This is a genomic window from Anoxybacillus sp. P3H1B (assembly GCF_001560855.1).
GTDB classification, from domain to species: Bacteria; Bacillota; Bacilli; order Bacillales; family Anoxybacillaceae; genus Anoxybacteroides; species Anoxybacteroides rupiense.
Genome location: NZ_LPUG01000010.1, coordinates 57,672 through 115,342, shown reverse-complemented (window position 1 = coordinate 115,342; position 57,671 = coordinate 57,672). Strand labels below are relative to the sequence as shown.

The 57,671-nt window shown below is 41.7% G+C and carries 60 protein-coding genes, 2 pseudogenes and 4 riboswitches (2 of these 66 cut by a window edge); of the genes and pseudogenes, 26 read left to right on the top strand and 36 right to left on the bottom strand.

Annotated features, from left to right (window positions below; translation table 11 throughout):
* The 5 genes from AT864_RS04100 to fabL form a co-directional block, all read right to left on the bottom strand.
* A protein-coding gene (locus AT864_RS04100) for an ABC transporter ATP-binding protein (protein ID WP_066146785.1) crosses the window boundary here: on the bottom strand, positions 1-616 show its 5' portion. It extends 410 nt beyond the left edge of the window; 616 of the gene's 1,026 nt are visible here — the first part of the coding sequence; its start codon is at positions 614-616; the stop codon falls past the left edge of the window.
* 582 nt (positions 617-1,198) lie between these two features.
* The gene (locus AT864_RS04095; protein WP_044741738.1) at positions 1,199-1,735 is read right to left on the bottom strand and encodes a DUF402 domain-containing protein; all 537 of its coding nucleotides are present in this window, start codon (positions 1,733-1,735) and stop codon (positions 1,199-1,201) included.
* Positions 1,736-1,953: 218 nt separating this feature from the next.
* Positions 1,954-2,217, bottom strand: a complete 264-nt coding sequence (locus AT864_RS04090; RefSeq protein ID WP_066146783.1) for a YgaB family protein — start codon at positions 2,215-2,217, stop codon at positions 1,954-1,956.
* 309 nt (positions 2,218-2,526) lie between these two features.
* On the bottom strand, positions 2,527-2,709 hold the full coding sequence (locus AT864_RS04085; protein WP_044741775.1) for a gamma-type small acid-soluble spore protein: 183 nt from the start codon (positions 2,707-2,709) through the stop codon (positions 2,527-2,529).
* 253 nt (positions 2,710-2,962) lie between these two features.
* Positions 2,963-3,712: an enoyl-[acyl-carrier-protein] reductase FabL gene (gene fabL / locus AT864_RS04080; protein ID WP_044741740.1), complete on the bottom strand. Its 750-nt coding sequence runs from the start codon at positions 3,710-3,712 to the stop codon at positions 2,963-2,965.
* A gap of 73 nt (positions 3,713-3,785) precedes the next feature.
* Between fabL and AT864_RS04075 the strand changes: the two genes are divergently transcribed.
* Positions 3,786-4,007, top strand: coding sequence for a hypothetical protein (locus tag AT864_RS04075; RefSeq protein WP_044741741.1), 222 nt, complete (start codon positions 3,786-3,788; stop codon positions 4,005-4,007).
* A 133-nt stretch (positions 4,008-4,140) separates the two neighbouring features.
* On the opposite strand, the gene mutY is transcribed toward AT864_RS04075, so the two are convergent.
* Positions 4,141-5,232, bottom strand: coding sequence for an A/G-specific adenine glycosylase (gene mutY, locus AT864_RS04070; protein WP_066146837.1), 1,092 nt, complete (start codon positions 5,230-5,232; stop codon positions 4,141-4,143).
* Positions 5,233-5,382: 150 nt separating this feature from the next.
* Between mutY and AT864_RS04065 the strand changes: the two genes are divergently transcribed.
* Positions 5,383-6,363: a metal-dependent hydrolase gene (locus tag AT864_RS04065; protein ID WP_066146779.1), complete on the top strand. Its 981-nt coding sequence runs from the start codon at positions 5,383-5,385 to the stop codon at positions 6,361-6,363.
* A gap of 234 nt (positions 6,364-6,597) precedes the next feature.
* On the opposite strand, the gene AT864_RS04060 is transcribed toward AT864_RS04065, so the two are convergent.
* Complete coding sequence (locus AT864_RS04060) at positions 6,598-6,867, bottom strand: YfhJ family protein (RefSeq protein WP_066146834.1); 270 nt, start codon at positions 6,865-6,867, stop codon at positions 6,598-6,600.
* A gap of 121 nt (positions 6,868-6,988) precedes the next feature.
* Here AT864_RS04060 and AT864_RS04055 point away from each other — a divergent pair, with 121 nt between their 5' ends.
* Together AT864_RS04055 and AT864_RS17450 are read left to right on the top strand one after the other, a co-directional pair.
* Positions 6,989-7,144 (top strand): small, acid-soluble spore protein K, encoded by a 156-nt coding sequence (locus AT864_RS04055; protein ID WP_066146776.1) that lies wholly within the window; start codon positions 6,989-6,991, stop codon positions 7,142-7,144.
* 144 nt (positions 7,145-7,288) lie between these two features.
* Complete coding sequence (locus AT864_RS17450; protein WP_080860116.1) at positions 7,289-7,450, top strand: YpzG family protein; 162 nt, start codon at positions 7,289-7,291, stop codon at positions 7,448-7,450.
* Positions 7,451-7,489: 39 nt separating this feature from the next.
* On the opposite strand, the gene AT864_RS04050 is transcribed toward AT864_RS17450, so the two are convergent.
* Entirely contained in the window at positions 7,490-7,807 is a 318-nt protein-coding gene (locus AT864_RS04050; RefSeq protein WP_066146773.1) for a YfhH family protein, read from the bottom strand.
* A gap of 166 nt (positions 7,808-7,973) precedes the next feature.
* Here AT864_RS04050 and AT864_RS04045 point away from each other — a divergent pair, with 166 nt between their 5' ends.
* The gene (locus AT864_RS04045) at positions 7,974-8,657 is read left to right on the top strand and encodes an SDR family oxidoreductase (protein WP_066146831.1); all 684 of its coding nucleotides are present in this window, start codon (positions 7,974-7,976) and stop codon (positions 8,655-8,657) included.
* A gap of 389 nt (positions 8,658-9,046) precedes the next feature.
* Here AT864_RS04045 and recX read toward each other — a convergent pair whose 3' ends face one another.
* Positions 9,047-9,862: a recombination regulator RecX gene (gene recX / locus AT864_RS04040; RefSeq protein ID WP_275900537.1), complete on the bottom strand. Its 816-nt coding sequence runs from the start codon at positions 9,860-9,862 to the stop codon at positions 9,047-9,049.
* 86 nt (positions 9,863-9,948) lie between these two features.
* Here recX and AT864_RS04035 point away from each other — a divergent pair, with 86 nt between their 5' ends.
* The 5 genes from AT864_RS04035 (at position 9,949) to AT864_RS04020 (ending at position 13,823) form a co-directional block, all read left to right on the top strand.
* Positions 9,949-10,869: a TIGR01777 family oxidoreductase gene (locus AT864_RS04035; protein ID WP_066146769.1), complete on the top strand. Its 921-nt coding sequence runs from the start codon at positions 9,949-9,951 to the stop codon at positions 10,867-10,869.
* Between the two features lie 330 nt (positions 10,870-11,199).
* Positions 11,200-12,327 (top strand): amidohydrolase, encoded by a 1,128-nt coding sequence (locus AT864_RS04030; protein ID WP_066146767.1) that lies wholly within the window; start codon positions 11,200-11,202, stop codon positions 12,325-12,327.
* 244 nt (positions 12,328-12,571) lie between these two features.
* Positions 12,572-13,132 carry a GNAT family N-acetyltransferase gene (locus AT864_RS04025; protein ID WP_044741747.1) on the top strand — a complete coding sequence of 187 codons (561 nt, stop codon included), beginning with the start codon at positions 12,572-12,574 and terminating at the stop codon, positions 13,130-13,132.
* A gap of 109 nt (positions 13,133-13,241) precedes the next feature.
* Positions 13,242-13,370, top strand: a complete 129-nt coding sequence (locus AT864_RS17445) for a YfhE family protein (protein WP_080860125.1) — start codon at positions 13,242-13,244, stop codon at positions 13,368-13,370.
* 264 nt (positions 13,371-13,634) lie between these two features.
* Positions 13,635-13,823, top strand: a complete 189-nt coding sequence (locus AT864_RS04020; protein ID WP_066146764.1) for a YfhD family protein — start codon at positions 13,635-13,637, stop codon at positions 13,821-13,823.
* Positions 13,824-14,017: 194 nt separating this feature from the next.
* Here the strand turns inward: AT864_RS04020 and AT864_RS04015 are convergent, their stop codons facing one another.
* From AT864_RS04015 to metE, 5 genes are all read right to left on the bottom strand, one after another.
* Positions 14,018-14,242, bottom strand: a complete 225-nt coding sequence (locus AT864_RS04015; RefSeq protein WP_139788056.1) for a hypothetical protein — start codon at positions 14,240-14,242, stop codon at positions 14,018-14,020.
* 404 nt (positions 14,243-14,646) lie between these two features.
* Positions 14,647-16,308 (bottom strand): LuxR C-terminal-related transcriptional regulator, encoded by a 1,662-nt coding sequence (locus AT864_RS18585; RefSeq protein ID WP_066146761.1) that lies wholly within the window; start codon positions 16,306-16,308, stop codon positions 14,647-14,649.
* 546 nt (positions 16,309-16,854) lie between these two features.
* Positions 16,855-17,577: an EAL domain-containing protein gene (locus tag AT864_RS04005; protein WP_159719342.1), complete on the bottom strand. Its 723-nt coding sequence runs from the start codon at positions 17,575-17,577 to the stop codon at positions 16,855-16,857.
* Positions 17,578-18,261: 684 nt separating this feature from the next.
* Positions 18,262-18,353: riboswitch (cyclic di-GMP riboswitch) on the bottom strand.
* A 493-nt stretch (positions 18,354-18,846) separates the two neighbouring features.
* On the bottom strand, positions 18,847-19,326 hold the full coding sequence (locus AT864_RS04000; protein WP_044741750.1) for an acyl-CoA thioesterase: 480 nt from the start codon (positions 19,324-19,326) through the stop codon (positions 18,847-18,849).
* Positions 19,301-21,643 (bottom strand): 5-methyltetrahydropteroyltriglutamate--homocysteine S-methyltransferase, encoded by a 2,343-nt coding sequence (metE, locus tag AT864_RS03995; RefSeq protein ID WP_066146755.1) that lies wholly within the window; start codon positions 21,641-21,643, stop codon positions 19,301-19,303. Before metE ends, AT864_RS04000 begins: the two co-directional genes overlap by 26 nt.
* A gap of 301 nt (positions 21,644-21,944) precedes the next feature.
* Positions 21,945-22,125: riboswitch (cobalamin riboswitch) on the bottom strand.
* 462 nt (positions 22,126-22,587) lie between these two features.
* A riboswitch (cobalamin riboswitch) is annotated at positions 22,588-22,793 on the top strand.
* Between the two features lie 186 nt (positions 22,794-22,979).
* Here metE and AT864_RS17845 point away from each other — a divergent pair.
* The 5 genes from AT864_RS17845 to AT864_RS03975 all read left to right on the top strand — a co-directional run bounded on the left by AT864_RS17845 (position 22,980) and on the right by AT864_RS03975 (position 27,782).
* Positions 22,980-23,222 (top strand): hypothetical protein, encoded by a 243-nt coding sequence (locus AT864_RS17845; RefSeq protein ID WP_156450492.1) that lies wholly within the window; start codon positions 22,980-22,982, stop codon positions 23,220-23,222.
* Between the two features lie 23 nt (positions 23,223-23,245).
* Positions 23,246-24,352: a citrate synthase gene (mmgD, locus tag AT864_RS03990; RefSeq protein ID WP_082741634.1), complete on the top strand. Its 1,107-nt coding sequence runs from the start codon at positions 23,246-23,248 to the stop codon at positions 24,350-24,352.
* A 96-nt stretch (positions 24,353-24,448) separates the two neighbouring features.
* Positions 24,449-25,897 carry a bifunctional 2-methylcitrate dehydratase/aconitate hydratase gene (locus AT864_RS03985; RefSeq protein ID WP_066146747.1) on the top strand — a complete coding sequence of 483 codons (1,449 nt, stop codon included), beginning with the start codon at positions 24,449-24,451 and terminating at the stop codon, positions 25,895-25,897.
* A 93-nt stretch (positions 25,898-25,990) separates the two neighbouring features.
* Positions 25,991-26,935: a methylisocitrate lyase gene (gene prpB, locus AT864_RS03980; RefSeq protein WP_044741782.1), complete on the top strand. Its 945-nt coding sequence runs from the start codon at positions 25,991-25,993 to the stop codon at positions 26,933-26,935.
* Between the two features lie 628 nt (positions 26,936-27,563).
* Positions 27,564-27,782, top strand: a complete 219-nt coding sequence (locus AT864_RS03975) for a hypothetical protein (protein ID WP_044741756.1) — start codon at positions 27,564-27,566, stop codon at positions 27,780-27,782.
* 151 nt (positions 27,783-27,933) lie between these two features.
* Here the strand turns inward: AT864_RS03975 and AT864_RS17440 are convergent, their stop codons facing one another.
* The 5 genes from AT864_RS17440 to AT864_RS03950 form a co-directional block, all read right to left on the bottom strand.
* Positions 27,934-28,044 carry a methionine/alanine import family NSS transporter small subunit gene (locus AT864_RS17440; RefSeq protein WP_082063435.1) on the bottom strand — a complete coding sequence of 37 codons (111 nt, stop codon included), beginning with the start codon at positions 28,042-28,044 and terminating at the stop codon, positions 27,934-27,936.
* Positions 28,045-28,061: 17 nt separating this feature from the next.
* On the bottom strand, positions 28,062-29,555 hold the full coding sequence (locus tag AT864_RS03970; RefSeq protein WP_066146743.1) for a sodium-dependent transporter: 1,494 nt from the start codon (positions 29,553-29,555) through the stop codon (positions 28,062-28,064).
* Between the two features lie 402 nt (positions 29,556-29,957).
* Positions 29,958-32,720 (bottom strand): dynamin family protein, encoded by a 2,763-nt coding sequence (locus tag AT864_RS03965; protein ID WP_066146740.1) that lies wholly within the window; start codon positions 32,718-32,720, stop codon positions 29,958-29,960.
* 1,237 nt (positions 32,721-33,957) lie between these two features.
* Positions 33,958-34,428, bottom strand: coding sequence for a CBO0543 family protein (locus AT864_RS03955; RefSeq protein ID WP_052660905.1), 471 nt, complete (start codon positions 34,426-34,428; stop codon positions 33,958-33,960).
* 45 nt (positions 34,429-34,473) lie between these two features.
* Positions 34,474-34,947 carry a hypothetical protein gene (locus AT864_RS03950; protein WP_275900540.1) on the bottom strand — a complete coding sequence of 158 codons (474 nt, stop codon included), beginning with the start codon at positions 34,945-34,947 and terminating at the stop codon, positions 34,474-34,476.
* 319 nt (positions 34,948-35,266) lie between these two features.
* Here AT864_RS03950 and AT864_RS03945 point away from each other — a divergent pair, with 319 nt between their 5' ends.
* Complete coding sequence (locus AT864_RS03945; RefSeq protein ID WP_066146731.1) at positions 35,267-35,734, top strand: hypothetical protein; 468 nt, start codon at positions 35,267-35,269, stop codon at positions 35,732-35,734.
* Between the two features lie 505 nt (positions 35,735-36,239).
* Here AT864_RS03945 and AT864_RS03940 read toward each other — a convergent pair.
* From AT864_RS03940 to AT864_RS03920, 5 genes and pseudogenes are all read right to left on the bottom strand, one after another.
* Entirely contained in the window at positions 36,240-36,572 is a 333-nt protein-coding gene (locus tag AT864_RS03940; protein ID WP_044741762.1) for a DUF3147 family protein, read from the bottom strand.
* Positions 36,560-36,985 carry a MarR family winged helix-turn-helix transcriptional regulator gene (locus AT864_RS03935; protein WP_066146727.1) on the bottom strand — a complete coding sequence of 142 codons (426 nt, stop codon included), beginning with the start codon at positions 36,983-36,985 and terminating at the stop codon, positions 36,560-36,562. The genes AT864_RS03940 and AT864_RS03935 overlap by 13 nt, the downstream gene beginning before the upstream one ends.
* A gap of 185 nt (positions 36,986-37,170) precedes the next feature.
* On the bottom strand, positions 37,171-38,625 hold the full coding sequence (locus AT864_RS03930) for a YdiU family protein (RefSeq protein ID WP_066146724.1): 1,455 nt from the start codon (positions 38,623-38,625) through the stop codon (positions 37,171-37,173).
* Between the two features lie 272 nt (positions 38,626-38,897).
* A pseudogene (locus AT864_RS03925) lies at positions 38,898-39,365 on the bottom strand (RNA-guided endonuclease InsQ/TnpB family protein); the annotation flags it as partial.
* A gap of 187 nt (positions 39,366-39,552) precedes the next feature.
* Complete coding sequence (locus tag AT864_RS03920; RefSeq protein ID WP_080860161.1) at positions 39,553-39,735, bottom strand: hypothetical protein; 183 nt, start codon at positions 39,733-39,735, stop codon at positions 39,553-39,555.
* Positions 39,736-39,952: 217 nt separating this feature from the next.
* Between AT864_RS03920 and AT864_RS03915 the strand changes: the two are divergent.
* A pseudogene (locus AT864_RS03915) lies at positions 39,953-40,537 on the top strand (site-specific integrase); the annotation flags it as partial.
* A 58-nt stretch (positions 40,538-40,595) separates the two neighbouring features.
* Here the strand turns inward: AT864_RS03915 and rlmD are convergent.
* From rlmD to AT864_RS03890, 5 genes are all read right to left on the bottom strand, one after another.
* Positions 40,596-41,972 carry a 23S rRNA (uracil(1939)-C(5))-methyltransferase RlmD gene (rlmD, locus tag AT864_RS03910; protein WP_066146720.1) on the bottom strand — a complete coding sequence of 459 codons (1,377 nt, stop codon included), beginning with the start codon at positions 41,970-41,972 and terminating at the stop codon, positions 40,596-40,598.
* Between the two features lie 11 nt (positions 41,973-41,983).
* A complete protein-coding gene (locus AT864_RS03905; RefSeq protein ID WP_066146716.1) occupies positions 41,984-42,850 on the bottom strand; it encodes a DNA-3-methyladenine glycosylase in 867 nt (288 codons plus the stop codon).
* 56 nt (positions 42,851-42,906) lie between these two features.
* Positions 42,907-43,677: a delta-lactam-biosynthetic de-N-acetylase gene (gene pdaA, locus AT864_RS03900; RefSeq protein WP_369815486.1), complete on the bottom strand. Its 771-nt coding sequence runs from the start codon at positions 43,675-43,677 to the stop codon at positions 42,907-42,909.
* Between the two features lie 312 nt (positions 43,678-43,989).
* Positions 43,990-45,537, bottom strand: a complete 1,548-nt coding sequence (locus AT864_RS03895; protein ID WP_066146708.1) for a fumarate hydratase — start codon at positions 45,535-45,537, stop codon at positions 43,990-43,992.
* Between the two features lie 129 nt (positions 45,538-45,666).
* The gene (locus AT864_RS03890) at positions 45,667-45,849 is read right to left on the bottom strand and encodes an SE1561 family protein (protein ID WP_066146705.1); all 183 of its coding nucleotides are present in this window, start codon (positions 45,847-45,849) and stop codon (positions 45,667-45,669) included.
* Between the two features lie 102 nt (positions 45,850-45,951).
* On the opposite strand from AT864_RS03890, the gene yfkAB reads away from it, so the two are divergent.
* The gene (gene yfkAB, locus AT864_RS03885; RefSeq protein WP_066146702.1) at positions 45,952-47,076 is read left to right on the top strand and encodes a radical SAM/CxCxxxxC motif protein YfkAB; all 1,125 of its coding nucleotides are present in this window, start codon (positions 45,952-45,954) and stop codon (positions 47,074-47,076) included.
* Between the two features lie 68 nt (positions 47,077-47,144).
* The gene (locus tag AT864_RS18630; RefSeq protein WP_369815485.1) at positions 47,145-47,375 is read left to right on the top strand and encodes a hypothetical protein; all 231 of its coding nucleotides are present in this window, start codon (positions 47,145-47,147) and stop codon (positions 47,373-47,375) included.
* A gap of 16 nt (positions 47,376-47,391) precedes the next feature.
* Here the strand turns inward: AT864_RS18630 and AT864_RS03875 are convergent, their stop codons facing one another.
* From AT864_RS03875 to AT864_RS03860, 4 genes are all read right to left on the bottom strand, one after another.
* The gene (locus AT864_RS03875) at positions 47,392-47,901 is read right to left on the bottom strand and encodes a DoxX family protein (protein WP_066146697.1); all 510 of its coding nucleotides are present in this window, start codon (positions 47,899-47,901) and stop codon (positions 47,392-47,394) included.
* Between the two features lie 720 nt (positions 47,902-48,621).
* Entirely contained in the window at positions 48,622-49,410 is a 789-nt protein-coding gene (locus AT864_RS03870) for a YfkD famly protein (protein WP_066146694.1), read from the bottom strand.
* A gap of 228 nt (positions 49,411-49,638) precedes the next feature.
* The gene (gene cax, locus AT864_RS03865; protein WP_066146691.1) at positions 49,639-50,691 is read right to left on the bottom strand and encodes a calcium/proton exchanger; all 1,053 of its coding nucleotides are present in this window, start codon (positions 50,689-50,691) and stop codon (positions 49,639-49,641) included.
* A gap of 21 nt (positions 50,692-50,712) precedes the next feature.
* The gene (locus AT864_RS03860) at positions 50,713-51,096 is read right to left on the bottom strand and encodes an OsmC family protein (protein ID WP_066146687.1); all 384 of its coding nucleotides are present in this window, start codon (positions 51,094-51,096) and stop codon (positions 50,713-50,715) included.
* An 89-nt stretch (positions 51,097-51,185) separates the two neighbouring features.
* On the opposite strand from AT864_RS03860, the gene AT864_RS03855 reads away from it, so the two are divergent.
* Together AT864_RS03855 and AT864_RS03850 are read left to right on the top strand one after the other, a co-directional pair.
* The gene (locus AT864_RS03855; RefSeq protein ID WP_066146684.1) at positions 51,186-52,340 is read left to right on the top strand and encodes an MFS transporter; all 1,155 of its coding nucleotides are present in this window, start codon (positions 51,186-51,188) and stop codon (positions 52,338-52,340) included.
* Between the two features lie 157 nt (positions 52,341-52,497).
* Positions 52,498-52,644: a BH0509 family protein gene (locus tag AT864_RS03850; RefSeq protein WP_044743851.1), complete on the top strand. Its 147-nt coding sequence runs from the start codon at positions 52,498-52,500 to the stop codon at positions 52,642-52,644.
* Between the two features lie 219 nt (positions 52,645-52,863).
* On the opposite strand, the gene AT864_RS03845 is transcribed toward AT864_RS03850, so the two are convergent.
* Genes AT864_RS03845 through AT864_RS03835 form a run of 3 tightly spaced genes read right to left on the bottom strand, consistent with a single transcriptional unit; the run spans position 52,864 to position 54,499 of the window.
* Positions 52,864-53,697, bottom strand: a complete 834-nt coding sequence (locus AT864_RS03845) for a YihY/virulence factor BrkB family protein (protein WP_044743852.1) — start codon at positions 53,695-53,697, stop codon at positions 52,864-52,866.
* Positions 53,698-53,712: 15 nt separating this feature from the next.
* Positions 53,713-54,006 carry a YtxH domain-containing protein gene (locus AT864_RS03840; RefSeq protein WP_044743853.1) on the bottom strand — a complete coding sequence of 98 codons (294 nt, stop codon included), beginning with the start codon at positions 54,004-54,006 and terminating at the stop codon, positions 53,713-53,715.
* A 22-nt stretch (positions 54,007-54,028) separates the two neighbouring features.
* Complete coding sequence (locus tag AT864_RS03835; RefSeq protein ID WP_066146681.1) at positions 54,029-54,499, bottom strand: low molecular weight protein-tyrosine-phosphatase; 471 nt, start codon at positions 54,497-54,499, stop codon at positions 54,029-54,031.
* A 119-nt stretch (positions 54,500-54,618) separates the two neighbouring features.
* Here AT864_RS03835 and AT864_RS03830 point away from each other — a divergent pair, with 119 nt between their 5' ends.
* The 5 genes from AT864_RS03830 to sat all read left to right on the top strand — a co-directional run.
* Entirely contained in the window at positions 54,619-54,843 is a 225-nt protein-coding gene (locus tag AT864_RS03830) for a DUF1128 domain-containing protein (RefSeq protein ID WP_044743855.1), read from the top strand.
* Between the two features lie 444 nt (positions 54,844-55,287).
* Positions 55,288-55,401: riboswitch (SAM riboswitch) on the top strand.
* 72 nt (positions 55,402-55,473) lie between these two features.
* A complete protein-coding gene (locus tag AT864_RS17435) occupies positions 55,474-55,617 on the top strand; it encodes a YezD family protein (protein ID WP_082063674.1) in 144 nt (47 codons plus the stop codon).
* 103 nt (positions 55,618-55,720) lie between these two features.
* Entirely contained in the window at positions 55,721-56,425 is a 705-nt protein-coding gene (locus AT864_RS03825) for a phosphoadenylyl-sulfate reductase (protein WP_066146678.1), read from the top strand.
* 12 nt (positions 56,426-56,437) lie between these two features.
* Entirely contained in the window at positions 56,438-57,511 is a 1,074-nt protein-coding gene (locus AT864_RS03820; RefSeq protein WP_066146675.1) for an inorganic phosphate transporter, read from the top strand.
* Between the two features lie 109 nt (positions 57,512-57,620).
* Positions 57,621-57,671: the beginning of a sulfate adenylyltransferase gene (gene sat / locus AT864_RS03815; protein ID WP_066146672.1), read on the top strand. 1,098 nt of this gene lie beyond the right edge of the window; 51 of the gene's 1,149 nt are visible here — the first part of the coding sequence; the start codon lies at positions 57,621-57,623; the stop codon falls past the right edge of the window.

The window sequence follows — 57,671 nt, the reverse complement described above, 5'->3', positions numbered from 1 at the left end:
TTTGGTTTAAATCCTTCATGAGCTTTAAAATTTGCGCTTGAATGGTCACATCTAACGCAGTCGTCGGTTCATCGGCGATCAAAACAGCCGGACGACAAGCCATTGCCATCGCGATCATGACCCTTTGCCTCATTCCTCCCGATAATTGGTGAGGATATTCGTCGATGATGTCTTCCGCTCGCGGAAGACCGACTAGCTTTAACATTTCAGTCGACCGCAGACGCGCTTCTTTTTTTGTGAGGTCTGTATGTGTACGAATGGCTTCGATTAGTTGATTGCCGATCGTAAACAACGGATTAAGAGAAGTCATTGGCTCTTGAAAGATCATCGCAATTTCATTTCCCCGAATCGCTTTCATTCTTTTTTCCGACGCATTGACAAGATTTTCGCCTTTCAACCAAATTTCGCCACCAACGACTCGTCCGATTCCTTTTGGTAACAGCCCCATAATCGATAACGAGGTCACGCTTTTTCCACACCCTGATTCTCCAACAATCCCCAAAACTTCCCCCTCGTTTATATAAAAATCGATATCATCGACCGCCGGAATTTCTCCATCATCTGTAAAAAAGGATGTTTTCAATCCTTTTACTTCTAGCACTCGTTGTTCACTCATGACGTCACCTCCTATCTAAATAAAAAAGAATAGTAGTACAATTCTGCCATTTTCACTTAAATTATGCCATGCATAGAAGAATAATACAATAATAATATTCTAAAAAATTCAAATTATATAAATAAAACAAAAATAGCTGGATGAAAGAGGAAAACCATTCCTTTCCAACATGAAGAAAAGCATCTGCGAAATCTCCCATATGATATTAAAAATCCTCGCCGCGCAGCATGTCCGATCAATAACTGGTTTTGCACGCTCTCTTTGTATTTAATTTCCTTCGATAATGATGAATATTTTTTTACTTTATCTCTTTATCAAACAAAAGACAGCGACTTCGTCTCTTACATACAACTACAAACCTATGGACAAAGGCAAATCACCAACTTGCCCCGATTGCACTTTGGATTGACGCATCAAATTGTATCTATAACCTATGTCCATTGATTTTTCGACATCCCCAATCATTTTCTGAACGTTTGAACAGTTTTATTTTTTATTTATGCCGCTTTTCCAATCCGAATCTACACGAAAAAATAGGGTTCAGACACAAGTGTCTGAACCCTATTTTTTTGAACACTAGTATTAACTGCGATATGAAAGAAACTTCTCATACCACATGTCAATAAAATCAGGCGCAAACGGTCCTTTTCGCTGCTGGATCCAGCTAACGAGCTTTTGAACATTATTTTTTAAAATGCGATCGATCACAGCTGGATAATTCATCTCCTGTCGATGGCGCTCATACTCATCTTCATCTAAAAGATTATAGGTCATGCTTGGAAAAACTTTTATATCAAGATCATAATCAATATATTTAAGCGCCTCTTGATCCCAAACAAACGGCGAGCTTAAATTGCAATAATAATAAACGCCATCCTCGCGAATCATTCCGATAATATTAAACCAATGCTTCGCGTGAAAAAAACAAATGGCAGGCTCTCTAGTAATCCAAGTCCTTCCATCAGATTCTGTCACAACTGTTCGATCATTTGCTGCAATAATATAATTGGACGTTCCTTTTAATACCAATGTTTCTTTCCAAATTCGATGAATCGAACCATTATGCTTATAGCTTTGAATTTGGATAATTTCTCCTTCACGTGGATATTTTGTCGTCATTTTTCTTACCTACTTTCATATGGACACTTTCTATATATAATGATCCAACCCAAACCAATAAACCGTACTGAATTTCTCGCTTTTTTTGCCCTAGTCGGCAAGACTATTTACTTTCCGAACAAGTATGCCCTTCTCAAACAAGGGACGCTTGGTAGATACATTTGAATATATTATAAATAATTTCGCTCCGAATTGAAAACAAAAGAGCCACCAACTCATTATGATGGCTCGCCCGCATGACAATAATGGCGCTGGTAGGATTGAATGACTTCCTCCGTTTGTTTTTCAAATGTTTGCTGAATTTCTTTTAATTGCTGCTTCATTTGCTGAATTTCTTCTTGAACCGATTGCAGCTTCGCTTCATTTTGCAGTTCAATTAATTCTTCTTCTATGGATTGACATCTCTCAATTTCTGATTGCAAAAATAATAGCTGCTCCATCGTTTTTAGCTGCTCGCCGACTAAACGATCAAAAAGCTCCATACTCTTTCTCCCCTTTCATCATTCTATCTTAATACATTCGGGAAAAGAGCAGGAATTTCCTTTGACTATATCTGTAGAGTAGTGATAACTTTTGTCGAGCATGTAGATAAAAAAGCGCAAAACGTCCCGCCGAGGAGAGATTGCGCAGATAACTCAGCAAAACGGCTCAACATGTCGCTGCCACAGTGCGCAAACTGATGGCGCTTGAAGGTAGACAGCACCTTACGAACAGGATATAAAAAGGCACCCCTTTACCGAAAAAAGGAGTGCCTATAATGATATAGTCAAGCATGTTCACGCATTGGACGCTTAGCGTGATGATTTTTGTGATTTGCGCGCTTCAGCTTGAGCGTTTTGTTGTTTTACTTCTTGGACATCTGTTTCAGCAGCAAATTCTGTGCCAAATTGTCCTGCCGCACCAGCTTGAGCGTTTTGTTGTCTTACCTCTTGAATGTTTGTACCAGCAGCCGTTTTGTTTGGTTGTTTTGCCATCGTTATCACCTCCACGACTTTAATGTGTCCAGGAGGTGATTTTTTTATCCGCAAAAAATTACGCCGGTAGACGTAAATAAAATCAAGTTGAATTTCTTCGTCTGACAAGCGATAGATAGCAGCCAATGGAACGAAAAAACAGCCCATATCCATTCATGAACCTTCCCCCCCCCGCTCCGTTAAGAGATGGAAGACTTCTCAGCGCAGTATGTTAAAAATTCGGATAGCCTAAGAAAAAAATGGATCAACCATGCTACATTAATAAAGATCTGCCACCATCCACAATAATGGTCTGTCCTCGTATCATTTCCGCTTGATCAGATAATAAAAATAAAACAGCATTGACGATGTCCTTCGGCTCGACCATTCGTCCGGCTGGCGTTTTGGCAACAGCATCAGCCAACAATTCAGCGCGATTCGGAAAATGTTTCAATGCGTCTGTATCAATTGCCCCGCCAGAGACGGCATTGACAGAAATATTTTTCGCCGCTAGTTCTACAGCTAGATAGCGAGTCAACGACTCAACCGCTGCTTTTGAAACCCCTACCGCTGTATAGTTTTCTAAATATCGGATGGAACCGAGCGAGCTAATGCTTACAATTTTTCCGCCTCCGACCTTTTCCATACGCTTTGCTGCTTCTTGCGCGCAAAAGAGCAAGGCCTTGCTGTTAATATGCATTGTCCAATCCCAATGGGATTCTTCCAATTCCATCGCTGCCCGCAATACTCCAGATGCAGCATTATTAATGAGAACATCTACTCGACCAAAAGCTTCGTCAATTTGTGCAAACATTTCCTGTATCTTTTCAACTTTTCCTACATTCGCTTTGACTACAAGCGCATGTTGACCTAATGCTTCAATTTCTTTCGCCGTCTGTAAAGCTGCTTCCTTGCTTCGCGCATAGTTGACAACGATATCGTAGCCTTCCTGCGCTAATCGAAGGGCAATCGCTTTGCCAATTCCCCGGCTGCTTCCAGTCACTACTGCCACTTTTTTGCTCATTTCTTCCTCTCCTTTATTATGTATAAATTTACGGGCTATTTTTTACACTATTGAGAAAAAGGAGGAATAGCCCATGTATGTTGGTCGTGATATGACAGAACTTTCCATGATACCAAAATCGAAATGGAAAGATAGCGAACTCGCCTTCTTTCACCATTCATTCCAGCAAATAGCCCCGTATTTAAACGCGGAGGGACAAGCCATTCATCGCGAAATCATTGAAGAAATTGAAGCGCGCGGTGTAAAACGAACAGAAGCTACCTATACAAAAGGAACAAGGCCATCCTATGACTAAGGACGATTTTTTAGTCTGCCTTCCATCATTCACTCTCATGTTTTCACATCAGACGACTAGCAGACAAGAAGCGCAGTCATACAAAGTGCAGATCCGCCCAAGGCAGCAGTTGTTAACAGTCTGAGGCGGATTTTTATCCGCCTTCCTGTTTGAATTGCTTATATTCTTTCCAAATGCGTTGGTGTGACACAGGAAAAGCAAGCTGCTGAATCTCTTGCTCGCTCACTAGCTTTAGACGATCTGTTTCCGCTATATCGCCCATGATTGTACCACAATATACAACAATATTCCAAACCAAGTGGGAAAACACATGCTCTAAAGCGGCAAAAGGAGAACTTAGCTCCACGCAAGCCCCATATTCTTTTTTTAGAAAAGCGGTCAATTCTTTTTGCGGCTGTTCTTTTCCTACCTCACAGTTTGGAAATTCCCATAAATTCGCTAAAAGCCCTTCTTGATCCCGCTTATGAATGAGAATACACCCCCGTTTATCCATAACAACAGCAGCAGCGATAGAAACCTCCTTCACTTTCGCTTTTTTTGTTTTCACAGGCAGCTCTTCTTGTCTTCCTTCTGCAAATGCTCGGCAATGGGCCTGAACAGGACAAAGCAAACAAGCAGGTTTCCCCGGAACACAAATGAGGGCTCCGAGCTCCATCAAAGCTTGGTTAAAATAAGAAGGATTCTCATGAGAAATAATCATTCTTACGATGTTTTCGAATATTTTCCTCGTTTTTACCTTTGCGATGTCTTCCTCTACTAAAAAAATTCTCGATAATACACGCATCACGTTGCCATCTACAGCTGGCTCTGGAAGCCCGTACGCGATGCTCAGCACCGCTCCAGTCGTATACGGTCCTACACCTTTTAGCTTTGAAAATTCCTCTGCGCTGTCAGGCACTTTCCCTCCGTACCGCTCCTTTACTTCTTTTACCGCGGCATGCAAATTGCGGACGCGCGAATAATATCCGAGCCCTTCCCAAGCTTTGAGCACTTTCTCTTCATCAGCAGTTGCCAAAGATTCTAAAGTGGGAAATTGCTCCATAAACTGATGAAAATAAGGGATGACCGTATCGACTCTCGTTTGCTGCAACATCACTTCAGATACCCAAATTTTATACGGATCACTGTCCTTTCTCCACGGCAAATCGCGCTGCTCGCGCTCAAACCACTGAATTAAATCACGCTGAAACGCTTCGATCTGAAATTCTTCAATAAATGGTTGCATTTGTTGGTTCACGTTTGCTCCTCCAAGATGTTAAACTAATGATAGTATAGTGTGGATGTACAAAAAATTTCAATCGTTTGGTACATACCCAATCATCTAAAGAAAAGATGGATATACTATGAAACAGAACACTATAAGGAGGCTTCTTCGTTGGACACGGGAACACATATTGTCATGGGAGTGGCATTAGGAAGCATCGCCACTTTAGATCCTGTTATTGCACATGATCCAGCTTTAGCACAAGCTGTTTTAATCGGTACGCTAATAGGCTCTCAAGCTCCTGATTTAGATACGGTTTTAAAGCTAAAAAATAACGCTAAATATATTCGCAATCACCGCGGCATCACTCACTCCATTCCAGCTTTATTGATTTGGCCTCTACTCATTACAGGAGTTATTGCTCATTTTTATCCTATATCCAATATGTTTCATTTATGGATCTGGATTTCAATCGCTGTGTTTTTTCATGTGTTTGTCGATATTTTTAATGCCTATGGGACACAGGCTTTGCGGCCATTTACAAAAAAATGGGTTGCTCTTGGCGTGATTAATACGTTTGATCCGGCCATTTTTGGAATGCATCTTGCTGGCATCGGACTCTTGTTTCTTGGCGCTCATCCAGGCTATACGTTTTTAGCGATTTACGTGCTGTTAGTCGGCTATTATATCATTCGCTTTCGCCAGCAAGCCATGATTAAAAAAGCGGTGATGGAAACCATTCCGCATGTGGAGCAAATCATTACCGTGCCGACCTTGCGTTTTCGTGAATGGCATTTAGCGATTACGGCCAAAGACCACTTTTTCGTCGGCCGTGCCAAAAACGGCGCAATCCATATTTTAGATACATTTGAAAGATGCCCGATTCCTTCTCATCCCGCGATTGAAGCAGCCAAAAAAGATGAAAATTTAGCAGCCTTTCTCTCTTTTTCACCTGTTTATCGCTGGGAAGTCAATGAATATAGCGATCATTATGAAGTTCGCTTTACCGACCTGCGCTATCGAAACAAAGGATACTATCCATTTGTGGCTGTTGTACAGCTTGATCGCCATTTTCATGTTGTCAGCTCTTATACAGGATGGATTTTCAGTGAAGGAAAATTGCGCAAAAAGCTCGAATTAATTCCGGGCTAATAAGTGATTGAAATCCCCACAATCCCTTCACGTTGTAGACAAAGTCAAATGGGCTTTGTCTACAATCATTTTAACGTCCTCATTATCTTGTGCTGGCTGCACATCAGACCGGCTTGAAAACGCTTGGCAGGCAAGGAATGCAGCCTGACGACGCAAATCGAATCAAAACGTTTTAAGCGGACAAACAAGGTCAGCGACACAGGATGAAAGCGGTTGAAACCACCAACCACCTATTTAGTGCTTTAAATAGTCGTCTCGGTTTAGTAAATGCTTGTACTTAGGATTTGTGGCCTCGAATTCATGGAGCTTGGCACCATATTGCCTAATCCATTGTCGAACCACTCTTTCTGTTAATTCTTTTCCCTTATAGGAATAACCTGCACGCGCATAAGTAGCTTCAAAATCCTCCCATAATAGCTCTACCCACGTTCGTGCTTGTGCATATGCCAGCGCATCATTTTGGTCGAGCAACTCCTTTGTCAGCCGCTCAAAATATGCGTTCATTGTCATCGTTTTCCTCTCCTTTCCTGCCAAGATTTGAACACATAACATGTCGACAATTCGCTATACTAAAAATGTGTTGGCAAACAACACAAACAGGAATGACGAAAGGGGAAACAGAGTCATGCGCAATAAAGAACGCAACTTCCCTAACCAAAATCATAACAAATTAGAAGGCGAACCTCGTGCCAAGGCAGAATACGCTTCTAAGCGCGCAAATGGCACGATTAATACCCATCCGCAGGAACGCATGAGCGCTTCAAATCATCGGGATGAATAACGTCTTACACTTATTTAATGACGTCCATCGTTTTTCATCCGTTTTCATGTCTTGCTTATGTCAAGTTTTTTTACCCTGAATGTATCTATAGACGTCCATGACGAATTTTCCCGGCTTAGGCGTCTATACAGGAGGTGCCGGATCGTGAATCGTCATTCTCGAAAAAAATTTTACAATAATCTTTATTCCAATCCGTTTCAGCAGCCATGGGCGAACCCAAAGCATGCCCACTCCCAAGTTAATGGCGAAACGCAACAAACCGTCGATTTAATGATTTTAGAACGACAAACAAGAAAACAATCGTAAGCTTGCGTAACAGCCAGAGAGCTTTCACATCTCTGGCTGTTACGCCTTCATTAACAAAGAAATCGGCAAAGCCTCCTCTTCACCATCGCCATTCAATCGGTATCCCCATGCAAACACTCCGTTTAAATAACGAATTTTAAAAAAAGAGCCAGGATCTCCATCAATTTTATATATATCTCCGGGCTGAAAATCCTCTGGATTCAATAAATACGCCTTTGCCATAGCGATTTTCCGCTCATAAACCGCTAATTCATTCACCATTCCCATTTGTTCTGCTTTGCGCGCCTTTTCCGTCAGTGCGGCTATTTCTTGCTTCAGCTCATATTCTGTCATCTCGCTATACCGTTTTTGCATCATCTTTCATTCCTCCTCGCTTTTCATTATAGTATAATTTGGACATCTTGATCTCCTAATAAAAACCTGTTATGATTTTCAAGTTGTATACATGGATGAACGGATAGGCTATAAAGCCATTATTCAAGCTACGATGAATAAAGAACAGCAGTCAACGGAGGATAAGCATATGGAAGCAATCGTCATTACAGGGGCAGGAACAGGCCTAGGAAAGCAACTAGCTTTGAAATACGCTAAGAAAGGGCATCCCATCATTTTAATGGGGAGACGAGAGCACCCTCTTTTCGCCGTTAAACAAGAAATTGAAGCAAATGAAGGCCAAGCATTTATTTACACATTAGATATCCGAAGCTATGAAGACGTTTGCCAAGTATCAGCACAAATCATCCAGCAGCATAAAATAAGGTGTCTAATTAATAACGCTGGGATCGGGCATTTTGGTTCTCTCGCTTCCCTCACATGCGAACAAATTCATGAAATGATCGAAACGAATGTTTGCGGAACCATTTATATGACAAAAGCTTTTCTTCCCTATTTTCAAACATTGCCTAAAGCAAAAATCATCAATATTATCTCGACAGCCGGACTGCGAGGAAAAGTAAATGAATCTGTTTATGCAGCCACTAAATTTGCAGTTCGCGGATTTACTGAAAGTCTTGTTAAAGAGCTTGAGAACACTCCTATTTCTATAACAGCCGTATACATGGGAGGAATGGACACGCCTTTTTGGGAAGGAACCGATCATATTCAAGACCGTTCCCGCCTTCTTCCTCCTGAACAAATCGCTGAGTATATTATTCAAAATGAAAATGGACAGGCTGAAATGATCATTGAATCGAATAAGTTGTTATAGCCATCCATATCAGTGATCGTCACATCCCCATTTCATATGCCAGTGGAACATTGGCTTCTGATCACGTCAGCAAAATATATCGCTCCAGCTGGTTTTATTCATGAAGGGGGAAGCTGCATAAGAGCGTTGCGATAAATCAATGAATTTTCCAACGCCATCCCATGGCTTTCATCGTTTTCTAGTCGACTTAAATGCCCGCTCATATCGTTTTTTACAGATGCCATAAGAAGCTGGGACTGATGGCCGCTTCAAAAGCAGAATCTCATCTTTTTCGACGGTCGGTGTTTAATCGCCCGACCGTCGACCGCTCGCGTGGAAACAAATGTTGAGAGATCTGTTGCATCTCATGCACACCGAGCCCCACAGATAAACATAGGCTTATTTCTACTTCATTGATTTTCCTCTTCTTTTAGCTTATTTAGCATTTCATTAATTTTTTCAAGCGAAAAACCTTTTCGATATAGCGCTTGCTTCATTTTTTGGTCATATATCAAACCATTATAAGCCTGATAACGACGATGGGCCTTCCGCGCATGGTGCTCAAGCGCCTCCCATTCTTTTGCTTCGTCTGGAGCTTGTGCATGCTCATCCGTTATTTTTTGAGCCATCCATCGTGGAAATCCTTTGCGCTGCAATAGCTGTTCAATATATTGCTTCCATTCATAAGCAGAACGATGCTTGGTCTGTTTCATCGCTTTTTCATATAGCTTTTTGGCGGCTTCTAGCTGGCGATCCTCTGTCAATAACAACAAGGCCTGTTCAATGAGATCTTCTGCAATCCCCAAGCCTTCAAGCTCTCTGCGAATAACGGCCGGCCCCTTTAAAGTGGTTTTTATTTGTGTTTGGACATAAGCGTGCGCAAACTCTTCGTCATTTACATATTGATGTTTCCTTAATTCATGTAGCACGTCGCGGATAACGGCTTCCGTTTTCCCTTTTTTCTTTAAATGATTGACCACTTCTTGTTCAGAACGCATGCGATACGAAAGAAAATGAAGCGCTATTTGATATGCTTTTTTCACTTCATCTGCATATACTATTTCTTGAAATGTAAATTCATCCACTTCCATTCCTTTTTTCAGCCGAAACTCAATCAGCACATTTTGATCCACACTAAACGAGAAGCGTTCTCCATTTTCCTTAAGTGCATGAATCATCAAACGTTCCCGGTTTTCTTGCTGCACCTCAATTTTAATAATAAGCATGATCAACCCTCCATCATTTATGATATCAAAAAAGGAATCAAGCATCGATAAAGCGAACTATGTAAAAAAGAAAAGAGGTGGATGAATTGAACATTGCAATTGCTGGAGGAACCGGTTTTGTTGGGAAAGCGCTCACACATTACTTACAGCAAAAGAATCATGAATTATACATTTTGACAAGAAGAACCCCTCCCACATCTTCGTTGCCAAATGTCCATTATATACAATGGATGACATCTAAAAGCCGCCCAGAAGCCGCGCTTCCCTCACTTGATGCGATCATTAACTTGGCCGGAGAGTCCATTAACAGCGGAAGATGGACAAAAAAACGAAAAGAGCGAATCGTCCAAAGCCGATTATCTTCCACGAAAGAAATCATTCGTTTTATGCGCCTTTTGCCTTCTCTCCCCCGTGTGTTCATTAACGCTAGCGCGATCGGCATTTACGGAACTTCCTTCGCCGATACATTCACCGAAAACACGGAAACGATTGGAAACGATTTTCTTGCGCAAACCGTCAAGAAATGGGAAAAGGAAGCAAGTCAGGCCCAAATACTCGGAACTCGTACCATTTTTGCTCGTTTTGGCATCATTATCGGCAAAAACGGAGGAGCGCTTGGAAAAATAGCGCTCCCATATCGCTGCTGGATGGGCGGAACAATCGGATCGGGGAAGCAATGGGTCTCATGGATTCATATAGAGGATGTTGTTCGAGCCATCGAATATATGCTAACCCATGAACAGCTTGTCGGACCTGTCAATCTAACAGCACCGTCTCCTGTTACGATGGATGAATTAGGGAAAACAATAGCTTTCGTTCTAAAGCGCCCTCATTGGTTGCCTATTTCCGAACCAATGCTGCGGTTGCTTTTAGGAGAAAAGAGCAGCCTCGTATTAGAAGGTCAACGAGTCATTCCTAAAAAGTTACAAGAATCAGGATTTTCGTTTTCTTTTCCTTCTCTTGACACGGCACTGCTCCATCTATTCAAAAACAACGGCGAATCATAAGCAAAGACTGTCGTAGCTATTTCCTATCATCAGAATATAGCTTTGGAACATTTGGCTCTTTCATATGAGATTCTTGCCGTTTTTCAATAGTGGAATGACGAGATCCATGGATGGATCTTCAATCTTTTTACACATCCGTTTGATAAACGCAAGTCCCAAATTGCCTCTGGCCGTCAACAAGGTAACTGCTCCGCCTTTTAGTTATACGGCCATGATTCTTTATCGATGGCGATAACACTCAAGTGATCGCTCCGTCTGAAGTTTTGGAATTCTTCATCACAAACCCGTGCTTAAAGAACAGATCAAACACGGACAACAAGGGAGTTGGCGATGAAAAAACGATTATTAACCAATGCAACGATTCATCCTATCACAAGTGCGACGATGCATCAGGCAGATTTACTTATAGAAAATGGAAGAATCAAAGCAATCGGCTATCAATTATGTCCTGATGAACAAACAGAAGTGATTGATTGTGGAGGAAAGCATTTATTTCCTGGTTTCATTGATGTTCATACACATCTTGGCTTGTATGACGAAGGAACAGGCTGGGCAGGAAACGATGCCAATGAAACGATCGAAATGATGACACCTCATATTCAAGCGATCGATAGCGTCTATCCTTTTGATCCCGGCTTCCGTGATGCTATTTCTCATGGGATTACAGCCGTTCACATTATGCCGGGCAGCGCCAATGTGATCGGCGGAACGACTTCCGTTATTAAAACATATGGAACAAACGTTTCTCGCATGTTAATAAAAGAAACGGCCGGTTTAAAAATTGCGCTCGGGGAAAATCCAAAGCGCATCCACAGCAATGGCAGCGAAGCATCCATTACCCGCATGGGCATTATGGGAATGCTTCGTGAAACCTTTTATAAAGCAAAATATTGCACTCATCCTGAAGATTTGCGCACGGCCCCAATTGTTCGTGCACTCAAACGAGAAATCCCTGTACGCATTCATGCTCATAGAGCTGATGACATTATTTCCGCTATCCGCTTCGCAGAAGAGTTTCATCTCGATTTACGTATTGAGCATTGCACAGAAGGACACTTTATCGCCAAAGAATTAGGTGAGAAAAAATTAAAAGTATCGGTCGGGCCAACCTTGACACGCCGCTCAAAGATCGAACTGACAAATAAAAGCTGGATGACATATAAAATTCTTCATGATGCCGGTGTCGAAGTGTCAATAACAACCGATCATCCCTATACGCCTATTCAATATTTAAATATTTGTGCTTCCGTCGCTGTCCGTGAGGGACTGGAAGAGCAAAAAGCAATCGAAGGAATCACGATTCTTCCAGCACGCAATTTAGGAGTGGATGAGCGCATCGGCAGCCTAGAGGTTGGTAAAGACGCGGATCTTGTTCTATGGAATGCCCATCCGTTCCACTACTTGGCAAAACCTATTTTCACCATGGTAAATGGGGAAATGATATACACAAAAAATTAACAAAAAAGCTATTTCCTTTTTACACATAATCATGTATGATGAAGGAAGCCATTACATGAAAAATGGACCTACAATTAGATAATGACGCTTCAAATCAAGGGAAGGCAAATGGTGCGCCACCAGCCGAGATGCTGGTTCTAGTGGGTTCGATTCCCACCCCGAAATTTTTTGATTGAAATACATTAAAAAATTTCGAGGGTGGTTTCCCACGTGTAAGCTGCCCTCAAAACAGGAGGGAAATGCAATGTTAAAAAAACGTGAATTGCAGGATTGTCAAGCTCTTTACGAACTAATGGTGCACCCTGAGGTCTTCCCTTTTGTGCGCCAAAAAGCCCATTCCTATGAGGAATTTCTCTTTATTACTAAACAAACCATCGAAGCCGAAGAGCGCGGTGAGCTCATTTCGCGGACCATTTTAGATGAATGGGGCAATCCGATCGGCACGATTAGCTTGTTCGATGTTCAAGATGGAGCAGGATTTTTAGGAACATGGCTAGGCAAGCCTTATCACGGCCAAGGTTACAATCAACAAGCAAAGCAGGCATTCTTTAACGAATTATTTTATGAACTTTCTATTCAAACCATTTTTATGAGAATTCGCAAAGTGAATGTCCGCTCGATAAAAGCAGCCGAAAAACTCCCTTATGTCACATTAGCAAATGAAACAAGGAAAAGCTTATTTGACGAAATCAACCAAGGTAAGGATATCTATCATTTATACGAAATTTCAAAAGATAACTACACGCTTTATACGATGCGCTGTCCTCTGCTTTTAGAAGAAGAACAGCAAAGAAAAGAAGCGTAGACAAAGAGGAACTCTCACAGTTGGCTGAGCAGTTCCTTTTTTTGCATAAAATGAAGGCGGATAGGGAAAAGTAACAATGAAAAAACTGCCGTAAAGCGAGGGCAAAACGATGAATGAGAAACGAAAACGCGAAAAAACAAAAAACACCCTGTCTAGCGCTCAAGAAGTGATCTATTCACGCGAGTTCAAATTGGCTGATCGAGCCGGGGGCTATACAGCAAAAAAAGCCCGTCATTAATCCAATCCTGCTATTGACAGCTGTGTTGATGATCCTAATAACAACCATTTGACATCGTTTGATGCTTAGGAACGCCAGCGGGCAAATGAATGGGCCTTCTGGCGTTTTTGTCTGAGAAAAGAAGGCAGAAACGAGACCATCCTGTATTTTTTAGTAAAATAATGGATCATCAACATTTATGTACTACTTATACTTTTTCCGCGCTGTGTCATCCTAAACATGAATCAAGATTGATTCATCCTAGCTATGGAGGGGACAATTGTTATGGGCAGATCTCGAGGACAACGCACACGCGACAAAAACAAAGCATCTCTTCCACAAGTTCCAAAACAGCTCAAATCGGATGGTTTAGATGTTGAATATTCACGTGAACTTGCCGATCATGAAGATTTAGAAGCTGAAGCACGCGCAGCTGCTTCCGGAATTCGTCAAAGTCAAAGACGAAACAACTAGAAACTGCCTTTAAAAAACAGAAGCAATCAGGTTGTAGACAAAGTCCACATGGACTTTGTCTACAACCATTTTAACATCCCTCATTTGTTTGGGATCAGTGTGGTTCGATCGCCCGACTCTCGAAAGCGGATCACCAATCGATATCGATCATGTAACGCTCCACTAGTACCATGGGTTTCATTTCTTCTTCATGATTAATCGTCAGTCCCATTTTCGCTTTCATGTAAATCTTGTAGTTCTAAAACGGATTCAATTCTCATCCATTCCGGGCGCAGACGATATTCTTTCATTTTTTTTGTAATGACTTGTTTTATCGCCTCTTCTGGCGAATGAGCATATACAAGGCTTCTTCCTTGCAAAACGCTTCCGTCCTCTACGAACGAATTCCAACATACACGGTACGTTTTCATTTTGTTCACCTTCTGACCTTCTGGTACTTGCCAGCCTCATCTTATTTTCAAAAATTCACCATCTGCCATTTCCCCATATCCCCGCTTTACAAAAAAGCCTCCTGTCAGCTATATGCAAGTTATCCCGTGAATCTTGCTATGAAAAAAGGAGCTTGTACATGCTTTGATTTTCTTCATCACTACCTATTACATGATTCCTTTTTCCTTTAGAATAGACAGAAGCTGCCAAGCTGCTCCTCTATTTTTCATCCATGAAGAAAAATCGACATTTTTTTGCAATCTATGATCGGACAAATGTCACCTTGGTCTGTTCATTCTAATCACAAAACCGATGCACTTCTTTGCATCGCTACATCATTTCATCAATACATTTACTAAATCCTTTTATAGATACTATATGGTGGCTCTCCATCTTAAAGAATGTTTTTTTCAAAATTTAGCTGATAAACCTTTGCAATGAGTTGGGAGCGATCTTTTACTTCTAATTTTCTAAAAATATTCGTGATGTGATTTTTAACCGTATGTATACTAATATATAGTTGTTCCGCAATATCACGATTGCTTAGCCCTTCTACAACATATTTGAGTACATCCAGCTCTCTTGGCGTTAGCACTTGGGAAAACATCGCTTGATCAAAACTTAACGACTTGTCTTCAGAAGATGGGAACAGCTTTTGTAAATGAATGGCCATCATGTTTGTCAGTAAAGCAAGGCAGACTTCCCTCTCTTCTATCTGTTCGGGCTGCGTGACATATATAGCAAACACTCCTTGAACATGCTTGTTAATATAAAATGGACACTCAATGACCATCATCCGTCCCATTTCGATCGAGCGCGGTACCATACAAGCGTGCATTGGCTGATTGTGCAAATAATGCTTCCTTACATATTCAAGGTAATAAGATAAATCGCTTTTTTTGTGTGAAGTTTGAGAATCAGCAATGATTTTTTGCTCATTATACTGCTGAAGGACAATGACACTTTGCTCGCCATCCATTAAGTCAAGCGCGGCATTCACAGCTAGCTGCAGTATTTCATCGCCATGTTCTTTTTCGCTCATCGATGCGCTTAGTTCATTTAGCTTTTTTAAGCCAAGAAAGTGTTGTTTCGTGCATACCAGCTGTTCGTAGGATAAGCATGCTTCCATTAATTTCACAAGCAAATAACCTTTTTCTTTAATTTCTTTAGAAAATCGTATTTTTTCTTTACTTCCGACAAAAATGGCTCCCAATACGATTCCATTTTGCTTAATTGGATAAACAAACAGCGTTTTTAATTCGTTGCGGTCGGCCCAATCGCCAAGTTTAAGCTTCGCTGATATGTTTTCTAAATATAACGGCTCCCCTTCTTGAATCAGGCGGTGGATGATCGGATGATGTATCGTATAAACAGGTTGCAGCCAGCTTTGTTTTTCCTCTTGACTTACGAATTTCTGGATCACAAAACGCTGACGGTTCATACGCTTTGCATAAGCTGTGATATGAATAGATGGGTGGAGCTGTTGAAGCATGCGTAAATATGTTTGGATCGGTATCGATGGAAAAGAATTCGATTTCACAGCACGTTGCAGCAATCTAACCGGCTTGCGATATTCCTGTTTCAGCAGCTCATTTTCGAGTAACTTAGCGCAAACAGAGGCCATTTTTCCCATCATATAGAGCTTGGAACGAATGCTGGACAGTGAATGCGCAGGCGTGTTCGCCGAAAATTTTTTCTGTTTTGTCCCCTCTTCCGCCTCATTAATTTGTGCCTTTCTATTTTGTATAACAAATGGCCCAGCCCAAATTAATGCTTGCGACTGTCCTCCTACAACAACAGGCGCAACCAATCCCTTTATTCCTTGAAATGTTAGATCAATCATGGCCGGAGCGGTCAGCTGCAAATAAGATTTCCATCGTTGCCGCATCACTTGTTTTATTTCTTCCCTCTCAGAAGTAAGCAGGCATTGAGAAAATGGATCGATATTTGAAATAGAGGTTAATGATGTTTGCTGAGAATCGATAATCACCATCGGCAGTCCAACGAGAGAAGCATAGGCTTCTTGAACGCTTTGCAACAATTCATTTACATTCAACCTTACTTTCCTCCCTGTTTTTTTGTTCATACTCCATCGACTTCATAGGACCATAAAAACCCATTCATAAGCTATCTTACCTACACACCTCTCTCTTTGCATGAGAACATTTAACCAATACGCCTACATTTTCATTAAAAAATGGCACACGCGTCAAAACGCTCGTACCTTAAGAAGTAAAAGGATGGATTTTCAATTTTGATTTTCCAAGACTCGTATAGCTTCTTTTACCTATAAAACGATCCACAACAAACAATGGGAACATGGATTACGCCATGTTTTTTCTAATTGGACAAACGAGATGATGAATAGTGATGTAACCTAGCGTGTTAAAAGTTGTATGGATGTGAAGTTTGCGTCATTCTCCCCTTCTACCAAATGTGATGAGGGCAAGTTAAAAAAGTGTCTCTGATGGTAGAAAATTTTTGGATCCATTGTCCCGTCTTCAAGATGTATTTTCATTTACATGAACAATCCGTTGCTACATTTGTTACTAAAGCTACATTGTCATGATAAGCCGAAAAGCGCAGACATCTCTCCACACTTTCAAAGCTCTTGCGGCTTAGCTAAATAATACCCTTGACCAAAATAGATGCCTAATGATTGGGCGCATTGCATGTCTTCTTTTGTTTCAATTCCTTCCAATATCATTTTTGTTCCCTCATTAAAAAATTGCATCGTGGATAAGATGGCTCTTTGCTTTTTATGGCTTTTTGCTAAATCCTTTGCAAAATAACGGTCGAGCTTGATTACCTGCGGTTCAATCTCGATCAACGCTTGAAGCGAATATTCTCCTTTTCCTAAATCATCTAACGCCACGACAAATCCTTTTTTCTTTAGTAAATACACATTTTGCAGCATTTCATCTAAGTTTTGAATTCGTTCCGATTCGTTAATTTCCAAAATAATTTGCTGATGAGCAAGTGAAGCTGCCTGCACTAGCTGTTCCAATGTTTCAAGAAACATTGGTGCTGCAACTGTCGAAGGATACACATTCAGCGACAAAAACAAGTCATGTGTATTGGCAGCCTTGATATAAGCTGCAAAACACTTGATAGAATTAGTAATGGAAGCCATATCAAGTTCGTATAAATAACCGTTCTCATGTGCATCATGAAAGAGTAAATCCGGGCTTTTCACAAATGGACAACGCAACAAGCTCTCATATCCAACGATGCTTTGACCAGGCAGATAATAGATCGGTTGGAACGCATTCGTAAATAAATGATCATCGATAATTCTTTTCACGGATTGTGTAGTTATTGCCACTAGTCTCCCCCTCCATTTTGCATTCGAACACTGCAATATACAAAAGCACATAGTATAAACATACGGATACAAATATCCTACGGTTTAGATACGAATTTCTCAGCATTCAGGCCGACATCATATAATCCTTCATAGTGAAATAGCGAATCGGTCATAGATAGGGCCAGATTAGAAAATCGGCATAAACAAGACGCTTCTATCGACTATATCAATACAACTTCAAGATGGAACGAATGGTGTCTGTCAGCATCCATAGTCAGAGGCAAGACGGTGACTTGCCTCAGTCACGTTAAAGCGTGACTGAGTGCCGATCAACAAACTTTAGTGTCAATTATCCAAAAAACAATGAATAGTACTGGCGTTCTCGCTTTTCTGCTATAGTCAGCAAGTCTAACGGCATGCCCTTTTCGAACCATGGATACTCGGTGAACTAATTCATTTGTCCACAGGCGGCGTTCATGGCTTGAGGGAAGAAGCAAAAAAGCAACATTAAGCCGTATCATGCTGTTTTTAAACAAAATAATGGATCATCAACACTAGTGTTAGAACCATTGACTTTAGACCTATTATGGAAATTAGTCTGAACGAAATAAAACTGCCCTCTATATCGAATTAAAAGAGGGCAGTTTTTACATACTATTCCAGTTAAAAACAAAAACCTTCTTTATTACTTTCATCCATAAGAAGGGCAACTGGCTGGCATGTCTATTTGAACAATAGATTTAGCCCCTTTAGCTTTGCGTCCTACCCTTTCGAGTAGTTTGCCGTTTCTATATTCAGTTTTTCAGAATAAGATGTATAAAACATACAAGCTTTAACTCTTCTATACTAACACTATTAAACAGAATATACAAATCATGATGCTAAGATTTTGTTGTATTTTGTCATATTAAGTAATATTTTGTCTAAACATGCAAACAATTCAATGATAGCATACATAATATGAAAAGTGAATCGATTTTTTTATTTTCTCCAATTCAAGACAAATCGCTCTCTCCCTATATACCCGAAATGAAGTATGTAAAACTGAAAGATGTAGTATCTTGAAAAATCTTCAGATTGTAAAAAAGCATCCCCCGTATCTATGCCAATGTTAACATGTCAATAAGATGATTATCCTCATATAGAGGAAAATGATAAATAACAGAAACTGAGATTTATTTCATAAAACAAAAAGATAGAGCCGAAACGAAATCGGCTCTATTTTGTGCATCCAGATGGGATATAAGGCTATAAACGGTTGACTGCTGAACGACACACCTTTTTCACTTACATTTTCCATCTCTGCTTTCTTTTCTTCCTTAACATATACCGTTCCTCCGCATCCCTGTATTGCTGTTTTTCCTCTTCTGTTTCTGGGATCACGGCTGGCACAGAAGTTGGTTTTCCTGATTCATCTAACGCAACAAATGTTAAATAGGCATGAGCTGTTACTCTCCTTTCTCCTGTCAATAAATTTTCCGCCTCTACTTTCACAAATACTTCCATTGATGTTCGATGGGCCCATGTTACATAGGCCTCTAAATAAATGGCTTCTCCTGCCTTGATCGGAGCAAGAAAATCTACAGAATCGCTTGAAGCTGTCACCACTGGCTTCCGGCAATGCCTCATCGCCGCAATACAAGCAATTTTATCAATATATGCCATAACTTTTCCGCCAAAAATAGTATGATGATGGTTCGTATCTGATGGGAGCACTAAATCGGTTAATAGTGTCCGTGACTCACTTGCTCGTTTTGACTGCGTCATAGCGTTTTCCTTCCTCCCATTCTTTTTTCTCTTCCAGCAATCTCGCACGCACCAACTTGGCAGCAGCCACCATATTTTTTAAAGAGGCTACTGTCTCTTGTTCTTTCCGCGTTTTTAGCCCGCAATCGGGATTGACCCAAAATTGTTCCGGGTTCAAGACTTGCAGAGATCTTTCAATCATTTCCGCCATTTCCGCTACAGACGGAACTCGCGGACTATGAATATCATAAACGCCTAATCCAATTCCTTTCGGATATGTTTCTTTTTCAAAAACAGAAATCATTTCACCATGGCTTCTGGATGTTTCAATTGAAATTACATCTGCATCCATTTGATTGATGACAGGCAGATAAGACGAAAAATCACAATAGCACATATGAGTATGAATTTGCGTCTCATCCTTTACAATGGAAGTGGCTACACGAAACATCCGTACAGCCCACTCTAAATATTCCTGCTTCTTTTCTTCTTTTAGCGGAAGTCCCTCAAGCAAAGCGGGCTCATCCACTTGAATGACTGAAATTCCTGATTCCTCTAGTGCTTTGATTTCGTTTCGCAACGCAAGGGCAATTTGCTCCGCTACTTTATGTCGAGGCAGATCATCACGAACAAATGACCAATTTAAAATAGTGACAGGACCTGTGAGCATTCCTTTAACTATTTTTTCTGTTAACGATTGTGCGTATACACTTTCCTTAACCGTCATCGGCTGCAAAAATTCGACATCGCCGTATATAATCGGCGGGCGAACGCAGCGCGAACCATATGATTGCACCCATCCATTTTCAGTAAAGGCAAAGCCCCCTAATTTTTCGGCGAAAAACTCGACCATATCGGTTCTTTCAAATTCACCGTGCACCAAAACATCTAATCCTATTTTTTCTTGAATATCGATCCATCTCTTAATTTCTGCTTCAATAAAGCGCTCATATTGCGGCTGGCTCCACTCGCCTTTTTTGAGCTTTTGGCGCGCTTTCCGCACTTCTGCTGTCTGTGGAAAACTGCCAATTGTCGTCGTTGGCAATATTGGAAGCTGGCTTATTTCTTGCTGCTTCTTTTGCCGTACCAAATAGGATGATGCTCTCTCAAGCTGCGCCTTCGTTAGGTTCTCGCACTCCTTGTGCACGTTCGCATTATATCTTGAAGCATCCTTTTTCCATAAATGAAGCGCTTGTTGATTTTGAGCATAATAATGAGCGCGCTTTCCTTCGCCATCGATGAATCGTTCTGTTAAATACACAAGCTCCTCCAGCTTTTCATCAGCAAATGCCAGCATCTGCTGCAAGTTCAAAGGCAATGTTTTTTCGTATGTTGTCGTAACAGGGACATGCAGCAAGCTATTTGATGGCTGCAGCCATAACCGTTCAGATGGGACAGAATGCAAAATTTTTTCCACGAGACGGCTGGCTGCCGACAGGTCGGTCCGCCAAATATTGCGTCCATCAATCACCCCTGCCGCTAGCACTTTATCTTCTGGAAAACCGCTCTTCGATAAATGGCGCAAATTTTTCTCTAGGCCATAAACAAAATCAAGGCCAATCCCGCTAACAGGAAGCTTCATTAGTTCTTCATACCAGTCTACTGCCTCAAAGTATGTCTGCAACATCATCTTTAAGTTAGGAGCAGCTTGAGGCAACCGCTCATAAACAGATACAAATTCCTCCATCTCTTTTTTGGTTAAGGAAGTAGCAAGAATGGGTTCATCAATCTGTATCCATTTTACCCCCTCGCGCTCCAGCTCCTTTAGTATTTGCTCATAAAGCGGAAGCAGCAATGATAGAAAATAGGAAAATTGCTTTTCATCATAGCCTTTGGAAAGCTTCATAAACGTATAAGGTCCGATCAAAACAGGCTTTCCTTCAACTCCTAATTTCTCCTTCGCTTCCCGAAAATCCTTTAATGGTTTGTTTTCTGTTATATGCAGGCGGGAGCTTTGTTCCTTGCTCCATTCTGGAACAATGTAATGATAATTGGTGTTAAACCATTTCGTCATTTCGCATGCTGGTGCTTTTTCATTGCCGCGCGCCATCGCGAAATAAACTGAGAGAGGAACCTCTCCCCCCTGATAATCGAAACGTTCAGGAATGAAACCAAACATAGCCGCTGTATCAAGCATATGATCATAAAGGGTAAAGTCGCCAACCGGCACAAGATCAATCCCTATTTCCCGCTGCTTTTTGATATGGTTTAGACGAATGGACTGCATCGTGTCCAAAAAAATTTTTTCGTCTATCTCTCCATTCCAGAAAGATTCTAATGCTTTTTTCCACTCTCGTTTTTCCCCAATACGTGGATAGCCAAGATTGCTTGATTTCATTTCCTCACTCTCTCCTATCATTTTATTTTTATCGTTTTTCCACTCTCTACCTGATCTTTAGGCGGGACTTGCCTGATAGGAAATCTATGTTGTCCATTCGATGGCTCGGTTTCCCGTTCATCCTTCCAGCTGAGTTGCTCTTCTCCTCACATCTCCCCGCATTCACCGCGATTTGACGTCATATTTCTTTTTCCGAATAATAAAAAAGCATTCCTAACGCTCCAACGGAAGCTAGAAATGCCATAAAAAAGGATTAATCCCTTTGTCCATGATGAACACCTCCCTATCCTCCGTAGGTAAAAGCAGTGTTGTCAGAACAGGCAGGTCTCCTGACTTAAGGATCATTGCTTTCCGCTCGCCTTCCCAATCTTTGATCAGTGGCAGTAAAGCGGAAAGCTCCTCTATTACAGTGGCGGGACCGTGCCGGAATCTCACCGGTCTTCCCTTTTCATCCGCAGGGAGCCTTGGACTGGGCCATTTAGTCTTGACTCACCTTTGGAACCTGTTCCCACATTTATTTTCTTGTTCGCCAAGAAAAAAACGCTTCAAACCTCCATTCTAAGCCTGTCATGAAGTATCAGAAAAATTTTACAATAACCCTATCATTCTTCGAAAAAATTGTCAAGGAGATTAAGTCTTCTGATTCATGGCGCAAATCTAATTTCGACAGAAGTCGATCGCTTTTATTAAGATTAACCATTCAAAAAGAGCATTCCAGTTTCAAAGCGTAACAAGTATCAACCAATAAGCTGTAGACCGTGTTGTTCGAATGCTCAACCGTCGAAATCGGAGCATCACCTTCTCATTTTTCATCCTTAAGTTATATCTAGATAACTTTCATGATCGAACACTGTCGGAAGCAGCCCAGGCCACCTGTTAGAAAGTTAAGAATTTTTTTGTTTTCGTCTCAGAAAAAATATGATATAGTGAACTTGAAAATTGAATAACTTTGGTTAGGATCAGGTATCGGTAAGCAAAAGAGCGCTTGACCGGTTTAAAAGGGAAGTTCGGTGCAAATCCGACGCTGTCCCGCAACTGTAAATGGGAGCAACCTGCCAAAACCACTGTTGAATGCTTGACATATCAACGGGAAGGGGCTAGGAAGCGATGAACATAAGCCAGGAGACCTGCCTGATTCGGTCCACACCAAAAACCTACGAGGATAGGGGGTGTTGAGGAAGCGGAAAAAACATATGTTTTTTTGTATATGTTTTTCATAGGGGATCGTATGCGCTTTTTCAGCATCTTCATTTGCGAAGATGCTTTTTTTATTTGCTTCAAGCGCATGTCCATCATTCGAATCGTATTGGAACTTGAGAACGAAAGGACAGACATCATGCACAACACATTCGGAACAAAGCAATATTTTTTGGAAGCGTTTAAGCAAACGGTCATGAACAATTTTACAATACATCCACCCGTTTCTTTAATGGATCTGTACGATCATTATCAATCGGAAATTGCCGTCCGCCTCCCTTTGTCAGAACAGCCATCATGCCGTGCTAATTTGCAGCAAGCATATCAAGAAATACGACAAGAACTTGTTTTCAGCAAGGAGTCGGCCGACGAAAGCAAATGATTTTAAATTAAGGAGGGATCTTTTTGGAATTTCGTCCAGGATTAGAAGAAATCATAGCGGCTGAAACGAAAATTTCATTTCTTGATGTGGAGAATGAAGAAATCGTCATCCGGGGATATGATCTGATCAAGCTTGTAGAAACCAAAACATATACCGAGGCAGCACATCTGCTTATTGAAGGAAAACTACCGTCACAGCCAGAAAAAGAGCGCTTTGAAATGCAGCTTCACACACAAAGAACACTGCCGCAAGAACTGGTGAAAATTTTGAAGCAGCTGCCGCAAACTACCCATCCGATGGATGCACTGCGAACCGGTATTTCCGTTTTAGCCAGCTTTGACCCACATCTCGATGAACGAACAGAAGCGGCTAATAAAGAAAAAGCGATTAAGCTTTTGGCTCAAGTACCTGCCATTATTGCAAGCAGCCATCGCTTGTTGCATAACCAGCCAGTCGTTCCATCGCACCAAGAACTCTCTTACAGCGCCAATTTTCTATATATGCTGACAGGGAAGCAACCAAGCGAGCTGGAAGTGAAAATATTTGACCGTTCGCTCATCGCTTATATTGAACATGAGCTGCCAAACTCGACATTTACAGCGCGGGTCATTTCCTCCACCCACGCCGATTTGTACGGAGCATTGACAGGGGCTGTGTCATCGTTAAAGGGGCATCTTCATGGAGGAGCCAACGAGGCCGTTATGTATATGCTCAAAGAAGCGGAATCGCCAGAAAAATACAAACAGCTGCTCTATCAAAAGCTAGCCAATAAGGAACGAATTATGGGATTTGGTCATCGCGTATACATGAAAAAGATGGATCCACGAGCCTTGCTTATGAAAAAGGCGCTTCAAGAGCTTAGCGAAGTCCGCGGCGACACGACTCTGCTCGAAATGTGCGAGGCGGGAGAAACAATTATGAGAGAAGAAAAAGGACTCTATCCAAATCTAGATTACTATGCTGCTCCTGTCTATTATTTGCTTGGTATTCCAATTGAGCTTTACACACCGATTTTCTTTAGTGCCCGAACCGCCGGCCTTTGCGCCCACGTGATTGAACAGCATAACAATAACCGGCTATACCGCCCTCGCGTCAAATATGTCGGAGAGCGCCACCTGCAAGTGAACTGAAAAAGCAGATTAAACGCTCACCCGAAGAGGAATTGGGGCCAGCAATTCCTCTTCTTTTTATCATAATATAAATGGAGTCTAGAAAGGAAGAGATTCATGAGTGAAGTTTTAATAAAAAATAATGAAAAACAACAAACAGACGAATTGCTTGTTCAAATTGCGGATTATGTTCTTAACGGAAAAATCGAAAGTCATGAAGCATTCGAAACAGCTCGCTATGTCCTATTGGACACGTTAGGCTGCGGCATTCTTGCACTCCGCTATCCGGAATGCACAAAACTGTTAGGCCCCATTGTGCCAGGGACCGTCGTTCCTAACGGCTGCCGCATTCCCGGAACTTCTTTTGTTCTTGATCCCGTCCAAGGTGCATTTAATATCGGCTGCATGATTCGCTGGCTTGACTATAATGATACATGGCTAGCTGCGGAATGGGGACACCCTTCTGATAATCTCGGGGGCATCTTAGCCGCTGCTGATTACGTAAGCCGCCGCAATATTTCGCAAGCAAAAAAGCCGCTGAACATGAGCGATGTGCTGAAAGCGATGATTCAGGCCCATGAAATTCAAGGAGTGCTTGCACTGGAAAATAGTTTAAATCGCGTAGGATTAGACCATGTACTCTTCGTTAAAGTGGCGTCGACAGCTGTTGTCACCAAGCTTTTCGGCGGGGGACGCGAAGAAATAATCAATGCCCTATCGAATGCTTGGCTCGATAACTCCAGCCTGCGTACATATCGTCACGCCCCAAATACAGGATGGCGAAAATCGTGGGCTGCTGGAGATGCAACAAGTCGAGCTGTTCGTCTTGCACTCATGTCTTTAACAGGTGAAATGGGATATCCAACTGCTCTTTCCGCACCAAATTGGGGATTTGAAGATGTGCTATTCAAAGGGCAAAAGTTGAAGCTTGCTCGTTCTCTTGGATCATATGTAATGGAGAATGTTCTTTTCAAAATTTCTTATCCTGCTGAGTTCCATGCCCAAACAGCAGTCGAGTGCGCCATTGAGCTCCATCCTGAAGTGAAGGATCGCCTGGACGAAATTGAGGAGATTATCATTACAACCCATGAATCAGCCATCCGCATTATTGATAAAACCGGGCCATTGCATAATCCTGCCGATCGCGACCATTGCCTTCAATACATCACAGCGGTCGGTCTTATCTACGGAGATTTAACGGCTGATCACTATGAAGACGAAATCGCGAAAGATCCAAGAATCGATGCGCTTCGCGAGAAAATGACCGTTATCGAAAATAAACAATACAGCCGTGACTATCTTGATCCAGAAAAGCGTTCGATTGCTAACGCCGTACAAATTCGCTTTCAGAATGGCAGCGAAACAAGGCAAATCGTCCGCGAATATCCGATCGGACATCGTTTCCGCCGCCAGGAAGCAATCCCTAAGTTATTAGAAAAATACACGAAAAACCTTGAAACACGTTTTCCAAAAAAACAGATTGACCGCATCTTAGACATTTCTCTCGATCAAGACCGGCTCGCAGCTACCCCTGTACATGAATTTGTCGATTTATTTGTCATTTAATCATTTAAAAATACTAAAGCAGGTTTCTCTTGAAGCTAGGAGAAAATGAATGCTTATGCCTTGAAAAATTCATTGGAAAGGGAGGGAGCTCCTTTGGTTTGGATTGTCGAACGTGAATCAACACAACACGAACTTGCCGAACGATTTCGCTATTTAATGAACGCCCCGGAAATTTTGCAAATTCCAGGCGCTCATGACGGAATGGCGGCCCTTATTGCCAGAAAAGTCGGCTTTCAAGCTCTTTATTTATCAGGAGCAGCGTTTACCGCCAGCCGTGGGCTTCCTGATTTAGGCATTATTACTTCAGAAGAAGTGGCACAGCGAGCACGAGAGCTAGTTCGTGCGACCAATTTGCCGTTGCTAGTGGATATTGATACAGGGTTTGGCGGCATTCTTAACACGGCACGCACAGCAAAAGAAATGGTGGAAGCACGTGTGGCTGCCGTGCAAATCGAAGATCAGGAACTGCCAAAAAAATGCGGCCATTTGAATGGTAAGAAGCTCGTTTCTCCAGAAGAGATGGTACAAAAAATTAAAGTGTTGAAGGAAGTAGCCCCTTCACTTGTGGTCGTGGCTCGCACCGATGCGTATGCCGTCGAAGGAATTGAGCAAACGATTGAGCGGACACGCCGATATGCGGAAGCAGGCGCAGATGCCATTTTTCCAGAAGCATTAACAAGCAAAGACGATTTCGCTAAGATGAAACAAGCCATCTCGATTCCGCTGCTCGCAAATATGACAGAATTCGGAAAAACTCCATATTATACTGCTGAAGAATTTGCATCTCTCGGCTATTCTATGGTCATTTATCCGGTCACTTCGCTTCGGGTTGCTGCAAAAGCGTATGAGCGAGTATATGAAGCGATTTTAACAACCGGCACGCAAAAAAACGAGCTTGACCAGATGCAATCACGCAAAGAATTATATGATGTCATTCATTATTACGATTTTGAAGCTCTCGATCAGACCATTGCAAAAACCGTTCTTCCTGATGATGACTTGTCAAATGAAAGAGAAGCTGATCAACGCTACAAATGAACACATGTTTTCCCTGACTCCATAAGTAAAGGCGCACTCTCCTCATGTTCATCACTGATGAGCATGAGGAGAATAAGTTATAGACAAAGTCAATGCTGACTTTGTCTATTGATGCTTTCAAAACGGTTGACAGATAAGCACCACAGCCGAGTGAGGATGCAAACGGAACAAAAGATGTTTATATGAAGGTCGTTTGTCAACAATCTAGCATTTGCGTTTTAGTCCTGCTTCTTGATCGCTTGTCCTCTCCTATTCCTCTATCTTTTTCCTCCATGATTCAATATTTCAAGGTAATAAAAAGAAGCCCTATGCTGATGACCGGAACGCTAATCTATCTAAATGATAGATTTCTCCGTAGCTAGAATTGTAGCTGGATTTATATGTAAAATAACAGGGGTGTTGATGATCCAGTAAAAACCTATTGACATTGCTTGATTCCTAGCCTTTCTGTCGTAGTCGGCAAGCGAATGGCTCATCAACACTTGTGATAAAATAATATTGAATCTTTTGGCCTTATACAGAACCACCCCAGCATCAAATCGTACGAATAGAAGATGAATCCTTGCCAAGCACTGAAACGTACTGCATACATAAGGGAAAGATAAGAAAAAAACGGAGGTGAAAAAGGATGAAGCCCGACGTCAAAGAAAAAATAAAAAATTGGTTATTAGTGATTATGATTTCAGCACTTGTCGGTTCATTTTTATTGTTCTTTTTAGGCTATTATCGGACAGGGTTAGCTGTTGGAGCCGTGTTTATGTTTCTTTCCCTGTTTTTGGGACAATGGTATTCCGCTAAAAGGGTAGATGATTTATATCATTCCGAATACAAAAGAAACAAAAGATAACGAGCCATTTTCGATCTACTCAACGATATACATCCATAGAAATAATCTCTTCCTTATCTAAAGCTTTTGCTGTCCGCGATCGCTTCTATACAAAGCAAAAAGGACAGAGAGCGTTTTTCTCCCTGTCCTTTAAAACATATATAATGACGTTTCAAGCTTTACTTTCTCTTGCTTTTTTTACAGCATGCGTAATGCTTGCTGCAAGTCCTCCCCAAATCACTACAATTCCCACGATCATCATGACTATGGCACTTGTTTCCATGTATTGAAACCTCCTCCCTAGTCTACTTTAGATGTTGCCCCTGCAGGCCACCGTTTTGCTGAAAACATCCATCCAACAAGTACGACCAGAGCCGCAACAATCCAACCAAACACTGTCACAAACCAAGTTTCATAACCGCCATAGTCTTCCGCAATGTTCGTTCGAATATTATCAAACATCATGTAGCCTAGCACAAGCGGTGTAATGACACTTAAGCAAATTTTCCACCAAGCTCCTAACATAATATCTGAAATAGCGTTAGCATGCGTTTGCAAATGATTCAGTTCACGCACAATCCATGCAATGAAAATGACCTCAACCAATCCTGCTAAGGCAACCCCGAAAGTATTAATAAAGTAGTCAATTGTATCAAGGAAATAAAGCCCGCCTTTAGAAGCAAACAAAATCGACAAAATAGCGGCCAAGCCCCCGCCTATCGCTACTGCTTTATGACGGGAAACGCCAAACTTTTCTTGAATTCCTGCCACATACGTTTCTGAAATCGAAATCAGCGAAGTTAATCCTGCTAATGTTAATGATAAAAAGAATAGAACGCCAAAAAACTGATTAAATGCCGGAAACTCATTGATAATTTGCGGGAAGACAACAAACGCCAGACCGACGCCGCCAGAAACGACCTCTTCCACAGTTTTTCCTTGCTGCTGTGCTAAGAAGCCCAACACACTAAAGACTCCGATTCCTGCCAGCAACTCAAAGCTGGAGTTGGCAAATCCTGTAATAAAAGCATTGTTTGTCAAATCTGACTTCTTTGGAAGATAGCTTGAATAAGTAATCATAATGGCAAATGCAATAGATAAACTAAAGAAAATTTGGCTGTAAGCAGCGATCCAAACTTTCCCATCCATAATTCGATCCCAGTTTGGCTTGAAAAATGTATTTAGCCCTGTTGCTGCTCCATCCAATGTCACTGCTCGAATGACAATAATTAAAAATAACACGACTAATGTGGGAAGAAAAATCTTATTTGCTGTTTCAATCCCCTTCTTAACTCCATTAAATAAAACGATAAGCGTAACCGCCCAAACAAGAATTAATGGAATAAAAACACCTGGAACAATTCCGCCAAACTGTCCTGGGGTCCCCACAAGCTTCAAATAGTCTCCAAATAAGAATTTCTCCGTATCGCTTCCCCATTTTAAATTAAATGAAAACACAGTATAGGACATCGCCCAAGCGATGATCACTGCATAATACGTAGAAATAACAAAAGAAATGAGTACTTGCCACCAACCAATCCATTCGGCCTTTTTGTTGATTCTTAAAAAAGATAAAGGCGCAGAACCGCGATACTTATGACCAATCGTAAACTCTAGAACAAGAATAGGAATCCCTGCTGTCAGTAGAGCGAATAGATAGGGAAGAAAAAACGCTCCGCCACCATTTTCGTAAGCAACAGCAGGAAATCTCCAAATATTCCCCAATCCAATAGCAGATCCTGCAGCAGCTAAAATAAATCCAGCGCGTGTCCCCCATTGCTGTCGATTTTCCATGCCAATAGCCCTCCTTTAATTCGTTAGTTTTTTGGCTGAACACCCTCTCTTTTTGCCATCTCCAACAAAAATCAATCTGAATTAATAGTTTTTTCAGATTTTTTAAATTATATAAAAATTATACTCTTTTCTATTATCACTGTCAAAATAATATTTCAGAAAATATACTTTAATCAGTATATTCTGGATGCGACTTGACACATTCTTTTCATCATCATGGAATTTGAATTGTTTTTTACGTTTAGGCAGCGAACAATGCTATCTTAAACTCAAAAATATTAAAAAGAATCAATTGTATTATCTATAAAAATGTATAAATATAATATTTTGTTTAAAATAATAAATCGTCGATTCCCTTGCTGAGAATCGACGATTGGAATCAGACACAATCATCCAGTTGTTTTAGCTCGACTTGGTTACGCTTGAAAAGCCCCTGTTTGCTGATACGACCATCCATTCATACTGGCGCAGCTTGACAGCAAATAACGTGAGCGGATCATGATACATTTCTGGATTTGTTTTCATCTTTTCTAAATCTTTTTCTTTTTTATAAATCTCTGTTTTCATTTCATCCACTGTCTGATTGAGCGCAGCAAACGATTTACGGAAGAAAATAGAAATATCGCGCTCAAGCGTTTTTTCAAACAGCTCGAACTGCAGAAGCAGCTGCTTGATAATGGATTCTGTCACATCGATATAATCCTCATTTTCAACAAATTGTTTATATCTATTATATAACATGAGATTATTTTGCTGGAATACTCCAAACAATTTTCCGGCGCCTTTCAATAATATTTGATATGGGGTACGGCGCAGAAAAATATTCACTTTTTCCAGCTCTACACTGCTCGTCATTCGATCAGCATCACGCTGCCAGTCATCAAGCACTCTAAAATCGCATAGCAGCTGAAGCCGTTCTTCACCAAACAGTTTATTAAATCCTTCGCCCATTTCATGGAGGAACGCTTGGCAATCGTTCAGTTCATCATTCGCTGTGTCAATCCAATCTTGCAACAAACGATACAGCTTCGGCAACACGCGTTCATGTACATGAGCGTCGATTCTTCGATTCATTTCATCATTTAATTCTAAATGAATGCTGCGGAAATCGCTGTCTTCTTGAATCATCTCAGAGCATCCGCGCAAAATCTCCGGAATCTTCTCCGTTAAATCTTCCTTGACTTCCGCTAATACTTTATCGAAGGTCCTTGTAATCGTCCGCACTTTTTCATTTTTTAAATCCGCCAACTGATTGATCGCACCGCTTAGCTTTGCCACCATCTCTTCATTCCAGCGAATGGAGTCCGCTAATTTTTCCTCCATTTCCGTCCATTTACTCAATAAATGATGAATAAACTGTCGGGTAAATATTAGCATCTTTTCGACCCTGTCCGCTTCTGTAACGCCATGGTTCAGGCTTCTAAAAAATTCGTGAATCTCATGCTGCTGCTTCCGGCTTCTTAAATAAGAGGAATAGGCCAATACCTTTGCGTTCGGAAAATAAGCCTGCACCCTTGAGCGTGTCTCCTCTAAAATGGCAGCTGCTTCATGCTCATCATAAATTTCATCCATTTTGTTTACTAGAAAATGCACAGGAAGATGCGGCGCGCACTCCCGAATATACATAAGAATTTCTTGTTCATTTTCAGTAAACGGATCATTCACATCCAATACAAATAAAACGCTATCCGCTAAGTGCAAATAGTTTTCTACCGCTTCTTCCAGTCGGCTTCGATGATTAAATCCAGGTGTATCAATAAGCGCCAGGCGATTCTCTTGTAAAATAGGCGCTGGCAGTGAAAACTCCATAATGGAGCTGTTCATTTGCTTGTTCAGTCGTCTATCAATCGCTTCCTGAAACTCGTGAAAGTTTAAAGTAATTAACTCATCATCTGATACCTTTCGAATCTCCGTTTCTTCTCCTCCTCTAAAGACAATAATAGAAGAGGTCGGAGCCGTTAAAATATTTTCGCCAAGAAGTGAATTGACAAACGCAGATTTGCCGTTTCCTGAAGCTCCCGCTACAAAAACACGGTATGTCTGCAAATCCATCAATTCCTGCATCAGCCATCTATAGCGGTAGCCACGGTCTGCCTTCTGCGACTCCGCCCATCTAATAATGGAATTAAATAATTCAAGGCTGTATTCTAAGCCGTCAAATTCATTTTTCGCTTGAAAGATAAGATCTTCGGCCTCGCGGACAATCTCGTCATTTAAGCTGTTCGGAAATTTCTCACTCCATGCCAGCACAGCCGCAGAAGCAAACAAAACATAGGAATGATTGGCGATTTTGATCCAGTTTGTTAAAAGATTAGGGATAAAATTCTCCACATCTCTTAATAAGTAAGCTCCGCTAATTAATTCAAAATACGTATCCTGATACAGTTCGGATAATCTTTTCCACGATTGCTTGCGGTTCGCTCCTAAATGAAAGAATAACTCATTAAATTCCTGAAGCCATGAAAAATAGGCCCGATCATTTTGATAATGAGTCCATAGCGCTTCCGCCAGCTGTTCAAATCTTCCTTGATCCAATTCATACAATACAGCTAAGCACTTTAAAAAATACGATGGCTCGAAAAGCTTTGTATAGCCGCGTTCTGCATAATCGATTAACATATCAAACCAACGCTGCGACTCTGTCCGAATGGCCTCATTTGCCGCCAACTCGATTGCGCTTTTCCAATCTCGATGCTTTTCGAAAAAGCTACGAGCCATTTCGGTCACATCTCCATAATCCGGATGAAACGCTACCGCTTGTTTAATAATTTGATCCGCTTTCTCCATATTGCTTTGATCGATATACAATGAAAACAGCTGCAGCAACACCTCTGCTTGCAAAACGGCGCTTTCTGCTTCAATAGATTTATAAATCTCTTCAGCCATCGACAGCTGTCCAAGCTCATAATAACAATCAGCAATGTTTTTCTTCGCCCACGGCTCTAAGTCGTTGTGGGTATTTTCCCATTTAAAAATCGCCGCTTCATAATCCTTTTTGTGAAAATATACCTCTCCTTGGGCAAAACGAATGGCCGAGATATCAGCTGTACCGTCTTTATATCCTTCAAGAAATGCCTCTCCAAGTAAATGAACGGGATCCTTCTCTCCCGCCGTCATAAATGTTTCATAAAATGTTTTTTTGATCAGTTGATTCTCCAACATCATTCTTATCCCCCGATCTCTATATTTCATTGTCTATCATTCTTATAGACGATATCATCTTCATGTGAGGCATGATGATGAACGATGACAACAATTTATATGCTTAGGCTCCCGATCACATCATATATTGAAAATATACGGCAATATAATGGCGCTTGTATTCCTTTGATCGAATACCAATAGCCGAATGTTCACCAAGATATAGGTGATAACAAAAAGCTTACGGAACACGAATGATCCAATCAGTATTTGTTGCTACGCCAGCAAAATTTTATCGAACAGAATAGAATCTTTGATTCTCTGTTATCGTCATTTTCCCATATCTATTTAATATATTAGATGAAAAAAGTGAAATACCTTTTCTTTTTTACTCTTTCCTAACTTCATCGGTTTCCTTTGCGATTCTAGCAGTCTGATCATCAACACGCATCATTCTCTTTCCGTCCACAGTATTCTAGCAGACTTACATTTTCATAAGGTTTCAAATTGCTTTCATTTATGATACAGATTTTTATCACGATGTAAAAAACAATCCAGTTTTCGGAAAAATAGATCCCATATAGAGGCCCATAACTAAAAATTTCATCAACAACAGAAAAATGGAAATCACACTTTGCAGAATTCTCTCTACCTCCTTCCTATAAATTAAATAAATGGAATCAGGTGTGTTGATGATCCAATACCCCCCATTGACATTGCTTGGTTCCCCGCTTTTCTGCTGTAGTCGGCAAGCTAGATTGCATGCCCTCCTCGAACAAGAACGCTGGCGTCTAGCTCATTCATTCCATGTTTTTAGTAAAATAACGGATTATTAACACTTGTGAAATGGAATATTTTTAGGATATCGTATCGTTTTTCGTCCAATCACTGGATCGAATCATAAACCGTTTCCTGAGCTATAGATAGCTCTGAAAGCAGCGTTGCTTTGAGCTTCTGTAGCGTGTGAACGCGTGACAAAAACTCTTCCAGTGATTTGTCTCCAGTTGCCAAAAGATCATTTATTTGATCTCCAATATACCCTATGGCATGATAGAGCATGATGATCGATATCACTTGCCCCCTCAACCTTTGATCCCATATGTGCGAGCATTGATCATCCGCTTTCGCCGGTCGAAAGACAAGTCAGTGACTTGTTTTCCGACCGCGAGCTTTAGCAGATACCGTTTATTCATCAGGTATATAGAACGAGGACAATAAATGGGGCCATTTTCTCTAGCGCTACGAGTCTTCAATATGTATATCATGATTTTGGTGAGATCATGTCAGCTTTGCTTAGCCTGCGGAAGAAAGAAACTTGAAGAATAAGCATTCCATATAAAAAAGGATAGGAGATCGCTGAATACCATAAATTCCAATGATGATGATATAAAAAACCGACACGTACCGCTAACCATTCATAAAAAGTGGAAAAAATGCTCCAGCCCAACAGATATAAGCTTTTTTTCTTCCATGTTCCATCGTAAGGATACCAGTTAATAATGAGCATGGAAGCGGCAGGATATATTCCGAATAAAACCAATAACGTTTTGGCTTCGATCATAAAAGGATAGAAAAAACCATACAGATCATATTTTTCGGCAAATCGGTCGACGATCTCTGAAGTAAACAATGCAAATAAAATGCAGCTATAATATTCAATGCGCATTAATTTCTTTTTCATCATAATCGCAATAAGATTAAATACAATAATGGAAAAATAAAGAATCCACAATCAAAACCACTCCTACCATTTATTCTGCATTCTTTCTTATATTCTTTATGGTTTGTAGCTTTCCACTCTGCATATCCATTGATAATATTTTAAAATCAGTATGAGCAAAAAAGGATAGCTCAATGCAGAATAGGTTAAATTCCACCAGCCGTAACGCAAATAACCCCACGGTTCCGGCAATAAAGCACTCGCTTCGTATAAAACGATCAGAATCCAAAAACTTATAAAACAAACAACGCGTTTGGATAACGAATCTCTAAAAGGATACCAGCTTAAGAAGAGCATATTGACAGCTGGGATCAGCACTACTCTTGCAGGAAATGACTCCCATTTAATCTCTTTTGTAAAATACCAATACGCTTCGTATTTGGTGCTTAAATACAAATCGACAATATTCTGAATCGCAATCGTAAAAGTCCAAATGTGTATGATTTGATTTTTTGTCAAGCGTTTATTTGTCATAAAAGCCGTACAATTAAACAAAAGAGCGGCAACAACTAATCCCAACACTCTATTCATCCTTTTTCTTTTTATTAACAGTTTCATCCTCTCTTGTGCAATTTATGCGAAAACTTGAGACAAACCGATGATTCAAGCTTTATAAACCCGCGATGCTAGTTGACAGTTACATACAACAATATATAGCCTCTTCCGACCTTCCCGTGTTAGCGTTTTCACATATCGTTTTTAATAGAATCCAATGACCACAACTATGATGGACATACTACCTAATGAGAATAAAAACTTTTCTTTATTTTTGTCGAATGGATTTATAAAATAAATAAAACTTGTCCAAAATCCTAATATAGATACCTTTTGAAAAGAGGAGCAAAAATATATGTTCAATCAAACCCTTCTTTGGATTTCGTTTATTTTTCCTTGGTTTCTGCTGCTATTTTTTCATAAACAAAAAATTAAACGATTTATGGCAACCGGCTTTCTTTGTGCGTTAATCATGACGATCATTTTTCAATTGGGCGAAAGGCTCCATTGGTGGACTGTCAAAGAAACCATTTTTCCTCTCACACATCTAACGCCGATGATTTACAGTTTCTATGTGGTTGCTCCCATCATTGTTTTGTATTTTACTTTCGGAAACTTTTGGTTTTACATGCTTGTCAATGCGGTGATGGATATCATCTATGCTGTCGGTCTCATGAAATGGTACGAATATCTAGGGATTATGGAGTACCACAATATCAACGACTTCTCAAGATTTTTGATTCTTCAAGCCGTCGCTATTCTTATTTACTGGTTTCAAAAATGGCATGACTCTTCCTCCCTTAGCGGTTCTCCCTACGCCTAATCATAACGGAGGATTCGCCAGACTAGATCAACGGAGCATCTCTGGATAGAATGGCAGCAGACGGTTTCGAAGGTCATGTCAAAAATAGGCATACACTTCCTTCTTCATGTAGGCGTGTGGCAAAGGCCTGAACAACACGTCCCCATGCAAGTCGGAGTGTTGTTTAGGCACTCGACCAGCGAAAAAATCATATAAAGCGACAAATGTTGAACGGCCAAGCTTTTCTCTGTAGTGGGAATGTTGCTTTGCGGTTGATTCACTCAAGGAATGACAGGATAGATGGACTACCAATGATAGGATACCTCTCCCACCTCTTAGCGGAGTGGAAATGGAGGAAATAGCTTTGCTTTAAGATTCCAGACCTTGACAGAACAATAACCGCCCCCTTTTCAACAGGGGGACGGTTATTGCTTGTTTATTTCTTCTTTATCACTTGTAATCACAGACTTCTTGAAAGAAAAGGCTTCATTCAGCATAAGATTAAAACCTAACCACCAGCACTGCGCTAGGAATGGGCCATTAGCTTTTGAATCGCTAAAAAGAGGCTCCAGGCCGCTACTCCTAATCCAATGGACAAAGCCAGTGGAAATGAAGCTCTCAAGGATAAAGCGACTATTAATAATAAACAAGCAGTCGCTGGAAGCCCCCATAAAACACCGAACGCAAACTCACTTAAACGCTTTGTTGGTTCACCTTGAACATAAAGCCAGCATAAGCTTAATAAACTGACTAACGGCAGTGCTGCTATAGCTCCGCCAAATGTAGGGAATCTTCTCGCCACTTCCGTTACAATCCCGATCATGATGGCAGAAATCACAATTTTCACTAACGAAAACATTTTTCTACCTCCTCACTCAACATCGAAAAAGCCTTCCGTATCATTTCTAAGTCGGATGAACTAAAATTCTCTAATACTTTTCTTAGTTTGTCTCGATCAAGCCGAGTATGCCGATACAGCACGCGTCTCCCTTCTTCCGTTAAAGCCACAAACACTTTTCGTTCGTCTCTACTGCTTCTTTGTTTTGTTACAAACCCTTTTTGAATCAGCCTTTTTGTATGCTCAGAAGCGGTATTATGAGATATATGGAGATGTTCCGCCAAGTCTCCGATCGTCGCTTCCCCATTTTTTTCAATGTACTGAAGCAATCGAACCGCTTGATGAGTAAGCGGCTCTTCGTGAACGTAGTGCAGTAAATAATAAATATTTGTCCATTGTTCATTCATCGCTTCAATCATGTCATCCAATGACATTCAACATCCCCCCTCCTTTTATATCATATTATACGATATATTCTTAAAAAAAGACATATAAAAATCGTTACGCATAAAAAACGGGCCAAAAAGTAATAAACTGAGGGAATGAATGATCACTTTAACAAAAAATGAGAGCTCGAAACCGATCTCTCATCAACCACTTGCTTATTGAAGATTTTCCATTACGTCCCACAAAACGTCCGATAAGGGCGATCGGACGGCGGAGGCAGTTGGGCATACTCATTTTGTTCCGAAGAATAAGCATAAGGATCGGAAAGAGCATGAAGCAGCCGCTCCATTACGCTGTAGTCCCCATGCTCAACCGCCGCTTCTAATGCTTCTTCAACCCGATGATTGCGCGGAATGATCGCCGGGTTGCTGTTGCGCATTAACTCATATACTTCTTCTTTTGCGTGCGGCTGTCTTTTAAGCCTTGCTTGCCACTTCTCATGCCAAGCGCGAAATTCTTTTGCGCAAAATAGCGGCATTCCTTCAAGCTGCCCCAGTGTCAATGATCGAAATGTATTCGTGTAATCCGCCTGATGTGTTTGCATCAGCTGCAATAGCTCGGTCATAAGAGCGGCGTCTTGCTCCTCCTCTGTGTACAGGCCAAGCTTCGCCCGCATTCCCGTGAGCCAATGCTGCTGATACAGGTTAGGAAATGCCGAAAGCGCCGCTTCAGCCGACTCGACGGCCTGTTCCTCCTCCTCATGCAATAACGGCAATAAACTCTCCGCCAGCCTTGCTAAATTCCAGCCGCCGATATATGGCTGGTGGCCGTATGCATAACGGCCTTGCGTATCAATCGAGCTAAACACCGTTGCTAAGTCATAGGTGTCCATAAAGGCACAAGGGCCATAATCTATCGTCTCGCCGCTGATCGTCATATTGTCCGTATTCATCACCCCATGCACAAAACCGACTAATTGCCACTTGGCAATCAGCTCGGCCTGACGCTTGATGACTTCCTCAAGCAAGAACAGATAACGGTTAGGCGCCGTCTCAAAGTTCGGAAAGTGCCGTTCCAGTGCATAGTCAGCCAACGTTCGAAGCTCTTCAACCGTTCCCCAATTGGCCGCATATTGAAACGTTCCGACGCGCAAATGGCTCGAAGCAACCCGGGTTAAAATCGCTCCCGGTAATTCGGTCTCGCGAAAAATGGTCTCACCCGTTGTCACAACGGCTAAGCTGCGCGTAGTCGGGATGCCAAGGGCATGCATCGCCTCGCTAATGATATACTCTCTAAGCATGGGGCCAAGCGCCGCACGCCCATCCCCGCCACGGGAATATGGTGTCCGCCCTGAACCTTTGAGCTGAATATCCAATCGTTCGCCCTGAGGCGTGATTTGCTCCCCAAGCAAAATCGCTCTTCCATCCCCTAACATCGTAAAATAGCCGAATTGATGCCCCGCATAGGCTTGCGCGAGAGGCTCCGCTCCCTCTGGAACCTGGTTTCCGGCAAGTACGGCGACTCCTTCCTCACTTGCAAGCGCTTCATCATTTAATCCGAGCGAAACAGCTAATGGGCGATTCAGTATAACCAGCTCCGGAGAACCAACAGGAGTCGGAAGAAGCTTGCTGAAGAAACGATTGGGCAAGCGCGCGTAGCTATTATCAAAATTCCATCCCTCGTTCAATCATCTCATCTCCTTTTGCGGCAGATCGATGCCGCGGTTCGTTAAGCTTATTTTACGTTTGTTATGATGATTATATAAAGAAAAAATGTCTATTTCTTCTTTCGTGAATTAGAAGATAAATCGTTCATTTTCTATGCTCAACCTATGCTATAAGTGAACTCCCCACCACTTATCAACCTTACGATTTGATTGAAGTGGGGGCTTCTCGGGTAATCCCGTCTAGTGACAGGAAATGGACCGAGCGAATCTTCTCGTTCCAAGAGTTATATTTTTTATGCTAACACCAGTAAGCGTAATCCTTCGTTTTTAATACTGATCGCTGAATTGTGATCTCGATCTAATACAGCGCCGCAAGAACACTTGTACACACGTTCGGATAACGGCATTTCTTTTTCTTTACCGCAACAAGAACACTTTTTCGTTGAAGGGAACCACTTATCGATTTTAATCAGTTGTTTTCCTCGCTCTTTTATTTTGTATTCTAAAAATTTTGTGAACATACCCCAACCGTTATCATGAACGCTTTTCCCGGAATGAAGGGCTTGAGACATCCCTTTCATGTCCAAGTCCTCAATGATCACAGCATCGTAAGTTATGACTAATTCTTTTGACTTGTGATGAAGAAAGTTCATTCGTTGATTTGCTACTTTTTCATGTAGTTTAGCCACTTTTAAGCGTTGTTTTCCCCAGCGTGCAGAACCTTTCTTTCTCCGCGAAAGAATCCGTTGTGCCTTTGCTATATTGTATCGCCAATGGCAGTGATTATAAAAAACAAAGCCGATTTCGCTAATTACATTATTTACCACTCCAATACCAATAGGAATTTATGTTGATGATATATCTTTTCCTGTCACCTTTGCTTCTCGGTTATCATGGTCAAATGCTGTAAAAACAAAGCGACCTTCGCATATAGGTCGCCCAATAAAATCAAATACTTTCTTTTGTCTTTTTCATATACCGCAGCAAAATAGCCGTGCCTGCCATATTCATGATAATGCTTGCCCCAAGTAAAACCGACCATAGTATGGTAGGCATCGATAAAGTTAATGATAGCATGAAGAAAATAAAGCCCATCAACACACAAATAAGCCCTTGAAGCAGTTTAGACAAGTGAATGATCCCCCTTTTTTTAATTTTATTTTATCACACATTCGCCTCATCATTATGAAATATTGTTAAAAATTACTTATAATGGTATAATGAACTGAACAACTTTTATATTACTTTCTTTCTTCATAAATAGATTCTGTCCTAAATGGCTGCTGCAGGATTCCCTGCACTTGATTGAGATATTACTCAATGAATGATAAAGGCCCATTCATCATGTTTCGCTAAATTAGAAAACATCATATACTATACCGCCTTCTTAACAGCAGCCTACACCGGAATACGCCGGGGTGAGCTTTTAGGGCTGAAATGGCAGGACATTGATTTTGAACATGCACGAATTCATATTCAACGAAATTTAATTTATGACGAAGACGGATTTCGATTTGAGAACTTGAAAACAGAAGCTTCCCAGCGCATCATTGCGATAGATGATTTTCTCTTAAAAGGATTGAAACGATATAAAGCCAAACAAGCTGAGATTAAATTGATCGTGGGAAATCAATATGAAGATAACGACCTTGTCTTTGCACGTGAAACAGGAAAACCGATTTTCCCGCGCACCTTAACGGATGTGTTTAACCGGGGGATCAAAGCAGCCGGAGTAAAGAAAATCTGATTCCATGACTTAAGACATACTCATGCTACATTGCTTCTCGAAGCAGGAGCCGGACTAAAGGAGGTTCAAGATCGACTTGGACATGCTTCTATCAAAACAACTGGCGATATTTATGCTCATGTAACGAAAGAAATTGCAGAAAAAACCGCACATTTGTTTGGAGATTTTATAAGAAAAAACGGCTAAGTGGCACAAATGTGGTCAAAATGTGGTCAAATACCACTTAGCCTTCTTCAAAATCCCTTTATTTCAAGGTTAGTTTCGCCACACACTCCACATGCGCGGTGTGCGGGAACATGTCGACGGGCTGGATGTAGTCGACTTGATACGTTTTGGATAGCCGGTCAATGTCGCGCGCGAGGCTTGATGGGTTACAGGAGACGTAGACGATTTTGGATGGCTTGACCTGAAGAATGGTGCGCAATAAAGCTTCGTCACAGCCGGTGCGCGGCGGGTCGACGATCACCACATCGGGGCGCCAGCCTTCTTTCACCCACTTTGGCAGAATATGTTCTGCTTTTCCGACCGTATATATCGCGTGGTGAAATCCATGGCGCGCAGCGTTTTTGCGTGCATCCTCAATCGCTTCACGAATCGTGTCCATTCCGCGCACTTCCCCGGCATCTTTCGCGAGCCAAAGCCCGATCGTCCCGACACCGCAATATGCATCAACCACTTTTTCGTGTCCTGTCAGCCTTGCTGCTTTTTTCACTTCATCATAGAGCTTGACGGTTTGCACAGGATTCAATTGAAAAAAAGCGCGAGCCGAGAGCTCGAATGAAAGATCGCCAAGCACCTCTTGAATGTACTCTTCCCCTTCAAGCAAAAATGTCTCTTCGCCAAAAATAAGCGATGTTTTCTGGCCGTTCACGTTTTGCATGATCGACTTCACCTCCGGAAGCCGGCGCTGAATCTCTGAAATCAGCAGCTCTTTCCGTGGCAGTTCTTTTTTGGCGGTAATGAACACAAGCTGCACTTCTTTTGTGTGAAAGCCAACTCTGGCAACAATGGTGCGCACAATTCCCGTCCGTTTCCGCTCGTTGTAAATCGGGATGCGTAAATCCTCTAAAATCGTTTTGACGATCGCCGTTACTCGATTTGTAGCTTGATGCTGGATGACGCATTCCGCGATATCAATTAATTGATGGGAGCCCATTCCATACAGACCAGCAATGACGTTTTCATTCCGCTTTCCGACTTGAAATTGGCTTTTATTGCGGTAATGCCATGGGTCTTCCATGCCGATGGACGGCTTGATCTCCAACGCTTCTACAGGAATGCGGCAGTGCCGTTCAAACGCTTGGATGACAATATCACGCTTCGCCTCAAGCTGCGCTTGATAATCGAAATGCTGAAGCTGGCAACCGCCGCACTGCTCGTAAACGGGACAACGCGGGGTGACGCGATGAGCGGATGATTTGCGTATTTTTTTAATCTTCGCCTCAGCGTATTTTGGATGAATAGTTGTCGCCTCTACCACGACCTCTTCTCCTGGAAGCGCTCCTGGCACAAAAACAACCTGCTTTTTAAAATAACCGACTCCTTCCCCATTGATGCCAAGCCGCTTAATCGTCAACGGAAATTGTTGTCCTTTCTGAATGGTAATCGCTGTTTTCCCCATGCTTTCAACTCCTATTCGATGCTTCTCCATAAATACAGCGAGGCATAGCTTAAATACGGCTCCCATTTTTGAGCAAGTGCCTCCATTTGCTCTGGAGAAGGCTTGGTTTCTAAGTGAAGTAATTTTTGAATGGCTCGCTGCAGCCCGATATCGGCTTTTGGAAACAGATTAGGGCGTCCAAGTCCAAACAAAAGAAAATTTTGCACTGTCCATGGACCAATGCCGCGAATCGGGAGCAGCATTTTGGCCACTTCCGCGTCCTCCGCATGCTGCAGTTCGCCCAAGCGCAGCTTCCCTTCCACCATCAGCCGCGATGTATGGATGATGTATTCCGCCTTTTTACCGCTGAGCTGCAATGACCGCAGATCATCATAATGAAGCGCGGCAATTTCCTCGGGCCGCGGATAAAACCAGATTCCCTCTCTTTCCGTTCCAAAAGCTTTCACAAACCGCTCGGTTAAACGATAGGCCACTTTTAAATGAAGCTGTTGGTGAATAAAGCACTTCATCAGACAAAAATAAAGGTCGAAGTCCAAAATGAGCGGTGTTCCTTCATGCTCAAGAAACAGCTCGCGCAATTCTGTTTGCAAAAAATGTTGGTGAATCGGCGCAAGCGGCACATTCCATTGAAAAATATCGGAAATTCTTTTGACAATTTCCTCCTTCAGCTCTTCGTGTTCCGCTTTAACCAAAAACGCCGGATTGCTTTTATCACCGATGCTTTGTACGAAAACCGCCACTGGAACATCACGGATATAAAGCGGTACAGCCAGTCGCTGTCGTTCAACATCGGCCACTGTGAGAGGGTCTAGCGTCAACCTTTCCAATACGCGTGAAAAATCATAAGGAGCGCTTACTTTTATGTGTTGCTGCCACATGTCCGTTCCTTCCTTTTTTCTTTCATTATACGAAACAAAACCCTTTGAACAAAAGCTCAAAGGGTAAAGAGCAACGGATGAAAACGCATTTTTTCTGCCATTAAGTCATCGAGACTTTTAAAAGTATACCCTTGCTTGCGCAAATCATCAATTACTTTGGCAAGCGCATCCGCATTATCTTTAGAAACGGTATGAAGCAAAATAATCGCTCCTGGATGAATTTGCTTCATAATCTGATCATAAGAATATTTCCAGCCTTTTTGCTGGTCGGTATTCCAGTCGACAAAGGCAAGCGACCAAAAGACATGGTAATAGCCGAGCTCACGAGCGACGGCCATCGTTCGCTCACTGAAAATGCCCCGTGGAGGACGAAGGTACATCATGCCTTTTTGTCCCGTCAATTCCGCTGTTCTTTGCCGTACGGATTCCAATTCTTTGCGCAGGCGCTCATCGCTTACTTGCGTTAAATCAGGATGATGCCAAGAGTGATTACCGACGATATGCCCTTCTTTCACCATGCGTTTGACCAAATCAGGCGCCGTTTCTAAATAATGTCCTGTCACAAAAAAGGTGGCTGGTACCCTCTTTTGCTTAAGTACATCTAAAATTTGTGCCGTATAGCCATTTTCATATCCGTTATCAAAGGTTAAATAAATCTCCTTTGTTTGCGTATTTCCTATATAAAACCCATCGTATTTGACAAGCAGTTCGCTCCATTCTTTTCCGGCAGACGGCGGCTTATGATCTTTGCTTTTGGCAAATCCCCAATGAATGGGGGTGTTGGCAGTTGCGTAAGCCGTCTGTGACATGAGCGGAATGGCCACCATCCATAAAGATAAAAATAAAACAAGTCGCTTCATTGTTTCTCTCCCCTAAAAATAAATTCGCTATAATTAGGGTTTTCTTTATACGAGCTGCTTAGTCAATCCATTTTCTTCAAAAAAACCGCTAGCGTTGATCGCTAGCGGTTCAGACTGTTATCAAACACTTTCATGATGCTTCCTTGATTCGTTTTCTCGCTCGGCTGTGTTTCTTATCGGCCAAGCCTTGTCAAGTTAGGACGATCAGGAATGGATGATGCGTAAAGTGGTTGCAGACAAGCTCAACATGGATTTTGTCTACACCCTTGTTTTTTCCGCTTATTTAAATACCGGCTCTTTAAATTGCGCCAATGTTTCTAATGATGATTTTTCTACATCCTCGTGAAGGCTGTTGCCATGAGAGTCCATTGTCACGACAGCGGTAAAATTTTCCACTTTCAAATGCCACATCGCTTCCGGTATACCAAATTCTAACAGATTGACACCCTCGACCGATTTGATACAGTCCGCATAATATTGTGCTGCTCCACCGATCGCATTTAAGTAAACGCCGCCATGTTCTTTTAATGCGGACAATGTTTTCGCTCCCATGCCGCCCTTTCCAATCACCGCGCGAATGCCGAATTTTTTCATAATGTCACCTTGATAAGGTTCCTCGCGAATGCTTGTTGTCGGTCCTGCCGCCTTCACATGCCATTTGCCTTCTTTATCTTTCAGCATAACCGGACCGCAATGATAAATAATTTGTCCATTTAAATCAACCGGAGCATCATGATCCATTAAATATTTATGGATCGCATCACGTCCTGTATAGATCATGCCATTAATGCGAACCACATCGCCGACTTTCAACTGGCGAATCTGCTCTTCTGTAATCGGCGCTTCGAGCACAATTTCACGTGATTCTCCCACTCCTGTCGAAGCTTTTTCTTCCACCTTCTCTAATTCTTCGGCAAAATCCACATCTTCTCCGTCTTGATAGAGCCATTCTTGAATTTCCCCTGTTTCTGGATGAATCTTCACTCCAAGACGACGGAATGCCCAGCAATTATAGGCAACAGAAACGAAGAAGCTAGCCGGAATACGATGCATCACACCGATTTTACAGCCAAGAAGCGTCGTTTCACCGCCAAATCCCATTGTGCCGATGCCAAGCTTATTAGCATTTTCCATAATATATTCTTCTAACTGGCGAAGTTCTTCGTTCGGATTGACATCATCCACAGAACGAAAGAGCTGTTCCTTTGCCAGATCATATCCGGAAGAACGGTCGCCGCCGATTCCGACACCGATGAATCCGGCACTGCATCCTTGGCCTTGCGCTTGATATACGGAATGCAAAATACATTTGCGGATTCCATCTAAATCGCGTCCGGCTCGTCCAAGTCCTTCCAATTCGCAAGGCAAGCTATATTGAATATTTTTATTTTCACAGCCGCCGCCTTTTAAAATGAGACGAACATCAATATAGTCCTTTTCCCATTGCTCGAATTTTATGACTGGGACACCTACTCCTAAGTTGTCGCCGCTGTTTTCTCCTGTTAGCGAATCGACGGAGTTTGGCCGAAGCTTTCCATCTTTTGTCGCTTGCACGACCGCCTGGCGAATCGCCTCTTTCATTTGAATTTGATTCACTCCGACAGGAACCTTAATTTTAAATGTTGGCAGCCCTGTATCCTGACAGATAGGCGATACATTTTCATCGGCCATTTTTATATTCCCAGCAATGGTCGATAGAGCCATTGCGGCACGAGTTCCGGCATTTTCTCTTGCTTTGGCGCGAGCGATGGCCCGCCGAACATCTTTTGGAAGCTTCGTTGATGTCTCAACAATAAGCTGGTACATACTTTCTTGAAATTTTTCCATCCTAAACGCCCCTTCCCCTTTGTTCATCATATGTATCCATCGTTCGACTTCTTTTTTATTATACTCCTTTTTAGTGATGGATGAAAACGGATGGCATTGGAAAAAAGAAAAAAGCCGTATGACGGCTTTTTACCAGCTTTTTTTGAATTGTTCATATTTCATTTCGAGCGAATCAATGACGGCAATGAGCCGATCAATATCCTCTAAATCCGCAGCCTCTGGATCTAGCGAATCAAGCATGTGCAGCAGCATGTTGAAACGCTCCTCTAGATATTTCAATTGTTTTTCTTTCTCATAAACGGCATTACCCACTACGTTTCTCTCCTTTCTCCCTTTCATCGTACATGATTGTTCAAGAAATGACAATCAACTATAATGAAGATGAATGGACTTTAAATAGTAAAGGAGAATGATATGGCTCGTTTAACACTGGAACCGATTAGCCCATCCTTTGACCCATGGGAGGCCTATCTGGATGTTCAGCAATACGGTTCATTGCAGTTAACCAATGTCGAATTTACGACCACCACATTATGTAATATGCGCTGTGAACATTGCGCTGTTGGTTATACATTACAAACGAAAGATCCTAAAGCATTGCCTCTTGATCTGCTTATCCGGCGTCTGGAAGAAATTCCATATTTGCGTTCGTTAAGTATTACAGGCGGAGAACCGATGCTTTCGCTCAAGTCGGTTAACGAGTATGTCGTTCCATTATTGAAATATGCCCGCGAACGCGGAGTGCGGACACAAATCAACTCCAACTTAACGCTGGATTTGGAGCGCTATGAAAAAATTATTCCATATTTAGATGTGCTTCATATTTCTCATAACTGGGGCACAATGGAGGATTTTGTTGAAGGCGGGTTTGCCATGATGGAACGAAAGCCAAACATCCGCCAGCGCGAAGCCTACTTTGAACGAATGATTGAAAACGCCAAAGCTCTTTCACAAATGGGAGTTATCGTCTCTGCCGAAACGATGCTCAATAAACGGACATTGCCGCATTTAAAAAACATTCATAATCAAATTGTTCATGAAATGCAATGTAAGCGGCATGAGGTGCATCCGATGTACCCGAGCGACTTTGCCAGTGCGCTAGAAGCGCTGTCGCTTGATGAGCTGCGGAAAGCCATTCATTATTTGCTGGATATTCGCGATGAAAACGTCTGGATGCTCTTCGGAACGCTGCCATTTTATCCTTGCAGCAGTAACGAAGACGATCTCGCCTTACTGAAACGGCTATATGCCAGCAAAAATGTGACTGTGCGCAACGATCCAGATGGTCGGTCCCGCTTAAATGTCAACATTTTTACTGGAGAAATTATTGTAACGGACTTCGGCGACGAACCATCACTCGGCAATATCCAGCATCACTCTCTGCTTGAGGCCTATGAAAGATGGATGAATTCTTCGCTTGCCCAACAACTGAATTGCCACTGTCCATCGGTGCAATGCCTCGGCCCAAATGTTCTTGTTAAGAATAGCTATTATTGCGATGTTGATTTTACCAATAGAGCTGCGCGCATCATCAAATAAACATCGTATTCATCCTAGATATTGTAAAATGGCAGACAAAGCCGAAAAGGACTTTGTCTGCCACTAAAATGAAATCAAAGACAAAAGTAGCCCTCAATGACGAACAGAAGGCAGACCTTTATGCGAAGAGTAAAGTGAAGATAGAAGATGCGTTCGGAAACATTAAGGGCAATCTGTCGTTTACTCGATTTCTGTTCGGTAGACTGGAAAAGGTGCAAACAGGATTCAGGATAGTGGCAATACCCCCTTCTGAAATTAGCAGACATCTGACACGCTCTTTTGGGACGAGTCCAATCTAAGGAGGAGAGCATTTCCTTAATGTGCAGTTGCGCGTTTTTGTTGAGCTGTTCGTGTTCTACGTTGACCAATGTATTGCTTCAAAGCTGGTATCGCAAATCGATCTACTCCAAAATAGTAAGCCCCTGCTCCTACAAATAGTAATATAACTGCCGCTGTTAATAAAACGGGATTTGTGCTCACAGTACCCGCTAATAAGAAGTTTAAGTTCATAAACGCTCCTGCGAGCAATGCTGGAATCGTTGCCGCTCCAATGATTAACCCTACCCCAACAAGCACTTCACCATATGGGATTAGAATATTAAATAGCTTGACATTTGGAATCGCAACATTTTCAAGAAAAGCAGCATACCATCCTTGAACAGCTGGATTTTCTCCTGTCGCTTTTGCCAGAGCACCTTGTAAAAAGCCACTCGCATCAAATTCCCCTGTCACCTTATGAAGTCCTGCTTCCAACCACTGAATTCCCAACCATACTCTCATCACGGTCCAAATAACAGCTGCTTGAGGAGTCTGATACCATCTCATTTTTTATTCCTCCCAAATTTTATTTGTGAAATATTTCACATAATGTACCAAAAAAATAAGTGTATAAAGTTCTGTTCTTTCGTATTAGTTTGTGAAACATTTCACTAATCCATTACATCTTTAGTGTAATTTATTTTTACTTTATTTGCAATATCGTTCACGTGATTGTCATAATAAAACCATTTACATGAGAAGCGGCAAATCCTTTGAAGCTATACACAGAGTAGAGAAGTTATTCACAAAAAGCATATTTATATCTTTGTGAATTATGTGTATAACTAGGAAAAATCTCAGCAAATCAATATGGTTTTTGTGGATAAATATGTGAACACAATCATTACGAGCTCTTTTCTCTATTTAACACATCCAGCGGGAAGCTTTCCACCTCTAAACGAAGTGAAGGGGAAGAGGTTTATATTTAGGGAAACCATTGAAAAAGAGTACCCGTTTATCAAAATGGAAATTTCCTGAAATTAAGAGATGAGCAAATCACACGACACTTATTACTATGTTCCAAAAACAAACAGATGTACGAATCCATCCATACAAGAGACATAAACCTCTTTTTAGCTAGTTGGATCCCTCATCTATTCCAACCAAGGAATCGGTTCATGTTTGCAGGCATCCGCCACGTGAACTTCAGAAAAAAGAAAAAGAGTAAATGGAAAAATAACCTGTTTTCCCATCCACTCTTTTGTAAAGGTTTTTGAACAAGCCCCCTTATCTTGGTTGATCGCTGATCACATAAGAAAAAGAGAGGCGGTCCTGGACTGGAATCCAGGCACCGATTCCTTGTGTCGTCACATTTTTTACCATGATTTTTTTCTTGTTTCCTTTGAGGACAATATATACTTCTCCATATGTGACCTTTCCTTTTTCATTCACCGCTGGAGCATATGCATATAAGTAGCCCATTTTCTTCGCTGGCACTTGATACGACTGGTCTTTTTTCGTTCCGATGCCGATCACCGTACTAAATGACAATGGCAAGCTGGTTTTTTTCATTGCCGTTAGCAACATCATCTTTTTGACCGCTTCCTCGCTTGGAACTTGCGCTGTTAATCCGCCGCGAATTTGCTTTTGCATTTCTTGTCTATAATGCAGCTTTTGCGCTGCTTTGCCGCCGCGGTTATCCAAAAAGTTTGTATTCACCTTTTGATATTCCCAGTTTGTTGAGGTCTCTAGCGATTGATAGTTAAGCGGCCATTGACCCAAATAAATCGTTGCTCGATATCCAATAGAGAACGGAGTGCTTGATATTGATGATTCATTTAATAAACGAATCAGTTCTGGATTTTCAATTTTAACATTGGCAGATTGAAGCAATTGTTTAGCGAGAGAGCTCGGCTGTAAATAAGGCAAATCCTGCGTCGAATTCGGATACGTATTTTCCTTTGATATATCGACAGCGGAATTGCCCAGCACTTGTTTCAATGCAGCGGCGTGGGCTAAAATAGGCGAATATATCATTAGAACGCTCATTACACAACTAATGATCCACTTTTTCATTGCACCAACTCCTTTCCATTGCTGCTTTCTTCGTTATTTTTTTCAAAAAAAGAACGTTTATCCATCCTAAAAAAATTTATTATTATTCATTGTAATGTTAAAAATATTCAAATAATATGATATACTATCTCATAGATGTGCTGTTTTTCCTCCTATTGATGCAATACCGCCATCGCTTGGTCGATTAGGACAAGCGAAAAAAGACTCTGCAAACGCAGAGTCTTTTTTTTACAACAAGTAAAAGCCGATTCCCATAATAATATAAGCAGCCAAAAGCGTAGCTCCTTCAAACCAGTTGGTGTCTCCGTCATTTGAAAGAACGATAATCAGCAATACAGATGTAGCCATCGCCGCCAATTCAGGAAGCGAAAAAACAAGCGGCATGCTTGTCGGGAAGCACAGAGAAATAAGAACAAGCACGGGAGCGACAAACATGGCGATTTGCAGTGTAGACCCAATAGCAATTTCAACTGCCACATTCATTTTGTTTTTATACGCCATAATGATGGCAGAAGCATGCTCTGCCGCATTTCCGACAATCGCAACGATGATGATTCCGATAAACAGCTCGCTCCAGCCAAACGATTCAGCCACTGTTTCAAATGTATGAACAAGCCTTTCCGATATGTAAGCAACCGCTACAGTAGCGAGAGCTAAAATCGTAATCGCTTTTCCTTTGCCCCATTCCGGCTCTTCATGATGCTCTGCTTCGTCCGATTTGTGCTGATAGACGCCGCGATGCGTCACCAGCTTAAAGTACAGAGCGGCCAAATAAAGAATAATCATAATGACGGAAATACCAATGCTTAGCGATAAGGTTTTCGTTTGCGACATATTCGTCGAAAATACTTCCGGGATCACAAACGCCACTAAAATAGCAAATGTTAGCAACCCTGCGTTATGACGGGCATCATACACATTAAACTCTTGACGCTTATACTTGAGTCCCCCCACAAAAAACGATAACCCCGCAACCAATAACAGATTGCCTAATACCGAGCCTGTTAAGGAAGCTAGTACTACTTCTACCAGTCCCGCTTTCAATGCAAAAACCGAGATAATCAACTCCACCGCATTGCCAAACGTTGCATTTAGCAGTCCACCAATACGCGGACCTGTCACAATGGCCAAGCTCTCCGTCGCCCGGCCCATATAACTCGCTAACGCAATGATCGTAAGGCAATAAATCAAAAACATCATCACTGAAGGCCAATGGAGAAGTCCTCCAATCACTGATAGCGGTACCCCGACAAACACCATTAGCGCAAATATTTTATTCATCTTTTGCACCCAACCTTTCCACTATGGAATAAGCTCAAATGTTTCCGTAATACGGATGCAGCCTTCCACCGATTGAACCATTGGACAGTTTTTTCTGGCGATTTCCAAAGATTTCGCCACTTGCCTCTCATCTAAATCGCTGCCTTTAATCATAAAATGGAGATGGATGGCTTCCACACGGTTCGCTTCCTTTTCATTGCGTGCCACATCAGCCCGAATTTTTATGTCCTCTATATGCAATCGTTTCTTTTCTAAAATTTTTCTCAATACTCCGCCGCTGCAAACAGCAATGGAAGAAACAAGCAGCTGATAAGGACGGAAACCGTAAGCTTCATCTCCAGCTACATGTAAATCTCCATATTCAAGATTCGTGTAAAACCCTACTTCCTTCATCACAAATTCCATAGATTGCTCACCTCTTTTTTCTTGTTTTCCATCCAAAAGCTATGTACCATGATAATCGACGTACTTTTTAGCAAACGAGGGGTTTCATTATGCGACTTTGGATTCTAGTCAGCATTGTTTCTATTTCCGGATTATCGCAAGGCATGCTGCTTCCTTTGTTATCTATTATTATGGAAAAGCACGGATTTTCTTCTTCCGTTAACGGCATGCACGCTACTGCCATGTATATAGGTGTGTTGCTGATTTCTCCGTTTCTCGAAAAGCCATTGCGAAAATATGGATATCGGCCCATGATTATGCTTGGTGGTTTTATTGTACTATTGTCTCTCCTTTTATTTCCACTATGGCATTCATTTTTATTTTGGTTTGTATTACGCTTGTTCATTGGGATCGGCGATCATATGCTTCACTTTGCGACTCAAACATGGATTACTGATTTTTCGCCGACACAACGCCGCGGGCGCAATTTATCGTTATATGGCTTATTTTTCGGAATTGGTTTTGCCGTTGGCCCGATGCTTGCATCGCTTGTTGAGATTCACGAGGCGCTGCCGTTTCTTTTATCTTCCTTATTGAGCTTTGCAGGATGGCTTACTGTTTTTTCGCTCAAAAATGCGCATCCTGAAGTCAACGATGCTTCGGAAAAATCCAGTGGACTGCGCCGTTTCACACAAACATGGAAATATGCTTGGACGGCATTATCGCTTCCGTTTGCCTATGGTTTCCTAGAGGCTGCCATTCATGGCATTTTCCCTGTTTATGCGCTACGAGAGCACATTTCGGTCGAACATATCTCCTTTATTTTGCCAGCTTTTTCAATTGGAAGCATCCTATTTCAATTACCGCTCGGCATTTTTAGCGATCGCTTGGGCCGCAAAACAGTCCTTATCACAGCTGTGCTTCTTGGGAGTTTGAGCTTTATCAGCGCTCAGTTTTTTACGAATTCACCTCTTGGTCTTTTTGCCTGCTTTTTTGTGGCTGGGATGTTCGTTGGTTCGCTCTTTTCGCTTGGCATTACCTATATGGCCGATTTGCTCCCAAAAACACTGCTTCCAGCCGGAAATTTATTATCTGGCATCCTTTACAGCGTGGGAAGCATGGTGGGGCCTTTTTCACTTGGAGTCATCATCCAATACAAACAAGGAGGCAGCTTTTTTGTCACTGTCAGCACCCTTTTGTTCCTCATTTTTCTTATCCTTGCATACAATAAACCAAAGGAGATCAGGGAGATCGCAGATCATTGATCTCCTTTTTTTATCACCAACCTGTTCTGTCTCCTTGACTGAAGAAGATTCATCATGAGAAGACATAAAAATATATTGACCTTCTCTCCATTCTGTTATATAATACAAACAACAAAAATAAATCCTGTTTTAAAACAGTATGAAAGGGAGAGGAAGAATGAGCAGAGCCGAACGGAAAAATATGATTGAGTTTATTGAAAAAGTTAAAGGATTCACAAAAGAACAGCTTTTATACATGACAGATGCGGAAATTGAACACATTTATAATCAAACCTATTATCACTACGAGGAACTCGCTGAATAAAGGGCTGCCTTGACGACAGCCCTTTTCTTTTTTTATTTAATGGTATCCGTTTTGTCCGTTTGCACTGCTGCTTGTTTTATGCTTTGGCCGGTTTTTTCCTTTTTGTTTCGTGCCGCCATCTTTTTTAGTATGCTTTGTCATGATGATTCCTCCTTAACTAACCGGATACAATGGTTATCATCCCCGCTCCAATCGCAGTTTATAAAAGGGAATTGCGCTCTACCGTTCCCGTTTCCTTCCTTCTCGTTGGCATTCCAAAACCGCATTCAATTCTCCACCCAACACAATGATCATTCCGGATAAATAAAACCAAATCATTAAAATAATAATGCCCCCAAGGCTCCCATACATAGATGTATAACTAGAAAAACTCTCTACGTAATAAGAAAAAGCGAGAGATGTAACAATCCAGCCAATGGTAGCAAACATGGCACCTGCCATCACTTGCTTATAATGTAATTGCTTATTCGGAGCAAAATAATACAGCGAAGTAAACACACCGAACAAAATAAGGAAGCTGACAATCCAGCGAAACGCGCTCCAAATCATTAAAAAGATACCCGAAATGCCGAGCATGGAGGATAAAAAAAGCCCGATCGTTTTCCCAAAAACGGGCAATACTAGAGCCACTACAATCACAAGCATCATTCCAAATGTCAGCAAAATGGACACGCCTCTAGCCGCGATAAAGGAACGGCTTTCTTGCACATCATAAGCACGATTAAACGCACGAACAATAGCGTCAATACCATTCGAAGCAGACCAGACAGCTCCTATAATTCCGAATGACAACAGCTTGCCATTTTGGTGATTCATAACATAATGAATATTTGCTTCGATAAGGTCCATCGCTTCCTTCGGGGCATATTGGCGAACAACCGATAAAACGTCCTCATGCTCGATTGGCAAATACGCCATCAATGTAAATAAAAAAATCAGAAAAGGAAAAAGAGAAAGAAGGAAAAAATAAGCTAACTCAGCTGAAAGACGAGAGACTTCATCTTCCCGAAACCGCTTGACCATTTCACGTATAAACGTGAGGTTCATCATCATGACCATATGCTCCCTTCACTTTTTCAGGCGAAGATCTTTATGCTTGATTGCATCGTATGATTCTTTTACCCACTCGATCATCTCTGGTGTTTTTTCAGCTACTTCTTTTATTTTTTCCGCTGTATAGACTACGTCTTCCGCAAGCTGTCCTATACTCTCGCGGCATTCATGGATTCGCTCTGGCAGCTGGCGAATCAGCTTGCCCCGTTGCCCCCATACCTCTTTCAGCGAATGCCTCGTTTCTCGATCAAGCAGCGAAACAGCTGCACCAATAACCGCTCCGATCATGATGTTTCTTGCGATTTTCATCTTCTCCTCCCCCTTTGGTTGATTATATTCCTTGTTCTTTTTTAATCGCTTCAAGCAAATGCCGGCAGCCCTTTTGGATTAGCTCGTACACTTCGGTAAAATTACCTGTATAATAAGGATCCGGTACATCAGCTATATCGCTGTCTGGAACAAAATCAAGTAAACGGCCAACAAAGCCAGCTTTATTATATCCAGCCAAGCGCTTTAAATCCTCCATGTTTTCGACATCCATCGCAATAATATAGTCAAACATCCGCAAATCCTCTTCGCCAATTTGTCTTGCCCGAATTCCTGAAAAATCAATTCCCTTCTTTGTTAAAATGCTTTGCGTTCCTTCATGAGGCGGATTGCCGATATGCCAATTCCCCGTTCCCGCCGAATCGATCATAATTTGATCTTCAAGCCCTTCTTTTTTGACCAAGTCGCGAAAAATGGCTTCAGCCATTGGTGATCGGCAAATATTCCCAAGACAAACAAATAACACTTTAATCATCACAACACATCTCCCTTCGCTATCCATTATAAACAAAATAACAGTATACATGTATATTCTTTCATTCCTTCCATATGGTACAATGACTCTATCCATCAAATTCAGAAAGGATGAGACTTTTGGATTTATCGCAAAAATCTCTTGAAAATATGGAATACATGATTGAAAAAATAAAGGAAAAGCTGAAGGTTCTCAACTTTGATGTGATGAAGTCATCCCATTTTGACGAAACGCTATATGAGGAGTTAAGAGATCTTTATGAAATGGTCATGAGAAAAAGCTCCTTCAGCCCTAATGAAATGCAAGCCATTGTCGAAGAGCTTGGAAATTTACGCAAACGATAACGAAACAAGATAGAGGCTTTTCCATGCTGGAAGCGGTGTCCGCGCCTGCTCCGTTTTTTCTATAAAAAGGCGCCTCGTCAGCTTTTTAGGTGACAGACAATGTCCAAATGGTCGTTGTCTGTCATTCTTTTAGGCATATTCTCCCGCAGATCCCGCTTAGCAAACAAAGATCGCAGCTAATCGCGGGAAGTAAAATGGAACCATTTTGAAAAATGGCCTCCCCCTCTTCTCCCTTCCTATCTTTTCCCATTTTCATAACGATCTATATGATGTTATCCCTTTTCATTCTATATTCCCCATCACATGAATGAACCTCCCCGACCAGCACTTCATTAAGAGATAGGAGACTTCTCGACAAATAATGTTAAAATGAAAAAATAAATTCCTATCGAAAAACTCGGGTTGACATTTATTCGAATTATGTTAAAATTTTAGTCAATTACATACTTATCAAGAGTGGGGGAGGGAACTGGCCCAATGAACCCCGGCAACCTACTTCAAATTCATGAAGCAAGGTGCTACGTCCATCCAAATGGGAACCATTTTGGGAGATAAGGTGAAATAGGCAGCCTCCTTTGTCTTTCCGAAATGGAAAGCTTTTTTATTTATTGACACTAAGGAGGAATCGCAATGGGAAATGAACAGCAAATCGCTGCCATTTTTACTAGAATACAAGAAATGCTGCAGTCAATGAAATTTGGCACGATCACGCTTGTGATCCAAGACGGCAAAGTGATTCAACTTGAAAAAAACGAAAAGATAAGAATTAAATAATAAGGCGCGCTGACTAGACAAACTAGAGGCGGTTTTCCCTTCTATCGTACAGAGCAAGGTGAAAACTGTCTTTTTTTACCACCAAATGAAGGAGGAAACAACCTTGCTGACTTATGACACATGGAATGGAGAAATGCCATTCTTCTCAATTGACAATGAAACAAAAGGAGCCTTAGATGTTATTCGATGGGTTTATGAGCATTATGGAGATGAGGTTGTTTATGCCTGTAGCTTCGGTATTGAGGGCATCGTCTTAATCGATCTAATCTCTAAAGTTAAACCGGACGCAACCGTTGTTTTTCTCGATACGGGTCTCCATTTTCGCGAAACATACGAAACGATTGAAAAAGTTCAAAAAAAATATCCTTCGCTTCGCATTGTAATGAAAAAGCCGCGCCTATCGCTAGAAGAGCAGGCAGAACAAATGGGAGAGCAACTATGGGTGCAGGAGCCAAATCGCTGCTGTGAAATTCGCAAAATTATCCCGCTGCGCGAAGTCTTGACAGGTGTGCCAGCCTGGATTTCTGGATTGCGCCGTGAGCAGTCTTCCACACGGAGACATGTGGAATTTCTGAATAAAGACCCAAAATTTCAATCTATTAAAATATGTCCGCTGATTCACTGGACTTGGAAAGACGTATGGAACTATGTCTATAAACATCAGCTGCCATACAACGAGCTTCATGATAAAGGCTACCCAAGCATTGGCTGTGAGCCGTGCACATCTCCTGCGCTTGATGCAAATGATTTGCGTTCAGGCAGATGGGCTGGACGCGGAAAAGTCGAATGCGGCCTCCATGAATCATAAGGAGGGGCATACATGCTTTTAGCCGTTGCTTTTGCCGTCTCCTTCTTTTTCGCCATGAATATCGGAGCTAGCGGAGCAGCCGCAGCGATGGGAGTAGCCTATGGCTCAGGAGCCATTCAGCGGAAATCCATCGCCCTCCTTCTTTGTGGTCTCGGTGTTTTTCTAGGGAGTCTTGGCGGAGGAGAAGTCGTGAAAACAATTGGTTCTGGCATCATCCCTTCGTCCATTTTAACGATTAAAATTGTCACGATTATTCTAGCAGCTTCGACTATTTCCTTATTTGCGGCCAACATGATAGGAATTCCACTATCAACAAGCGAAATTACGGTTGGTGCTGTCGTCGGTGCCGGCATGGCTTATCAAACGTTATATCTTTCTAAACTTCTATTTATTGTTTCCATTTGGATCATCATTCCAGTCATCGCCTTTACTTTTACCTTTATCGTTGGAAAATGGTTTTTGCGGCTTAAAGAAAAACATCCCTACATTGAACAGGGCATGTGGAAAAAAAGCCTGATGTCCTTGTTAATTGTGACTGGCTTTTTTGAAGCTTTTTCAGCTGGAATGAACAACGTGGCCAACGCTGTCGGCCCTCTCGTCGGCGCCAATTTGATCTCAGTGAATTCCGGCACTTTTTTTGGCGGCTTATTTGTAGCATTAGGAGCCGTTTTACTGGGCGGGCGCGTGCTTGAAACGAACGGGAAAAAAATTATTCATTTTTCTCCGTTTGAAGGATGCGCGATCTCAGGAACAGGAGCCATCCTTGTTATTCTTTCTTCCCTTTTCGGTCTGCCAGTTCCATTAACGCAGATTACCACATCCGCTATTATCGGAATCGGAACAGCCAAAACAGGAACGTACATTTGGCAAAAACGAATTGTTATTCAGCTGTTAAAGGTTTGGGTTGTTTCACCTATTTTTTCTCTTGTTATCGCTTATAGTCTTGTGAAATTACTGCTGGACAGCGATATTTACACGTTTATTGCTATTTTTAGCGTCTTTCTGTCCACCTTAGGAATCATCAGTCTCAAAAAAACAGCGACAGAAGAAAAGCGCTCTTTGCACGAACATGGCGAAGGAATTTAACATTAAATCACAGTTATCCTATCGCTTTTATAAACACAAGCGATATCAATCATTAACAACGCTTGCTAACCATAGCGGCCCTACTTACTATATTTTAGGAGGAATGAAAATGAGCTTAAGCATCCCACATGGCGGTACATTAATCAATCGTTGGAACCCG

Bases quoted from the DNA above. Each gene is read 5' to 3' on its own strand.
- AT864_RS04090 (WP_066146783.1), bottom strand. From the start codon at position 2,217: ATGGAGCTTTTTGATCGTTTAGTCGGCGAGCAGCTAAAAACGATGGAG.
- AT864_RS17845 (WP_156450492.1), top strand. From the start codon at position 22,980: ATGCACAACACATTCGGAACAAAGCAATATTTTTTGGAAGCGTTTAAG.
- AT864_RS03945 (WP_066146731.1), top strand. From the start codon at position 35,267: ATGTTCAATCAAACCCTTCTTTGGATTTCGTTTATTTTTCCTTGGTTT.
- AT864_RS03845 (WP_044743852.1), bottom strand. From the start codon at position 53,697: ATGATGATGAACCTCACGTTTATACGTGAAATGGTCAAGCGGTTTCGG.
- AT864_RS04000 (WP_044741750.1), bottom strand. From the start codon at position 19,326: ATGACGCAGTCAAAACGAGCAAGTGAGTCACGGACACTATTAACCGAT.
- rlmD (WP_066146720.1), bottom strand. From the start codon at position 41,972: ATGGGGAAAACAGCGATTACCATTCAGAAAGGACAACAATTTCCGTTG.
- AT864_RS03905 (WP_066146716.1), bottom strand. From the start codon at position 42,850: ATGTGGCAGCAACACATAAAAGTAAGCGCTCCTTATGATTTTTCACGC.
- AT864_RS18630 (WP_369815485.1), top strand. From the start codon at position 47,145: ATGAAATCAAAGACAAAAGTAGCCCTCAATGACGAACAGAAGGCAGAC.
- AT864_RS04050 (WP_066146773.1), bottom strand. From the start codon at position 7,807: ATGATGCAAAAACGGTATAGCGAGATGACAGAATATGAGCTGAAGCAA.
- AT864_RS03965 (WP_066146740.1), bottom strand. From the start codon at position 32,720: ATGATGTTGGAGAATCAACTGATCAAAAAAACATTTTATGAAACATTT.
- AT864_RS03820 (WP_066146675.1), top strand. From the start codon at position 56,438: ATGCTTTTAGCCGTTGCTTTTGCCGTCTCCTTCTTTTTCGCCATGAAT.
- AT864_RS03950 (WP_275900540.1), bottom strand. From the start codon at position 34,947: ATGAATAGAGTGTTGGGATTAGTTGTTGCCGCTCTTTTGTTTAATTGT.
- AT864_RS03940 (WP_044741762.1), bottom strand. From the start codon at position 36,572: ATGTTTTCGTTAGTGAAAATTGTGATTTCTGCCATCATGATCGGGATT.
- AT864_RS17440 (WP_082063435.1), bottom strand. From the start codon at position 28,044: ATGGAAACAAGTGCCATAGTCATGATGATCGTGGGAATTGTAGTGATT.
- AT864_RS03835 (WP_066146681.1), bottom strand. From the start codon at position 54,499: ATGATTAAAGTGTTATTTGTTTGTCTTGGGAATATTTGCCGATCACCA.
- AT864_RS03970 (WP_066146743.1), bottom strand. From the start codon at position 29,555: ATGGAAAATCGACAGCAATGGGGGACACGCGCTGGATTTATTTTAGCT.
- AT864_RS03895 (WP_066146708.1), bottom strand. From the start codon at position 45,537: ATGGAAAAATTTCAAGAAAGTATGTACCAGCTTATTGTTGAGACATCA.
- AT864_RS04020 (WP_066146764.1), top strand. From the start codon at position 13,635: ATGGGCAGATCTCGAGGACAACGCACACGCGACAAAAACAAAGCATCT.
- AT864_RS17435 (WP_082063674.1), top strand. From the start codon at position 55,474: ATGGGAAATGAACAGCAAATCGCTGCCATTTTTACTAGAATACAAGAA.
- AT864_RS03875 (WP_066146697.1), bottom strand. From the start codon at position 47,901: ATGAGATGGTATCAGACTCCTCAAGCAGCTGTTATTTGGACCGTGATG.
- metE (WP_066146755.1), bottom strand. From the start codon at position 21,643: ATGAAATCAAGCAATCTTGGCTATCCACGTATTGGGGAAAAACGAGAG.
- AT864_RS03855 (WP_066146684.1), top strand. From the start codon at position 51,186: ATGCGACTTTGGATTCTAGTCAGCATTGTTTCTATTTCCGGATTATCG.
- AT864_RS03870 (WP_066146694.1), bottom strand. From the start codon at position 49,410: ATGAAAAAGTGGATCATTAGTTGTGTAATGAGCGTTCTAATGATATAT.
- yfkAB (WP_066146702.1), top strand. From the start codon at position 45,952: ATGGCTCGTTTAACACTGGAACCGATTAGCCCATCCTTTGACCCATGG.
- AT864_RS04030 (WP_066146767.1), top strand. From the start codon at position 11,200: ATGAAAAAACGATTATTAACCAATGCAACGATTCATCCTATCACAAGT.
- AT864_RS03860 (WP_066146687.1), bottom strand. From the start codon at position 51,096: ATGGAATTTGTGATGAAGGAAGTAGGGTTTTACACGAATCTTGAATAT.
- AT864_RS04045 (WP_066146831.1), top strand. From the start codon at position 7,974: ATGGAAGCAATCGTCATTACAGGGGCAGGAACAGGCCTAGGAAAGCAA.
- cax (WP_066146691.1), bottom strand. From the start codon at position 50,691: ATGAATAAAATATTTGCGCTAATGGTGTTTGTCGGGGTACCGCTATCA.
- fabL (WP_044741740.1), bottom strand. From the start codon at position 3,712: ATGAGCAAAAAAGTGGCAGTAGTGACTGGAAGCAGCCGGGGAATTGGC.
- AT864_RS17445 (WP_080860125.1), top strand. From the start codon at position 13,242: ATGAATGAGAAACGAAAACGCGAAAAAACAAAAAACACCCTGTCTAGC.
- AT864_RS03850 (WP_044743851.1), top strand. From the start codon at position 52,498: ATGAGCAGAGCCGAACGGAAAAATATGATTGAGTTTATTGAAAAAGTT.
- AT864_RS03935 (WP_066146727.1), bottom strand. From the start codon at position 36,985: ATGTCATTGGATGACATGATTGAAGCGATGAATGAACAATGGACAAAT.
- AT864_RS04025 (WP_044741747.1), top strand. From the start codon at position 12,572: ATGTTAAAAAAACGTGAATTGCAGGATTGTCAAGCTCTTTACGAACTA.
- AT864_RS03840 (WP_044743853.1), bottom strand. From the start codon at position 54,006: ATGAAAATCGCAAGAAACATCATGATCGGAGCGGTTATTGGTGCAGCT.
- recX (WP_275900537.1), bottom strand. From the start codon at position 9,862: ATGCTTATTATTAAAATTGAGGTGCAGCAAGAAAACCGGGAACGTTTG.
- AT864_RS03985 (WP_066146747.1), top strand. From the start codon at position 24,449: ATGAGTGAAGTTTTAATAAAAAATAATGAAAAACAACAAACAGACGAA.
- AT864_RS04055 (WP_066146776.1), top strand. From the start codon at position 6,989: ATGCGCAATAAAGAACGCAACTTCCCTAACCAAAATCATAACAAATTA.
- AT864_RS04075 (WP_044741741.1), top strand. From the start codon at position 3,786: ATGTATGTTGGTCGTGATATGACAGAACTTTCCATGATACCAAAATCG.
- AT864_RS04085 (WP_044741775.1), bottom strand. From the start codon at position 2,709: ATGGCAAAACAACCAAACAAAACGGCTGCTGGTACAAACATTCAAGAG.
- mutY (WP_066146837.1), bottom strand. From the start codon at position 5,232: ATGCAACCATTTATTGAAGAATTTCAGATCGAAGCGTTTCAGCGTGAT.
- pdaA (WP_369815486.1), bottom strand. From the start codon at position 43,677: ATGGTGGCCATTCCGCTCATGTCACAGACGGCTTACGCAACTGCCAAC.
- AT864_RS03975 (WP_044741756.1), top strand. From the start codon at position 27,564: ATGAAGCCCGACGTCAAAGAAAAAATAAAAAATTGGTTATTAGTGATT.
- AT864_RS04060 (WP_066146834.1), bottom strand. From the start codon at position 6,867: ATGAACGCATATTTTGAGCGGCTGACAAAGGAGTTGCTCGACCAAAAT.
- AT864_RS04095 (WP_044741738.1), bottom strand. From the start codon at position 1,735: ATGACGACAAAATATCCACGTGAAGGAGAAATTATCCAAATTCAAAGC.